The 57,671-nt window shown below is 71.7% G+C and carries 45 protein-coding genes, 2 tRNA genes and 2 pseudogenes (1 of these 49 running past the window's edge); 19 read left to right on the top strand and 30 right to left on the bottom strand.

All coding sequences use genetic code 11. The features are described 5' to 3' along the window. A protein-coding gene (locus tag C1I99_RS03450) for a cation-translocating P-type ATPase (protein ID WP_111132693.1) crosses the window boundary here: on the top strand, nucleotides 1–3,225 show its 3' portion. The gene continues 1,269 nt to the left of window position 1, outside the view; only the last 3,225 of its 4,494 coding nucleotides appear in the window; the start codon falls outside the window, past its left edge; the stop codon is at nucleotides 3,223–3,225. Nucleotides 3,226–3,662: 437 nt separating this feature from the next. On the opposite strand, the gene C1I99_RS03440 is transcribed toward C1I99_RS03450, so the two are convergent. The 5 genes from C1I99_RS03440 to C1I99_RS03420 form a co-directional block, all read right to left on the bottom strand. Further along, nucleotides 3,663–4,643 (bottom strand): L-threonylcarbamoyladenylate synthase, encoded by a 981-nt coding sequence (locus tag C1I99_RS03440; protein ID WP_111132692.1) that lies wholly within the window; start codon nucleotides 4,641–4,643, stop codon nucleotides 3,663–3,665. A gap of 234 nt (nucleotides 4,644–4,877) precedes the next feature. Beyond that, entirely contained in the window at nucleotides 4,878–5,207 is a 330-nt protein-coding gene (locus tag C1I99_RS03435) for a hypothetical protein (RefSeq protein WP_111132691.1), read from the bottom strand. Between the two features lie 171 nt (nucleotides 5,208–5,378). Then, the gene (locus C1I99_RS03430; protein ID WP_233512296.1) at nucleotides 5,379–6,530 is read right to left on the bottom strand and encodes a serine hydrolase domain-containing protein; all 1,152 of its coding nucleotides are present in this window, start codon (nucleotides 6,528–6,530) and stop codon (nucleotides 5,379–5,381) included. A gap of 220 nt (nucleotides 6,531–6,750) precedes the next feature. Continuing rightward, entirely contained in the window at nucleotides 6,751–7,341 is a 591-nt protein-coding gene (locus C1I99_RS34930; RefSeq protein ID WP_369122435.1) for a MerR family DNA-binding protein, read from the bottom strand. Nucleotides 7,342–7,439: 98 nt separating this feature from the next. After that, nucleotides 7,440–7,976: a VOC family protein gene (locus C1I99_RS03420; RefSeq protein ID WP_111132695.1), complete on the bottom strand. Its 537-nt coding sequence runs from the start codon at nucleotides 7,974–7,976 to the stop codon at nucleotides 7,440–7,442. Between the two features lie 135 nt (nucleotides 7,977–8,111). Between C1I99_RS03420 and C1I99_RS33110 the strand changes: the two genes are divergently transcribed. Continuing rightward, complete coding sequence (locus C1I99_RS33110; RefSeq protein ID WP_199561917.1) at nucleotides 8,112–8,339, top strand: hypothetical protein; 228 nt, start codon at nucleotides 8,112–8,114, stop codon at nucleotides 8,337–8,339. A gap of 17 nt (nucleotides 8,340–8,356) precedes the next feature. Here C1I99_RS33110 and C1I99_RS03410 read toward each other — a convergent pair. The 6 genes from C1I99_RS03410 to gyrB form a co-directional block, all read right to left on the bottom strand. Beyond that, nucleotides 8,357–8,429: transfer RNA gene (locus C1I99_RS03410), tRNA-Ala, on the bottom strand. A 40-nt stretch (nucleotides 8,430–8,469) separates the two neighbouring features. Further along, the gene (locus C1I99_RS33670) at nucleotides 8,470–8,598 is read right to left on the bottom strand and encodes a DLW-39 family protein (RefSeq protein WP_233512294.1); all 129 of its coding nucleotides are present in this window, start codon (nucleotides 8,596–8,598) and stop codon (nucleotides 8,470–8,472) included. Between the two features lie 41 nt (nucleotides 8,599–8,639). Beyond that, a tRNA-Ile gene (locus C1I99_RS03405) sits at nucleotides 8,640–8,713 on the bottom strand. A 175-nt stretch (nucleotides 8,714–8,888) separates the two neighbouring features. Beyond that, nucleotides 8,889–9,806 (bottom strand): DUF3566 domain-containing protein, encoded by a 918-nt coding sequence (locus C1I99_RS03400; RefSeq protein ID WP_111132689.1) that lies wholly within the window; start codon nucleotides 9,804–9,806, stop codon nucleotides 8,889–8,891. Between the two features lie 4 nt (nucleotides 9,807–9,810). Further along, nucleotides 9,811–12,330 (bottom strand): DNA gyrase subunit A, encoded by a 2,520-nt coding sequence (gene gyrA / locus C1I99_RS03395; RefSeq protein WP_111132688.1) that lies wholly within the window; start codon nucleotides 12,328–12,330, stop codon nucleotides 9,811–9,813. A 130-nt stretch (nucleotides 12,331–12,460) separates the two neighbouring features. Then, a complete protein-coding gene (gyrB, locus tag C1I99_RS03390; RefSeq protein WP_111132687.1) occupies nucleotides 12,461–14,407 on the bottom strand; it encodes a DNA topoisomerase (ATP-hydrolyzing) subunit B in 1,947 nt (648 codons plus the stop codon). Between the two features lie 518 nt (nucleotides 14,408–14,925). Between gyrB and C1I99_RS03385 the strand changes: the two genes are divergently transcribed. Next, nucleotides 14,926–15,480: a hypothetical protein gene (locus tag C1I99_RS03385; RefSeq protein ID WP_111132686.1), complete on the top strand. Its 555-nt coding sequence runs from the start codon at nucleotides 14,926–14,928 to the stop codon at nucleotides 15,478–15,480. 63 nt (nucleotides 15,481–15,543) lie between these two features. Here C1I99_RS03385 and C1I99_RS03380 read toward each other — a convergent pair whose 3' ends face one another. The 5 genes from C1I99_RS03380 to dnaA form a co-directional block, all read right to left on the bottom strand. Continuing rightward, nucleotides 15,544–16,071, bottom strand: a complete 528-nt coding sequence (locus C1I99_RS03380) for a DciA family protein (RefSeq protein WP_233512293.1) — start codon at nucleotides 16,069–16,071, stop codon at nucleotides 15,544–15,546. A gap of 169 nt (nucleotides 16,072–16,240) precedes the next feature. Then, nucleotides 16,241–17,374, bottom strand: coding sequence for a DNA replication/repair protein RecF (recF, locus tag C1I99_RS03375; protein ID WP_111132685.1), 1,134 nt, complete (start codon nucleotides 17,372–17,374; stop codon nucleotides 16,241–16,243). A 15-nt stretch (nucleotides 17,375–17,389) separates the two neighbouring features. After that, nucleotides 17,390–18,262: a phosphogluconate dehydrogenase (NAD(+)-dependent, decarboxylating) gene (gene gnd, locus C1I99_RS03370; RefSeq protein ID WP_111132684.1), complete on the bottom strand. Its 873-nt coding sequence runs from the start codon at nucleotides 18,260–18,262 to the stop codon at nucleotides 17,390–17,392. Between the two features lie 41 nt (nucleotides 18,263–18,303). After that, the gene (gene dnaN, locus C1I99_RS03365) at nucleotides 18,304–19,437 is read right to left on the bottom strand and encodes a DNA polymerase III subunit beta (protein WP_111132683.1); all 1,134 of its coding nucleotides are present in this window, start codon (nucleotides 19,435–19,437) and stop codon (nucleotides 18,304–18,306) included. An 865-nt stretch (nucleotides 19,438–20,302) separates the two neighbouring features. Next, complete coding sequence (dnaA, locus tag C1I99_RS03360) at nucleotides 20,303–22,162, bottom strand: chromosomal replication initiator protein DnaA (RefSeq protein WP_111132682.1); 1,860 nt, start codon at nucleotides 22,160–22,162, stop codon at nucleotides 20,303–20,305. A 673-nt stretch (nucleotides 22,163–22,835) separates the two neighbouring features. Here dnaA and rpmH point away from each other — a divergent pair. The 9 genes and pseudogenes from rpmH to C1I99_RS03310 form a co-directional block, all read left to right on the top strand. After that, complete coding sequence (rpmH, locus tag C1I99_RS03355; protein ID WP_067300964.1) at nucleotides 22,836–22,973, top strand: 50S ribosomal protein L34; 138 nt, start codon at nucleotides 22,836–22,838, stop codon at nucleotides 22,971–22,973. 36 nt (nucleotides 22,974–23,009) lie between these two features. Continuing rightward, nucleotides 23,010–23,426: a ribonuclease P protein component gene (gene rnpA, locus C1I99_RS03350; protein WP_111132681.1), complete on the top strand. Its 417-nt coding sequence runs from the start codon at nucleotides 23,010–23,012 to the stop codon at nucleotides 23,424–23,426. Between the two features lie 44 nt (nucleotides 23,427–23,470). Then, nucleotides 23,471–23,710: a membrane protein insertion efficiency factor YidD gene (gene yidD / locus C1I99_RS03345; protein ID WP_233512301.1), complete on the top strand. Its 240-nt coding sequence runs from the start codon at nucleotides 23,471–23,473 to the stop codon at nucleotides 23,708–23,710. A 3-nt stretch (nucleotides 23,711–23,713) separates the two neighbouring features. After that, on the top strand, nucleotides 23,714–24,697 hold the full coding sequence (gene yidC / locus C1I99_RS03340; RefSeq protein WP_111132679.1) for a membrane protein insertase YidC: 984 nt from the start codon (nucleotides 23,714–23,716) through the stop codon (nucleotides 24,695–24,697). Between the two features lie 212 nt (nucleotides 24,698–24,909). Further along, complete coding sequence (locus C1I99_RS03330; protein ID WP_111132678.1) at nucleotides 24,910–25,506, top strand: Jag family protein; 597 nt, start codon at nucleotides 24,910–24,912, stop codon at nucleotides 25,504–25,506. Nucleotides 25,507–25,642: 136 nt separating this feature from the next. Then, entirely contained in the window at nucleotides 25,643–26,356 is a 714-nt protein-coding gene (rsmG, locus tag C1I99_RS03325; RefSeq protein ID WP_233512300.1) for a 16S rRNA (guanine(527)-N(7))-methyltransferase RsmG, read from the top strand. A 470-nt stretch (nucleotides 26,357–26,826) separates the two neighbouring features. Next, the gene (locus C1I99_RS34720; RefSeq protein WP_438941379.1) at nucleotides 26,827–28,014 is read left to right on the top strand and encodes a ParA family protein; all 1,188 of its coding nucleotides are present in this window, start codon (nucleotides 26,827–26,829) and stop codon (nucleotides 28,012–28,014) included. Nucleotides 28,015–28,041: 27 nt separating this feature from the next. After that, the gene (locus tag C1I99_RS03315) at nucleotides 28,042–29,046 is read left to right on the top strand and encodes a ParB/RepB/Spo0J family partition protein (RefSeq protein ID WP_111132675.1); all 1,005 of its coding nucleotides are present in this window, start codon (nucleotides 28,042–28,044) and stop codon (nucleotides 29,044–29,046) included. Nucleotides 29,047–30,605: 1,559 nt separating this feature from the next. Then, nucleotides 30,606–31,218, top strand: a pseudogene (locus tag C1I99_RS03310) (hypothetical protein); the annotation flags it as partial. A 429-nt stretch (nucleotides 31,219–31,647) separates the two neighbouring features. On the opposite strand, the gene C1I99_RS03305 reads toward C1I99_RS03310, so the two are convergent. Together C1I99_RS03305 and C1I99_RS03300 are read right to left on the bottom strand one after the other, a co-directional pair. Further along, the gene (locus tag C1I99_RS03305; protein WP_111132674.1) at nucleotides 31,648–32,646 is read right to left on the bottom strand and encodes a D-alanine--D-alanine ligase family protein; all 999 of its coding nucleotides are present in this window, start codon (nucleotides 32,644–32,646) and stop codon (nucleotides 31,648–31,650) included. A gap of 7 nt (nucleotides 32,647–32,653) precedes the next feature. Continuing rightward, a complete protein-coding gene (locus tag C1I99_RS03300) occupies nucleotides 32,654–33,967 on the bottom strand; it encodes an aminotransferase-like domain-containing protein (protein WP_111132673.1) in 1,314 nt (437 codons plus the stop codon). Between the two features lie 289 nt (nucleotides 33,968–34,256). On the opposite strand from C1I99_RS03300, the gene C1I99_RS03295 reads away from it, so the two are divergent. Next, nucleotides 34,257–34,922 carry a GNAT family N-acetyltransferase gene (locus tag C1I99_RS03295; RefSeq protein WP_111132672.1) on the top strand — a complete coding sequence of 222 codons (666 nt, stop codon included), beginning with the start codon at nucleotides 34,257–34,259 and terminating at the stop codon, nucleotides 34,920–34,922. A gap of 97 nt (nucleotides 34,923–35,019) precedes the next feature. Here the strand turns inward: C1I99_RS03295 and C1I99_RS03290 are convergent, their stop codons facing one another. The 7 genes from C1I99_RS03290 to murJ all read right to left on the bottom strand — a co-directional run bounded on the left by C1I99_RS03290 (nucleotide 35,020) and on the right by murJ (nucleotide 43,500). Further along, nucleotides 35,020–36,183: an N-acetylmuramoyl-L-alanine amidase gene (locus tag C1I99_RS03290; protein WP_111132671.1), complete on the bottom strand. Its 1,164-nt coding sequence runs from the start codon at nucleotides 36,181–36,183 to the stop codon at nucleotides 35,020–35,022. A 151-nt stretch (nucleotides 36,184–36,334) separates the two neighbouring features. Continuing rightward, complete coding sequence (gene trxA / locus C1I99_RS03285; RefSeq protein ID WP_088996685.1) at nucleotides 36,335–36,658, bottom strand: thioredoxin; 324 nt, start codon at nucleotides 36,656–36,658, stop codon at nucleotides 36,335–36,337. A gap of 34 nt (nucleotides 36,659–36,692) precedes the next feature. Continuing rightward, nucleotides 36,693–37,646, bottom strand: coding sequence for a thioredoxin-disulfide reductase (gene trxB / locus C1I99_RS03280; protein WP_111132670.1), 954 nt, complete (start codon nucleotides 37,644–37,646; stop codon nucleotides 36,693–36,695). Between the two features lie 182 nt (nucleotides 37,647–37,828). Beyond that, nucleotides 37,829–38,869, bottom strand: a complete 1,041-nt coding sequence (locus C1I99_RS03275; protein ID WP_111132669.1) for an RsmA family anti-sigma factor — start codon at nucleotides 38,867–38,869, stop codon at nucleotides 37,829–37,831. Further along, nucleotides 38,866–39,648, bottom strand: coding sequence for an RNA polymerase sigma factor SigM (gene sigM, locus C1I99_RS03270; RefSeq protein ID WP_111132668.1), 783 nt, complete (start codon nucleotides 39,646–39,648; stop codon nucleotides 38,866–38,868). The genes C1I99_RS03275 and sigM overlap by 4 nt, the downstream gene beginning before the upstream one ends. 43 nt (nucleotides 39,649–39,691) lie before the next feature. Next, the gene (locus tag C1I99_RS03265) at nucleotides 39,692–41,296 is read right to left on the bottom strand and encodes a protein kinase family protein (RefSeq protein ID WP_111132667.1); all 1,605 of its coding nucleotides are present in this window, start codon (nucleotides 41,294–41,296) and stop codon (nucleotides 39,692–39,694) included. 449 nt (nucleotides 41,297–41,745) lie between these two features. Continuing rightward, complete coding sequence (murJ, locus tag C1I99_RS03260) at nucleotides 41,746–43,500, bottom strand: murein biosynthesis integral membrane protein MurJ (protein WP_111132666.1); 1,755 nt, start codon at nucleotides 43,498–43,500, stop codon at nucleotides 41,746–41,748. Between the two features lie 130 nt (nucleotides 43,501–43,630). Here murJ and C1I99_RS03255 point away from each other — a divergent pair, with 130 nt between their 5' ends. Then, nucleotides 43,631–45,091, top strand: coding sequence for a CCA tRNA nucleotidyltransferase (locus C1I99_RS03255; protein WP_111132665.1), 1,461 nt, complete (start codon nucleotides 43,631–43,633; stop codon nucleotides 45,089–45,091). A gap of 115 nt (nucleotides 45,092–45,206) precedes the next feature. Here C1I99_RS03255 and C1I99_RS03250 read toward each other — a convergent pair whose 3' ends face one another. Then, nucleotides 45,207–46,715, bottom strand: coding sequence for a flotillin family protein (locus C1I99_RS03250; RefSeq protein ID WP_111132664.1), 1,509 nt, complete (start codon nucleotides 46,713–46,715; stop codon nucleotides 45,207–45,209). A gap of 29 nt (nucleotides 46,716–46,744) precedes the next feature. Then, nucleotides 46,745–47,285 (bottom strand): annotated as a pseudogene (locus C1I99_RS03245) (NfeD C-terminal domain-containing protein). Nucleotides 47,286–47,406: 121 nt separating this feature from the next. Between C1I99_RS03245 and C1I99_RS03240 the strand changes: the two are divergent. Next, on the top strand, nucleotides 47,407–47,814 hold the full coding sequence (locus C1I99_RS03240) for a hypothetical protein (RefSeq protein ID WP_111132663.1): 408 nt from the start codon (nucleotides 47,407–47,409) through the stop codon (nucleotides 47,812–47,814). Nucleotides 47,815–47,890: 76 nt separating this feature from the next. Continuing rightward, a complete protein-coding gene (locus tag C1I99_RS03235) occupies nucleotides 47,891–48,379 on the top strand; it encodes a methylated-DNA--[protein]-cysteine S-methyltransferase (RefSeq protein ID WP_111132662.1) in 489 nt (162 codons plus the stop codon). A gap of 116 nt (nucleotides 48,380–48,495) precedes the next feature. On the opposite strand, the gene C1I99_RS03230 is transcribed toward C1I99_RS03235, so the two are convergent. Together C1I99_RS03230 and C1I99_RS03225 are read right to left on the bottom strand one after the other, a co-directional pair. Beyond that, nucleotides 48,496–49,575: an inositol-3-phosphate synthase gene (locus C1I99_RS03230; RefSeq protein WP_111132661.1), complete on the bottom strand. Its 1,080-nt coding sequence runs from the start codon at nucleotides 49,573–49,575 to the stop codon at nucleotides 48,496–48,498. A gap of 23 nt (nucleotides 49,576–49,598) precedes the next feature. Then, nucleotides 49,599–50,237 (bottom strand): PadR family transcriptional regulator, encoded by a 639-nt coding sequence (locus C1I99_RS03225; RefSeq protein ID WP_111132660.1) that lies wholly within the window; start codon nucleotides 50,235–50,237, stop codon nucleotides 49,599–49,601. A gap of 174 nt (nucleotides 50,238–50,411) precedes the next feature. Between C1I99_RS03225 and C1I99_RS03220 the strand changes: the two genes are divergently transcribed. The 3 genes from C1I99_RS03220 to C1I99_RS03210 all read left to right on the top strand — a co-directional run bounded on the left by C1I99_RS03220 (nucleotide 50,412) and on the right by C1I99_RS03210 (nucleotide 55,503). Beyond that, complete coding sequence (locus C1I99_RS03220) at nucleotides 50,412–50,867, top strand: DUF5318 domain-containing protein (RefSeq protein WP_111132659.1); 456 nt, start codon at nucleotides 50,412–50,414, stop codon at nucleotides 50,865–50,867. 197 nt (nucleotides 50,868–51,064) lie between these two features. Continuing rightward, nucleotides 51,065–53,887 carry a transglycosylase domain-containing protein gene (locus C1I99_RS03215; protein ID WP_111132658.1) on the top strand — a complete coding sequence of 941 codons (2,823 nt, stop codon included), beginning with the start codon at nucleotides 51,065–51,067 and terminating at the stop codon, nucleotides 53,885–53,887. 113 nt (nucleotides 53,888–54,000) lie between these two features. Further along, nucleotides 54,001–55,503 carry a glycosyltransferase family 87 protein gene (locus tag C1I99_RS03210; protein WP_111132657.1) on the top strand — a complete coding sequence of 501 codons (1,503 nt, stop codon included), beginning with the start codon at nucleotides 54,001–54,003 and terminating at the stop codon, nucleotides 55,501–55,503. A 46-nt stretch (nucleotides 55,504–55,549) separates the two neighbouring features. On the opposite strand, the gene C1I99_RS03205 is transcribed toward C1I99_RS03210, so the two are convergent. After that, on the bottom strand, nucleotides 55,550–57,640 hold the full coding sequence (locus tag C1I99_RS03205) for a putative glycosyltransferase family protein (RefSeq protein WP_233512298.1): 2,091 nt from the start codon (nucleotides 57,638–57,640) through the stop codon (nucleotides 55,550–55,552). Nucleotides 57,641–57,671 lie beyond the last annotated feature (31 nt).

Here is a 57,671-nt window from a genome sequence, read left to right as displayed (position 1 = left end):
GGCGGGACCCTGCTCGGGCTGGTCGAGGGCGGCCGGCTCGCCGCGGTGCTGCGGGTCGACCCGGAGCCGGCGCCCGGGGTCGACACGCTGCCGGCCGCCGCCCGCCAGGCCGGCCTGCGGCTGGTCGTGGCCGGTGACGACGACCGGCGGTACGGCTTCGCCGACGCCCTGCTGCCGGGCGGCGACCGGCTGGCCGAGTCGGTGCGCACACTGCAACGCGACGGTGCGGTGGTGATGCTCGTCTCGGGCGACCGGGCGGCGCTCGGCGTCGCGGACTGCGGCCTGGGGATCTCCGCCCCCGAGGACCTCCCGCCATGGGGCGCGCACCTGCTGGTCGGCACCGACCTGCGGGTCGTGGCGTTCCTGATCGAGGCCACCGGGGTGGCCCGCCGGATGACCAGGCGGAACATCGGTGTCTCCCTCGCCGGCACCGGGCTCGGCGCGCTCGGCGCGCTCACCGCCGACCCCGTCCAGCTGCCGGGACGGTCCCTCGCCGCGGTGAACGGCGCCGCCGCGTTGGCCTTCGCGCACGGCGTATGGCAGGCCCACCGGCTGCCCGGCCGCACCGAGTCACCCGCTCCGGCGATCACCGCGTGGCACCTGATGCCGGCGCAGACCGTCCTCGACCAGCTCGGTACCGGCCCGGAGGGGCTCGCCTCGAACGAGGCGCAGCGGCGCCGCAGCGGCGGGCCACGCGATGCCCCCGAGCCCACCGGGCTGCTCCGCACCTTCGTCGACGAGCTGGCCAACCCGCTCACCCCCGTTCTCGCCGCCGGTGCGGTGCTCTCCGCGACCTTCGGCTCGCTGGTCGACGCGGCCCTGGTCGGCGGGGTGGTCGGCGGGTCCGCGCTGATCGGCGCGGTGCACCAGCGCAACACCGAGCGGTCCCTGGCCGAGCTGCTGTCCCGCTCGGCGGTGACCGCCCGGGCCCGCCGGGACGGCGCGGAGCGGGTGCTCGCCGCCGAGGACCTGGTGCCCGGTGACGTGGTCGTGCTGGAGTCGGGGGACGCGGTACCGGCCGACTGCCGGGTGCTGGAGTCGGTGGGGCTGGAGGCCGACGAGTCCTCGCTGACCGGGGAGTCGCTGCCGGTGGGCAAGACCGACCAGCCGGTGGTGGCCGCCGCCGTCGCCGACCGCCGGTCGATGCTCTACGAGGGCACCACGATCGCCGCCGGGCACGGTGTCGCGGTGGTGGTGGCCACCGGCGCCGACACCGAGGCCGGGCGCAGTCTCGCCCTGGCCCGGCAGGCGCCACCGGCCAGCGGGGTGGAGGCCCGGCTGGGCCGGCTGACCCGGTCGGCGGTCCCGCTGGCCGCCGGCTCGGCCGTGGCGGTGGCCGGGGCCGGGCTGCTGCGCGGCGTACCGCTGGCGGAGACCGCCGCGACCGCCGCCAACCTGGCCGTCGCGTCCGTGCCGGAGGGGCTGCCGTTCCTGGTCAGCGCCGCGCAGCTGGCGGCCGCCCGGCGGCTGGCCGAACACGGCGCCCTGGTCCGCAACCCGCGCACCATCGAGGCGCTGGGTCGGGTGGACGTGCTCTGCTTCGACAAGACCGGCACCCTCACCGAAGGGAAGCTGCTGCTCGCCGGGGTCGGCGACGGCAGCCGGTACGCGCCGGCCGACCGGCTCGATGAGGAGCTCCGGTCGACCCTCGCGGCGGCGCTGCGGGCCACGCCCCCGGCGGCGGACCCGGACGATCTCGGCCTGCAGACCGACCGGGCGGTGTGGCGGGGCGCCACGTCGGCCGGTGTGGTGGAGCAGACCGCCGCCCCCGGCTGGCGCGGGGTGGGCGAGCTGCCCTTCGAGCCGTCCCGGGGCTACCACGCCACCGTCGGCGAGAGCGGCGACGGGCTGCTGCTCAGCGTGAAGGGCGCCCCGGAGCGGGTGCTGCCCCGGTGCACCGGCCGGCGTACCCGGGGCCGGGAGGAGCCGCTGGACGACGCCGGCCGCGACGAACTGCACCGGCTGCTGGCCGATCGGGCCGGTGCGGGGCACCGCATCCTCGCCGTCGCCGAGTGCCGGGTGACCGACCCGGAGGTGACCGACGAAGACGTCCGCGACCTGGTGTTCGTCGGCTTCCTGGCGCTCGCCGACGGGGTGCGCGACAGTGCCGCGCCCGCGGTGCGCCGGATCCGCCAGGCCGGCGTGCACACCATCATGATCACCGGTGACCATCCGGCGACCGCCGAGGCGATCGCGGCCACCATCAGCGAACACGACGACCAGCGGGTGGTCACCGCCACCGAACTCGACCAGCTCGACGACGAGGCGCTCGCCGCGCGGCTGGCCGCCACCGACGTGGTCGCCAGGTGCACCCCGGCGCACAAGGTCCGGATCATCCAGGCCCTGCAGAAGTTCGGACGTACGGTCGCGATGACCGGTGACGGTGCCAACGACGCGCCCGCGATCCGGCTGGCCGACGTGGGCATCGCGCTCGGCCAGCGCGGCACGCCGGCGGCCCGGGCGGCGGCCGACCTGGTGGTCACCGACGACCGGCTGGAGACGATCATCGCCACCCTGGTCGAGGGACGCGCGATGTGGTCCTCGGTACGCCACGCGCTGAGCATCCTGGTCGGCGGCAATCTCGGCGAGATCGCGTTCAGCGTGTTGACCGCCGCCAGCACCGGCCGTTCCGCGCTCACCGGGCGGCAGCTGCTCCTGGTCAACCTGCTCACCGACCTGGCCCCCGCGTTGGCGATCGCGGTCCGCCCGCCCGACGCGGACCACGTCGACGGCCTGCTGCGGGAGGGCCCGGACACCTCGCTCGGTGCGACGATGACCCGGGAGATCGGGCTGCGCGCCGCCGCCACCACGCTCGGCGCCACCGCCGGCTGGACGCTCGCGCGGTACACCGGCCGGCGCCGGCGGGCCGGGACGGTGGCGTTGGTCTCCCTGGTCGGCACGCAGTTGGGGCAGACGGTGCTCGCTGGCGGCACCAGCCCGACCGTGCTCGCCTCCGCCGCCGCGTCCGTGGGGGTGCTGGTGGCCGTGGTGCAGACACCGGGGGTCAGCCAATTCTTCGGCTGCACCCCGCTCGGCCCGGTGGGCTGGGCCATCGCCACCGGCTCCGCGCTGGGCGCCACCTTCGCCAACGGCGCGGTCAGCCGGTTGGTGGAAGGGCTGCCGTCGACCTCGGCCTGGCAGGGCTCGCCCGCGCCGGGCGACGGCGGTGAGCCGGCGACGGCCGACACGCCCGCCGACGACGATTCCGCGCCGGACCGACCCTGAGGAATCGGGCCGCGCTCCCCGCCTCGGCCCGGACGGCAACGCGCCGCCCCGTTGCGGGTACGGCCGCCGGCACATCTGCCGCCGGTCCGGCGGCGGCTCCCGCCCCCACCCGCCCTGGCACGTTGCCGGGCGGACGCTGTCGAGCTGCCCGCACAGACGGGGCAGGCCGGCGGTCCCGGCATCGAACACGGTCGCGGTCAGCGATTGGTCTCATGGGTGGGGCAGCTCGACAGCCTGTGCACGGCGCTGGCCCCCTCGTCGACCAGGGTCCGGACCCGGGCTCTTCCGGCCCGCACGGATCCTGGTCACGGCTACGCACCGGTCCGAGCATTGCTGGCTCATGGTCCGCAGGATCTCGGCCGCGTCGTCGTCCGCGCCGATCGTCACCGCCTCGCCCTGGGCCAGCTCACCAGCGGTGACGCTGCTCGGGTCGGGCCCTATCCGGCCGGATGCCAGGTCGCCGCGGCGCGCCGCAACCGGTCGTTGACCGCCCGGCCGACGCCGATGTCCGGCACCGGCTCGACGAGGATCTCCTCGACCCCGGTGGCGTCCAGCCGGTGCAGCGCGTCGAACAGCCGCGCCGCGGCCTCGGTCAGGTCGCCGGCGGCGGAGAGCACCTCGACGGCGACGTACCCGGCCGCGGGCCGGTCCCGGAAGGCCAGGAAACCGCGCCGGACCCCGTCCGCCGGCGGCGGCTCCGCACCCGAAACCACCCGCAGCGGGGTACGCGGGGCGTAGTGCGCCGCCAGCGTGCCGGGCGCGACCGGCTGCCCCGAACTGCCCGGCCGTACCGTCACCGGGCCGGCGACCTCCTCCAGCGCCTCAACCGGCAGCGCGCCGAGCCGCAGCACCACCGGCCGGCCACCCCGGGCGTCCACGATGGTCGACTCGATCCCGCAGCGGGTCGGCCCGCCGTCCAGCACCACGTCCACCGCCGCGCCGAGGCCCCGCACCACGTGCTCGGCGCGGGTCGGGCTGAGCTGGCCGAACCGGTTGGCGCTCGGCGCCGCCACCGGCACCCCCGCCGCCGCGATCAACTCCCGGGCGTGGTCGTTGTCCGGCACCCGGACCGCCATGGTCTCCAGCCCGGAGGTGACGATCGGCGGAATCGCCGCCGGCCGGTCCACGATCAACGTCAGCGGGCCGGGCCAGAACCGGGCGGCCAGCGCCACCACCGCCGGTGGCACCGACCCGACCAGCTTTTCCAGGTCCGCCGCGTCGGCAAGGTGGGTGATCAGCGGGTCGAAGCTGGGCCGCTCCTTCGCCGCGAAGATCCGGGCCGCCGCCCTCGCGTCCAGGGCGTTGGCGCCCAGCCCGTAGACGGTCTCGGTGGGAAAGGCCACCAACCCGCCGGTACGCAGCACGGACGCGGCTTCGGCGAGGCCACTGTCGGCCGGGAGTACGCGCGGGTTGCTCACGCCCCGACGCTAACCTGCCGGACCCGCCGGCTTCCGTCCGGTCTCCGTGCTCCCGCCGCTCGCCCCGTAGTTCCTATTAGTCGGCTGGGCAGGCCGCTGAATGAGTCCCTCGGCTTCAGCCTGTCGGCCAACGGCGGTCATGGTCGCTAACCTGGACGGCTTGTCGGTTGATGTCGCCCTTTCCCGCCGTTCGTCGGCCGGCTTGGCTGTATGGATGGCTGTACGGCGGTGCGTCTAGATCGCGTTGTCGTCTTGCCACGTCACCCCCGGCCACCTATCCAGGGTGGCGAGGAAGTGGGTCACGATCGGCACGACGTGGCGGACCTCGACGGTGTCACGGTCGGCGTACTGATCCACCTGGCCGTTGGCCAACGCATACTCTCCGGACCGTTCCGGCGACGCGTCCGGGTCGATGGTGTGGAAACCGGCGTCGCCGGACTCCGCCAGCCGCAGCACCATCGCACGGTTACCACCGATGACGATGCTGAGAATGGGGCCCTGTTGGTGCTCAAGCCAGATCTCGCCATGGCTCGCGGAGATCGCCCTCCGGACCGCGGACAGCATCTGCTCATCTACTGGGCCCTTTAGGGTGGTCCGGCCCGCGTGCAACACCCACACACCCACTCCCTCTGACCCGGCACACGCTAGAAAAGACATTGGTGTCAGGCTTCCTCCGGGGCGGCCGCACCGTCAGCTTGAAAGAGCGTGCTCAACCGGCGATCTCCGGCCCCGCGGTCAGTCGTCGATCGCCTGGTAGACAGCGGTCCAGAAGTCCTGCCACATCGGCAGCCTCTGGTCGCCCGCGTGCGCCCGCTGCATGATCAAGATCGTCGTCATGTCCTCGGCGGGATCGTTGTACCAGGCGGTGCCGTAGAAGCCGGGCCACCCGTAGCTCCCGACCGATGGGCCGAGGTGCGTGCGGCGGGTGCGGACCGACATCCCGAAACCCCAGCCCATGGTGTCGAAGTACCCCGGCCAGAACCCGGAGACCGCCTTCTGCGCCGGGGTCAGGTGGTCGCTAGTCATCAGGGTCACCGACGGCCGCGAGAGCACCCGCTCGCCGCGGTGGGTGCCGCCCGTGAGCAGAGCCGAGGCGAAGGCAAGGTAGTCGTCGGCGGTCGAGACGAGCCCGCCGCCACCTGATTCGAACGCCGGCGGCCGACTCCACCGCCCGTCGGGGGTGTCTTCGACGACCGGCTCACCGGTGGCGGCATTGTCGCGCTCGTACGCCGTCGCCAACCGGCCGATGCTCTCGCCGCCCACGCTGAAGGCGGCGTCCTTCATCCCGAGCGGATCGCAGATCCGCTTGCGCAACGCATCCCCGAAAGACATGCCGGTGGCCCGGGCGATGAGCATGCCCGTCACGTCGGCGGCGGTGTCGTACATCCAGCGCTCACCTGGCTGGTGGACGAGCGGAAGCATGCCGAGCCGGCGGATCCACTCGTCCGGCGGAGGTTTGCCGAGTGCGTTCAGTGCGTCGGCGATCGGGACCGTTCCCGGCTCGGCAGGGACCATGCCGGTGCCGAGGGTGTAGGTCAGCAGATCCCGCAGCGTTATCGGGCGTTTCGCCGCAGCGGTGTCGTCCAGTGGCCCGTGGGGATCGGCGAGCACGGTCATGTCCGCCAGCTCCGGGAGGAGGTCGTCGACCGGGTCATCGAGGCGAAGGGTGCAGTCCTCGACGAGCGTCATCGCACACGCGGCGACGATCGGCTTCGTCATCGAGCCCATGCGACAGATCGTGTCGCCCGCCATCGGTGTCCCCGACCCTACGCCCTCGAACGCGAGATTGCCCGTTGCTTCGATGTGCACCTCGCCGTGGCGGGCGAGGACGGCCACCACACCCGGGACGAAGCCGGAGTCGACGTGCCGCTCGAGCAGCTCTCGCACCCGAGCCAAACGCCTCGACGAGAAGCCACCAGTTGGCACCTGCCTCCTCCTCATCTCGTCGGTTCGCAAGCTACACGTTGCGCGACGACCGCACGTTCGCGAGGACGTTAGCAAGAGACCCCGTCCGAGCAATACCGGTCATCGGCATGTGAGTGTGCCGCCACGGCCGCTCCGGTGTCACCGACTGTAACCAGGATGACGGAGCAATTAAGGCCGGCTGTCATGCATGTGCTGGGACGGATTTATCATGCATGTGGTGGGACAAGACAGGTCGGGCAGCAGCCCGGTCACTGCTCGGCAGTGACTTGCCGCCGACGATGCCAACACCAACCAGAACTGCCACTACCGACGACGCGGCTACCCTTGCCGGCGCAAATCCGGGTAACGGCGGTCTGGCATGATCACGACGTGCCGGACCCGGAGCCCACCGACGGCAAGCCGACGGTGCGCAGCGTTCGGCGTACTGCTGCCATTGCGTCGTGTCTCCGTAGCGCTGACGGGCTTGGGCGGGCCAGTCCGGGTTCCACTGGGGGCCGAAGATCGCGGCCTGCTGCTCGACGGTCAGCAGCAGGCCGCGCTCGTGGGCGGCGATCATCCGATCCAGGTCAGCGCTGAGCTGCTGGAGGTGGTCGATCCGTCGGGCAACCTGGGTGCGCTGCGCGCGCAATGCGCCAGGCACGTCTGCGGTCGAGTCGTCCAAGATGGCCCGAATCCTGTCCAGGCAGAGGCCGATCTCCCGGTAGGCGGCGATGCGGTGTAGGCGTTCCAGATCGCCAGCAGTGTAGAGCCGGTATCCGGCAGTCGTGCGCAGCGACGGTCGCGCCAGACCGATGTCATCCCAGTGGTGCAGCGCGCGGACCCAGACGCGTCGAGACCTGACCGACGGTCAGGCCATCGGCGTCAGTGGCATCAGGCATGCTCCTCATTGTCGCCGCGACCGACGCCCGGTGGGGTGATCCCGATGGCTTGAAGGTTCCGCGCCTCCTGACTGGCCGGATCAAAGGGCTTCGCCGCAGTGAAAACGATCCGTGCGTTCTCGGGGGTGATCACCTCCACATCGCGGGTATTCCAGGGAGTATCCCGTGGGCCATCGACCGATTTCGGGCTCAACGCACGACAGGCCTCGACAAGGGAATCGATCTGGCTAAGCACGCACGCGAAACTGAAGCTCATCGCTGGTGTCTGCGCCGAAACGCTCGCCGCCGAGACGAGGAGTACGTCCTGGAACGCCCACCGGCGCAGATGCACAAGCCTGCCGGGGATGCTGAACAGCTCGAAGAACCCGAGCCCACGAATCCAGAAGTCCGTCGACGCCGCCAAATCGCTCGTGGGGATCGTCACGAACGCGGGCATTCCATAGATGCCCCGGAACGGCTCCGGCGCAACCGCATCCGGGCCGGGAGCGGGCACGGGACTCATCTCAAAAGCGTTGTAGTAGTCACTCATGTACCCCACCCTCCGGCCTCACTCAACGTGAGGGTCAAGCCGGGTTCGTGAATCCGGTCCTTTCGCTGCGATGCGACCAACGTCGTGACCGGGTAACCCTGCGGGTGTCTGCCGTTCTCCGCCGTCGCCCGCGCCGTGATCGCCATCGCCCGCGACGACGACGCCCGAGACGGGTCGTGCGTGATGAGCCAGGCAAAGAACAACCTTGGCCGGCTCGACCTGCCCTCGCGCTACACGCACACGCCGGCCGACTTTCACCGGCTCATCCAAGGCACTTTCGCGCCCGCTGCTGACGATTCGCTGACGAAGGACGACAACCATCGATCGAAGGAGCCGAGAGCGGACGGGGAAGATGCCCCGTGAACTGCACGAGAGCTGAGTGGAGCCCAGGGGACTCGAACCCCTAACCCCTGCCTTGCAAAGGCAGTGCTCTGCCAGTTGAGCTAGGGCCCCGGGACGGACAACCGCCGCCGGTGCTGTCAGGCGGGAGCGGTCAGCGCAGGTCGGGCGCGGTGGTCGCCTCGTGCCACAGGGCGCGCTCGTCGTTGGAAGCCTTGACCCTCTTAACCACCAGGGCGGCCACGCCAACGACGCCGGCCAGGATGAGCAGCTTCTTGAACATGGGGCCTACCCCTCGCGCTCGACTATCGTCGGACGGTGCGGTGGGGCTAGCTGGAATCGAACCAGCGACCTCAGAGTTATCAGCTCTGCGCTCTAACCGACTGAGCTATAGCCCCGCATTGCGACGAGCAAGGTTAACCCATCCGCCGACCAGGCCCCAAATCGGGGTCGGCACCGAGGTCGGGCACCTGCCGCGCCCCTGAACCTACCCGAGCGTCGCGCGGCCCGCCCAGCGACTTTCGCGCGCGTCGCCGGGGCACCCGCCGTGGGCGCCCCGGCGACCGGGATGGTTCAGTCGCGCTCGGCGAGGGTCAGCTCGATGCCGCCGACCAGGTCCGCGCAGACGTTGTAGACGAACGCGCCCAGCGTGGCGAGCGCCGTGAACAGGACGACGTTGACCAGACCGATCAGCGCCGAGCTGAGGATCACGCCCTTGGCGGTGATCTGGAAGCCGCTGGCGTTCTGGCCGCCGCCCGCACTGACCAGGTCGGTCAGGCTGTCGTTGACGCTGGCGAACACACCCATCGCGTCGAGGGCCAGGTAGAGCACCGACGTGGCGACCACCACGACGATGAAGAGCACCACCGACACGGCGAAGGCGAACTTCATCACCGACCAGGGGTCGATCCGCCTGAGGTTCAGCCGGGCCCGGCGAGGCCCGCGCGAGGCGGCCGAGCTGACCGACGTACGCGCGGCGCGTACCGCCTCACCCACCCGCGCGGCCCCGACGGCGGCCGCGCCGCTGATCCCCGGCGGCAGACCGCCACCGTTGGGGCGACCGCTGCCGGCCGGACGGGCACCGTCCGCCTGGGGCTTCGCGGTGCCGGTGACCCGGGGCTGGGTGCCGGTGGCCCCGGTCGCCCGCGGCTGGGTGCCGGTGCTGCCCGCGGATGACGCCTGACCTGGCCGGGCGCTGATCGGCTGGGTGGTGGACGGCCCCGCCGTCGACGTGGCGGTGCCACCGGCGCTCGGCGCGTTGGTCCCCGCCTGCTCGGTCATGCCCGCCGGGTCCGAATTCTCGGCGGGCTTGTCCGGCGGTGGCGTCATCCCGGGAGCCCGGGTGAATTTCGGGGCAGGCGCGTCGGCGGGGACGGTCGCCCGGCCCACGGCCGCGCGGCCGGTCGCTGGTGTGCCGCCTTTCGCGGCCTCCTCGTCGACCGGGTTGGCCGAGGTCCCCGTGTTCCCCGACTTCGCCTGTGTCTCCGTCATTCAACTAGTCCTGTTCGTCAGGCTCGTCGGCATTGCGAGCAATCGCCACGATAGTCACGCCGTCCGGGAGGTCCATCAGCTTGACCCCCATTGTGTTCCGATCACGCGTACGGCGTACAGGCTTCACCGGAGTCCGGATGACACCACCGTTGCTGGTGATGGCGAACAGCTCGTCGTCCGGGTCGATCACCACCGCGCCGACCAGACCACCACGGCGCTCTGTGATCTTCGCGGTCAGCACACCTTTACCTCCCCGGCCCTGCACCGGGTATTCCTCGATCGGGGTACGTTTCGCGTATCCCCCGTTCGTGGCCACCAGGACGTCCAGGCCTTCCCGGACCACCTCCATGGCCAGCAGCTCGTCGTCCTCGCTGAACCGCATGCCGATCACGCCCGAGGTGGCCCGGCCCATCGGGCGCAGCGCCTCGTCGGTGGCGTTGAACCGGATCGCCTGCGCCTTCTTGGAGACCAGCAGCAGGTCGTCCTCCCCCGCCACCAGCGCAGCACCGACCAGCTCGTCCTCATCGCGCAGGTTGATCGCGATGATTCCGCCGGAACGGTTGGAGTCGAACTCCTCAAGCCGCGTCTTCTTCACCAGGCCGTTCTTCGTGGCCAGTACCAGGTAGGGGGCCACCTGGTAGTTCGGAATCTCGATGATCTGCGCGATCTGCTCGTCCGCTTGGAAGGCGAGCAGGTTGGCCACGTGCTGGCCCTTGGCCACCCTACTGGCTTCCGGGAGCTCGTATGCCTTGGCCCGGTAGACCCGGCCCTTATTGGTGAAGAACAGGATCCAGTCGTGCGTCGAGCAGACGAAGAAGTGGCTGACGATGTCGTCCTGCCGCAGCGTGGCGCCGCTGACGCCCTTGCCGCCCCGCCGCTGCGACCGGTAGAGGTCGACCTTGGTCCGCTTGGCGTACCCGGTGCGGGTGATGGTGACCACCACGTCCTCGCGGGCGATCAGGTCCTCCATCGAGACCTCGCCGTCGAACGGCACGATCTTTGTCCGCCGTTCGTCACCCCACTTCGCGATGATCTCGCCGAGTTCCTCGGAGACGATCTTCCGCTGCCGCTCCGGCTTGGCGAGGATGTCCTTGAGGTCGGCGATCTCGATTTCCAGCTTGGCCAGGTCGTCGAGGATCCGCTGCCGCTCCAGGGCGGCGAGCCGGCGCAGCTGCATGTCCAGGATCGCGGTGGCCTGGATCTCGTCGATCTCCAGCAGCCGGATCAGGCCCTGCCGGGCGTCCTCGACCGTGGGCGAGCGCCGGATCAGGGCGATCACCTCGTCGAGCGCGTCGAGCGCCTTGGCCAGACCGCGCAGGATGTGCGCCCGCTCCTCGGCCTTGCGCAGCCGGAACGCGGTCCGCCGCCGGATGACCTCGATCTGGTGCTCGACGTAGTAGCGGATGAACTGGGCCAGGTTGAGCGTGCGCGGCACCCCGTCGACCAGCGCCAGCATGTTGGCGCCGAAGGTCTCCTGGAGCTGGGTGTGCTTGTAGAGGTTGTTCAGCACCACCTTGGCGACCGCGTCGCGCTTGAGCACCAGCACCAGCCGCATCCCGGTACGCCCGGAGGACTCGTCGCGGATGTCGGCGATGCCGGCGAGCTTGCCCTCCTTGATCAGCTCGGCGATCCGCTCGGCGAGGTTGTCCGGGTTGACCTGGTACGGCAGCTCGCTGACCACCAGCGCGGGCCGGCCGCGCTTGTCCTCCTCGACCTCCACCACGGCGCGCATCCGGATCGAACCCCGCCCGGTGCGGTACGCGTCCTGGATGCCGGCCATGCCCACGATCAGGCCGTGGGTCGGGAAGTCCGGCCCCTTGACGATCTCCAGCAGGGCCTCGAGGGTGGTGGCCTCGTCGACCTCCGGGTGCTCCAGGCACCACTGCACCGCCGCGCCGATCTCCCGCAGGTTGTGCGGCGGGATCTTGGTCGCCATGCCGACGGCGATGCCCTCGGAACCGTTGATCAGCAGGTTCGGGATCCGGGACGGCAGGATGGTGGGCTCCTTGGCCCGGCCGTCGTAGTTGTCCTGCATATCGACGGTGTCCTCGTCGATATCCCGCATCATCTCCATCGCCAGCGGGTCGAGCTTGCACTCGGTGTACCGCATGGCCGCCGCCGGATCATTACCCGGCGAGCCGAAGTTGCCGTTGCCGTCGACCAGCGGGTACCGCAGCGACCAGGGCTGCGCCATCCGGACCAGCGCGTCGTAGATGGGCGAGTCGCCGTGAGGGTGGAACTGACCCATCACGTCGCCGACGACCCGGGAGCACTTCACGTAGCCGCGGTCCGGCCGGTAGCCGGAGTCGAACATCGCGTAGAGGATCTTGCGGTGGACCGGCTTGAGCCCGTCCCGGACGTCCGGCAGAGCCCGCCCGACGATGACGCTCATCGCGTAGTCGAGGTAGGAGCGCTGCATCTCCACCTCGAGCCCGACCGGTTCGATGCGGTCGCGTGCGGCGACGGCGCCGGCGGTCTCGGGGACCTCGGGCTCGTTCGGTGTGGACTCGGGGGTATCGGTCACTGTTAACCCTTATCAGACTCAGAGTCGTTTTCGTGCTGTGGATAACGGCTGTGGAAATCGGCCATGCTGTGGATAACTCTGTGGATCGACGGGCCGACCGGTGGATGCCCGGGCCGCCCGTCGAACTCCGTCAGATGTCCAGGAACCGGACGTCCTTGGCGTTGCGCTGGATGAACGAGCGGCGCGCCTCGACGTCCTCACCCATCAGCACGCTGAACAACTCGTCGGCGGTGGCCGCGTCGTCGAGCGTGACCTGACGCAGCGTACGCGTCGCCGGGTTCATCGTGGTCTCCCACAGCTCGGGGTAGTTCATCTCGCCGAGCCCCTTAAACCGCTGGATGTCGTCCGGCCTGGCGTTCGGCTTCTTCTGCTGGCGCAGCGCGATCAGGCCGTCCCGCTCCCGGTCCGAGTACGCGTACTGCGCGTCGTCGCCCTTCTTGTTCCACTTGATCTTGTAGAGCGGCGGGGCGGCCAGGTAGACGTGCCCCAGCTCGACCAGCGGCCGCATGAAGCGGAACAGCAGGGTCAGCAGCAACGTCTGGATGTGCTGGCCGTCGACGTCGGCGTCGGCCATCAGCACGATCTTGTGATAGCGCAGCTTCTCGATGTCGAAGTCGTCGTGGATGCCGGTGCCCAGCGCGGTGATCAGCGCCTGGACCTCGTTGTTCTTCAGCACCCGGTCGATCCGGGCCTTCTCCACGTTGAGGATCTTGCCGCGGATCGGCAGGATCGCCTGGGTCCGGGGGTCGCGCCCCTGCTTGGCCGAGCCGCCGGCCGAGTCACCCTCGACGATGAAGACCTCCGACTCACGCGGGTCGGTGGACTGGCAGTCGGCCAGCTTGCCCGGCATCGAGCCGGACTCCAGCAGCGACTTGCGCCGGGCCAGCTTGCGGGCCTGCTGCGCGGCGATCCGGGCCCGCGCCGCCTGGGACGCCTTCTGGATGATGATCTTCGCCTCGGCCGGGTTGCGCTCGAACCAGTCGACCAGCCACTCGTTGCACACCCGCTGCACGAAGCTCTTCACCGGGGTGTTGCCGAGCTTGGTCTTCGTCTGCCCCTCGAACTGGGGGTTGGCCAGCTTCACCGAGATGATCGCGGCCAGCCCTTCGCGGATGTCCTCGCCAGAGAGCTTCTCGTCGCCCTTGAGCAGCTTCTTGTCCGCGCCGTAGCGGTTGACCACGCTGGTCAGCGCGGCGCGGAAGCCCTCCTCGTGGGTGCCGCCCTCGTGGGTGTTGATCGTGTTGGCGAAGGTGTAGACGGACTCGCCGTACGATTCGTTCCACTGCATGGCGATCTCGACCGACATGCCCTCTTCCTCGGCGCCGAACTCGACCACCGTCTTGTGGATCGGGTTCTTCGAGGCGTTCAGGTGCCGGACGAAGTCGGCGATACCGCCCTTGTAGAGGAAGGTGACCTCGCGCGGCTTGCCCTCCTCGCCCTCCGGCACCCGCTCGTCGAGCAGGTGGATGGTGAGGCCGCGGTTGAGGAAGGCCATCTCCTGCAGCCGCCGGTAGATGGTCTGGAAGTCAAAGTCGACCGTCTCGAAGACGTTCGGGTCCGGCCAGAAGGAGACCGCCGAGCCGGTACGGTTGGTCGGCTCGCCCTTCTCCAGCGGGCTCGGCTTGGAGTTGGCGTACTGCTGCCGCCACACGAAGCTGTCCTTGTGGATCTCCACAGCCATCTTCGTGGAGAGCGCGTTCACCACCGAGACGCCGACACCGTGCAGACCGCCGGAGACGGCGTACGCCTTGCCGTCGAACTTGCCGCCCGCGTGCAGCACGGTCAACGCGACCTCGACACCCGGCTTCTTCAGCTTCGGGTGCAGGTCGACCGGGAAGCCGCGGCCGTTGTCGGTGACCCGGACGCCACCGTCGGCCAGCAGCACCACGTCGATGGTGTCGCAGTACCCGGCCAGCGCCTCGTCGACCGCGTTGTCGACGACCTCCCACACGAGGTGGTGCAGACCGCGCTCCCCGGTCGACCCGATGTACATACCGGGGCGCTTGCGGACCGCCTCCAACCCCTCGAGGACGGTGATCGACTCGGCGCCGTACTCCTGCTTGTCCTGCGCTGCCACCCTCGGCCACTTTCTCGCGCCGTCCACGCCGGGCGGCGCGTCGGGCACGGGTTCGGCGGACAGCGCGCGACGTCGACGCGCGGACCGGTACCGGGGACAATTCCGGGGTACGAGTCGAACGCGCCGGTCGCCGCGGTTTGCCCGCGGATCGCGATCGGCTCGACCCGACGTGGACAATGATCGCGGGCCCGCACCGGGCCCGTGTCTCGTCGCTCCGCACCGGGTCTTCGTCTCGGGGTCAATCTTACTGCGCGCTAGCGACAGAACCACCACTCGGCACCCCCGCGAGGCGGCTGAGACCTCCGTAGCGGGCCGATCCGCGCCGTCCGCGACTCCCCCTACACGCGAGGGGCACTCCGGGGGCGCGACCGGCCGACGGCCGGCACCGGGTGGGCAGCGCCGGAGCCGGACACGCCGTACGCTCACGGGCGCCGCCGGCGTCAGCCTTGATCTTTGCCGGCTGGAACCGGACGATCGACCCGATCGAACGGACACGCGCGCTTGAGAGGTGACGACAGATGGGGCTGGACAACGTCGCGGTGCACTGGCCGCGGACCGGCCGCTTCTACGACCCGGTCGCACCGGCCGAGTTCGTCGACTTCGGCGAGATCGTCGACATGCCGCGCATCTCCGCGCCGACCGCAGCGCTCGCCGAGCTGATCGCCAAGACCGGCACCGTCCGGGCGACCGCGTACACCGAGCTGGTGGACCTGCTGCTCGGCCTGGAAGGTGTGCTCTACGCCACAGACGCGGCCGCCGAGGACGAGGATCCGGTGATCGACCCCGACGGCTGCGGCTGGATCGCCGGCGGCATCGAGCGGTTCGTGGCCGGTCACCGCGAGCACGGCGAGGCGGTGACCTTCGAGTCGGTGAGCGAGGTGTTGCGGTCGCTGCTCGCCGACGGCCGCCTGGCCGAGCAGCAGCTGCGCTGGCTGGACGGCCGGTTGAACGCGCTGCGCGACGAGAGCGGCGCCCCGCCGCAGTGGAGCTTCACCTGTGCCGAACTCAGCGTGCTGGCCGCCTTCTACCGCCGCTGCGCCGACCGGGGCTTCGCCGTCTACGCCGACGCCTGACCGCTCTCCGGCCTCATCGCGGCCGGGCCCGGCCTTGTCGCGGAGGGCCCGGCCGGGGAGCGGTCAGCCGTAGGTGTCCCGCGGTCCCCGGCCACGGACTCGCCGGGGGCCCTTGGACCAGGACGGCGCCGCCGGGCCGTGGATGTGCAGCTTGCGCACCACGTTGTGGCCGACCTCGCGGGCGATCTGCCGCAACAGCGAGCCGGCGAGCAGCCGCAGCTGGGTGGCCCAGGCGGTCGAGCGGGCCTCGACGGTCAGCTCGCCGTCTTCCAGCTTGACCGGGCGGCTGTGCTGGGCCACCTCCGGCCCGACCACCCGCTCCCAGGCGCCGAAGACCGTTGCCTCGGCGGCCGGCTGCTGCCAGCCGCGCGCCTTCACCAGCCGGTCGAGCACCGCGCCGAGCGGCTGCGGGTCACGCGGGTCCGGCCCCGGACCGGAGTAGCCGCGCAGCCGCCGTTCGCCTCCCCCGGCTCCGCCGCCGGCGGAGCCGCCCCGTCGGGTCCGGGCTGCCGCCTGCCGCCGGGCCATGGCCGCGTCCAGCACCGCGCGCGCCAGCTCCGGCCCGGAGACCCCGTCGGCCGCCCCGGCCACGGGATCCGCGCCGGCCCCGGGCGAGGGATCCGCGCGGCTTGCGGGGTCCGGGGCGGCCCGACCGCCCGCCCCGGTTCCGGCGGCGGCGGTACGCGCACCACGCCCCCTGGTCGAGGCGGCGCGACCCGGCCGCCCGGTCGGGTCACCAGCTCCGGTGCCGCGCTCCGGTTCATCCGACACGGCGCACCGTCCCCCCACCCACCTCGTACCGGGCGCCGCGCAGGGCGGCCGGCACGTCGTCGTCCACCGCGCAGGTGACCAGGAGCTGGGCGGCCCCGCCGACCAGCTCCGCCAGTCGCTCCCGCCGCCCGGCGTCCAGCTCGGCGAAGACGTCGTCGAGCACCAGCACCGGCTCGATCCCGTCGGCGCGCAGCAGGTCGTAGCCGGCCAGCCGCAGCGCCAGGGCGTACGACCAGGACTCGCCGTGGCTGGCGTACCCCTTGGCGGGCAGCGGGCCGAGGGTCAGGGTGAGGTCGTCGCGGTGCGGGCCGACCAGGGTGGTGCCCCGCTCGATCTCCGCCGACCGGGACCCGGTGAGGGCGGCGGCCAGGGCCTCGGCCAGCGCCGCCCGGTCGGTGGTCGGCTCGGGCAGCTCCACCGACGGCCGGTACGCTATCCCGGCCGCGCCGTGCCCGGCTGCCACCGCGTCGTACGCCTTGGTCACGTGCGGGGCGAGCGCGGCGACCAGCTCCAGCCGGCCGGCGAGCAGCTCGGCGCCCTGCCGGGCGAGGTGGGTGTCCCAGACCGCGAGAGTCGACAGGTCCCCGCCCCGGGAGCCACCGGTCTTACGAGCCAGGTAGGCGGTGCGCAGCAGGGCGTTGCGCTGCTTGACCACCCGCTCGTAGTCGGCGCGCACCCCGGCGTACCGGGGTTGGCGGCTGACCAGCAGGTCGTCGAGGTAGCGGCGGCGCTCGGCCGGGTCGCCCCGGACGAGTTCCAGGTCCTCCGGGGCGAAGAGCACCAGCCGCAGCGCGCCGAGCACGTCCCGGGCCCGGCGGGCCGGCGAGCGGCCGAGCCGGGCCCGGTTGGCCTTGCCGGGCACGATCTCCAGTTCGACCAGGAGTTCCCGGCCCTCGTGCGCCACCGCGCAGCGGACCACGGCCGAGCTGGCGCCCATCCGGACCAGCGGGGCGTCCGTGGCGACCCGGTGCGAGTCCAGGGTCGCCACGTAGCCGAGCGCCTCAACCAGGTTGGTCTTGCCGACGCCGTTCGGGCCGACCAGCACGTTCGCCCCCGGTTCGAGGTCCACGCCGACCCGCTCGTACGAACGGAAGTCGACCAGTTCGAGCCGACGGACGTACACAGGCTGCGGCGGCGGTCAGCGCTTGCGGACGGCGTGCCCGCCGAACTGCTGGCGCAGCGCGGCGACGGCCTTCATGGCGGGCGAGTCGTCCTGCCGGGAGGCGAACCGGGCGAACAGCGAGGCGGCGATGACGTTCAGCGGCACGGCCAGCCGAACCGCCTCGTCCACCGTCCACCGGCCCTCACCGGTGTCCTCGGTGTAACCGCTCAGCTCGGCCAGCTCCGGGTCCTCCTCGAGGGCCAGGTCGAGCAGGTCGAGCAGCCAGGAGCGGACGACGGTGCCCTCGCGCCAGGACTTGAACACGCCCGGCACGTTGGTGACCAGCTCGGACTTCGCCAGCAGCTCGTAGCCCTCGGCGTAGGCGTGCATCAGGCCGTACTCGATGCCGTTGTGCACCATCTTGGCGTAGTGCCCGGCGCCGACCGGCCCGGCGTGCACGAAACCGAACTCGCCTGGCGGCTTCAGCGACTCGAAGATCGGCATGAGCCGGTCCACGTGTTCCCGGGCGCCACCCACCATGAGCGCGTAGCCGTTCTGCCGGCCCCAGACGCCACCGGAGACGCCGACGTCGAGGTAGCCGATGCCGCGCTCGTTCAGCCGCTCGGCCCGGGGCGCGTCGTCGCTGAACCGGGAGTTGCCGCCGTCGATGATGATGTCGCCGGCACCGAGCACGCCGGCGAGTTCGTCGATGGTCGCGTCGGTCACGCCGGCCGGGACCATCACCCAGACCGCCCGGGGCGACTCCAGCTTCTCCGCCAGCTCCGCCAGGCTCGCGACATCGCTCAGCTGCGCGTTGTGGTCGAAACCGACCACCTCATGCCCGGCGGCGCGCAACCGCTCGCGCATGTTGCCGCCCATCCGGCCGAGCCCTACCAGGCCGAGCTGCATCTTGTTCCTACCTCCGTGCGTGCGGGTCTTCTCGGGTGCGATCAGCGGGAAACGCGGATCGGCATGATCAGGTACCGGTACCCGGGGATGACCTCGCCATCCTCACCGGCGGGCGAAATCACCGCCGGTTTGAAGGCGTCGACGAACGAGAGCACGGCGAACTGGGCCCCCAGGTTGGCGAGGCCGTCGATCAGGTACTGGGGGTTGAAGCCGATGGTGAGCGGGTCGCCGGTGAAGGTCGCCTCCATCGCCTCGCTGGCCCGCGCCTCCTCGGTGCCGCCGGCCTCGACCACCAGCCCGTCGCCGCTGAAGCTGAGCAGCACCGGGGTGGTGCGCTCGGCGACCAGGGCGACCCGCTTGACCACCTCGATCAGGGCGCTGACCGGCACCCGGGCCTCGGCGTTGTGGGAGGTCGGGAAGAGCGAGCGCACCGGCGGGTAGTTGGCGCCGTCGAGCAGCCGGCTGGTGGTCCGCCGGGTGCCACCGGCGAAGCCGATCATGCCCTCGCCGGCGGCACCCTGGGAGAGCGCCATGGTGACCTGCCCGCCGAGCGGGCCGAGCGCCTTGGCGGTGTCGTGCAGCGTGCGGGCCGGCACCAGGGCGTTGAGGCTGACGTCGGGGTCGTCCGGGTGCCACTCCATCTCGCGCAGGGCCAGCCGGTAACGGTCGGTGGCGAGCATGGCGATGCTGCTGCCGTTGAGTTCGATCCGGACGCCGGTCATCATCGGCAGCGTCTCGTCGCGGCCGGCGGCCACGGCGACCTGGCCGACGGCGGCGGCGAACGCGGCCGCGTCGAGGGTGCCGGCGCTCTCCGGCATCTCCGGCAGGGTCGGGTAGTCCTCCACCGGCATGGTGGGCAGCGTGAACCGGGCGCTGCCGCAGACGAGTTCGAGGTGCGCGCCGACCGCGGCGATGTCGACCGGCTTGGCGGGCAGCGCCTTGGTGATCTCGGCCAGCAGCCGGCCGGAGACCAGGGCGGCCCCGTCGGCGTCCCCCTGCACCTCGACGGTGACCTGGCTGGAAACCTCGTAGTCGAACCCGGAGACCTGGAGGTTGCCGTCCGTGACGCGGAGCATCACGCCGGCCAGCACCGGTACGGACGGCCGGTTGGGCAGGCTCTTCGCGGTCCAGGCCACGGCCTCGGCGAGCGCGTCTCGCTCCACTCGGAACTTCATCAATGCCTCCGCGTCGACGTCAGCGACAACTCTCTCATGCCGACCGCTGCCTACCGACCCGCCTGACCGTGCGGGTACCCATCGCACCTTAGGGCGCGAGGGCATCGGCTGTGCGCCCGACCCCGTGGACTCCCGATGCCGATGGCCGCCGACGGCGGCCCGCGGCCCGATCCACAGGAAGTCCAACGGTGATGATTGGTTTTTGTTGTTTTAGAAGAGATAACTCATCGTCTTCATCGCACCTGTGCAAACTGTGGAGAACCGGCGTCGGTGCAGGTCAGACAGGTTATCCACCGGTGGCTTCGCTGTGGAGAACCGGGGGTACAACCGGTGTTCCGATCCACAGGCGGTCGCCGCTGCCGGGTTGTCCACCGTTGTCCACCGGTTGTCCACCGGTAATCCACCGACTTTCTCCCCAGCGCTGTGGATCGTCCGCGACGCCTCGATCGGCGTCATCCCCAGAACCTTCAACAGCCCACCCACAGGTCGACCGTTGGCGGTGGACAAACTCGTGGTCGTCCCCAGGCGTCCACAGCGTCGTCCCCAGGGTTTCTCCACAGCCTGTGGGTAACCGGGCCCGGACGGAGCGTGGTTGTCCACCGTCGGTGGACAACGAGCTGTGGACAACGATCGGACGTGTGGACGGTCACGGGCTTGATGCTGTGGTCTACACCATGTCGAGGGTCAAGTAGATGTCCGGCTGCGGACAGCAGAAGCGCCGGGCCGAGGGGCGGCCGGGCGCGTGCCGACCAGCAACCCGGCGTGACGTGGCGGTGGAACCAGCCGGCCGTGGATGTGGCCGGGAAAACTCCGGTCAACGTGCCCGGGTGCCCGCCGTCGGCAACACGGGGATGGCGTACGCCGCTCAGGTGTTCTGCTTGATCCGGTTGGTCAGCTCGGCGATCTGGTTGTACAGCGACCGGCGCTCGGCCATCTGCTGGCGGATCTTGCGGTCGGCGTGCATCACCGTGGTGTGGTCCCGCCCGCCGAACGCCTGCCCGATCCTGGGCAGTGACAGGTCGGTCAGCTCGCGGCACAGGTACATGGCGACCTGGCGGGCGTTGACCAGCACCCGGGACCGGGAGTGCCCGCGCAGGTCCTCCAGGCTCACCCCGAAGTAGTCGGCGGTGGAGACCATGATCTGGTCGGCGGTGATCTCCGGTCCGGCGCCGTCCGGGATGAAGTCCCGCAGCACCTCCTCCGCCAGGGACAGCTCGACGGTGGAGCGGGTCAGGCTGGCGAACGCGGTCACCCGGATCAGCGCGCCCTCCAGCTCCCGGATCGAGTTCGACACCCGGGAGGCGATGAACTCCAGCACGTCCGGCGGGGCGAAGAGACGCTCCTGCGCGGCCTTCTTCTGCAGGATCGCGATCCGGGTCTCCAGGTCCGGCGGCTGGATGTCGGCGAGCAGGCCCCACTCGAACCGGGTCCGCAGCCGGTCCTCCAGCGTCGCCAGCTGCTTCGGCGAGCGGTCGGAGGTGATCACGATCTGCTTGTTCGCGTTGTGCAGGGTGTTGAAGGTGTGGAAGAACTCCTCCTGGGTGCGCTCGCGGTTCTCCAGGAACTGGATGTCGTCGATCAGCAGGATGTCGACGTCGCGGTAGCGCCGCTGGAACGCGCTGGTCTTGTCGTCCCGGAGCGAGTTGATGAAGTCGTTGGTGAACTCCTCGGTCGAGACGTACCGCACCGAGCGGGCGTTTCCCAGCGTCGTGGCGTAGTGCCCGATCGCGTGCAGCAGGTGGGTCTTACCCAGCCCGGAACTGCCGTAGATGAACAGCGGGTTGTACGCCTTCGCCGGCGACTCGGCCACCGCCACGCTCGCCGCGTGGGCAAACCGGTTCGATGAGCCGATGACGAACGTCTCGAACATGTACTTCGGGTTGAGCCGGTTGCCGCCGCCCTCCGGGCTGCCGGGCAGCCGCCGGTCGTCCCGGCCGCCCGGCCGGTGCTCCGCGCCACTCCGACCGGGGCCGCTGTCCGTGCCGCCGTCCCGGGGCAGTGCCCGGATCAGGTGCTGGTCCCGCGGGGAGGCACCGTCCTCCCGGTAGCGGGGCTCGAACCCGCGGGCGTCGGCGGTCGGCGGGTCGAGGCGGGGGGCCCGCCCGTCGAAGCCGCCCCGGTCGGCGGGCCCTGGCCCCGCCCGGTCGGGCCGTGGCGGTTCCGCGAAGGCGGTACTGAACAGGGCCTCCTGACCGTCGGGGCCGATCGGACCGGGCCGGTGGCCGTCCGCGGCCGGCGGATCGATCCGCCGTTCCGGATGGGCCTGCTCGGGTATGAGCGGAGGCTGCCGCCCCGCGTCGGCCGCGACGTCGTCCCGGTGGCCGGCGGCACCGTCGAACGGCCCGGGCCCGGCACCGAACTCCGTGGGCCCGTCTTCGAACTCGGTCGGTCGGCCGCCGTGCTCCGCCGGCCCCGGCTCCGGGGCGCTGCGGTAGACGGTGCCCGCCGAGCGGCCGGAACCGCCCTCGGAGACCCGGACGGTGACCGCGACCTGGATCGGCCGGCCCAGCCGGCGGGTGAGGGCCTCGGTGATCGCCGGGCGCAGCCGCGACTCGATCACGTCCCGGGTGAAGGCATCCGGGACGGAGAGCAGCACGGTGTCCTCGACGATGGCACGCAGCCGGGTCAGCCGCAGGTACGCCCGCTGCTGCGCGGAGATGATCTCGTCGGCGAGCTCGTCCGTCGTCGCCGCCCACACCGCGGCAAGGTCGGTCGTACCGGCCACCGTCGTGCCACCCCCTCGCCTCTGCTCCCGGACGCCGCCGTCCTCCCCAGTCGGCCGTCCCGGGCCCGCCGCGTTCGAGCGGGTGGAACTCACCCACCCGGACGGCCGACCGGTCCTCGTCCACAAGTTATCCACAGCCTGTGTACGTACCGATTGTGGCCGCCCGTCGGAAGCGGGTCGGACCTGCCCCCAGCCCACGGGCGCTGAAGCGGGTTCACCGTGCCGAACGATTCACTACCGTGTCCGGTCTTGCCCCGCCAGCGACGACCGGACTTCGACGCTGACCGCAATCGGGCACGGTAACAGCGTTGTCCACGCGCCATCAACCGCCGGGGCGTGGCGCCCCTTGTCGGTATCAGCGAAAACCGCCGCATCGGTCGGTCACGCGGTGCGGACATGCCCCGGGCCGTGCCGCCCCGCCTGGTCCGCGCCCCCGCCGTCCGCCCTGGTAGAGGTGTTTGACGCTCGTTGCCCCCCTGCGTAGGCTGGAGCGGCTGCTCTCTCGCCCTCTGCTAGGGTGATGGGTGCTTGCTGTCCGCGGTCGCTTCCCCGCATCGCCGAGGTCCCGCATCGCCGGGCAGCACCGATCGGAGGCCACCGGCGCGGTGGCCTGGACCACCACACGACCCCGGCGGTCCCGTCGCCCGGGGCGTACGACAACGGAGAGCCTGACGTGAGCAAGCGCACCTATCAGCCGAACAACCGCCGGCGCGCGAAGACCCACGGCTTCCGGCTGCGCATGCGCACCCGTGCCGGCCGTGCCATCCTCTCGACCCGTCGCGCCAAGGGCCGCACCCGCCTGTCGGCCTGAGGCCGACCGGGTCCGGTCCGGGGGACGTGGGCAGTCGTGCTGGCGGCCGCACAGCGACTGCGGCGCAGCACCGACTTCGCCGCAGCGGTCCGCGGCGGCCGGCGAGCCGGCCGCGGTGCCGTCGTCGTCCACCTGAGCCCGCCAGCGCCCCTCGAAGCAACCGCAGCAACCTCGCCGGAGCCGGCGCGGAGCACGGGTGCGGAGCAGACCTCCGCGCCGACCCGCGCCGGCTTCGTCGTGTCCAAGGCCGTCGGGCCGGCAGTGGTCCGCAACCGGGTCCGCCGGCGGCTGCGGCACCTGGTCCGCGAGCGGCTGACCGGGCTGCCGGCCGGAAGCACGCTTGTGGTCCGGGCCCTGCCGGCGGCGGCCGACGCGTCGTACTCCCGGCTCGGCGCCGACCTGGACGCGGCGATCGCGGCCGCCCGCGCGCCCAGAGGGCGGCGGTCCCGGTGAGCGCAGGTCCGGCCGTGCCACGGCCCGCGTCGACCGGTGCCCGGGTGCTGACCGCGCCCATCATCGCGTACCGTCGGTGGATAAGTCCGGCTCTGCCGGCCCGCTGTCGGTTCTATCCGTCGTGCAGCGCGTACGCCCTGGAGGCGGTGGCGCGGCACGGTGCGTTCCGGGGAGCCGGCCTGGCGGTCCGGCGGTTGTTGCGCTGCCACCCCTTTCACCCAGGTGGACATGACCCGGTGCCGGAGCCGGGCGGTCGCCGCCGTGCCGATGTGACTGGAGCCTGAGAATTGAGTCTCGACTGGATCTACTACGCGATTTCGTGGATCCTGCTGGCCTGGCATGGGGCCTGGGACGCCATCGGGGTTCCGGTCGGCGCGGTGCTCGGCACCAACTGGGCCTGGATCCTCGCCATCGTCTTCCTGGTGGTCACCGTCCGGGTGATCCTGTTCCCGGTCTTCGTCAAGCAGATCAAGTCGCAGCGGGCGATGCAGGCGCTCCAGCCCCAGGTCAAGGCGCTGCAGGAGAAGCACAAGGGTGACCGGGAGACGCTCCAGAAGGAGATGATGGAGCTCTACCGGAAGGAAAAGGCCAACCCGCTGATGGGCTGCCTTCCGATGTTTCTCCAGATTCCGGTCTTCCTCGGCCTCTTCCACGTGCTGCGCCGGCTCGACCCGGCGAATCAGGGCAAGACCCTCTACGGCTGGACGGTGACCCAGTTCGAGAGCGCCGCGGCGGCGAAGATCTTTACCGCGCCGATCGCCGGCAAGTTCGGCTCGACCGCCGACGAGTTGGCCCGCCTCAACGCCAACGGCACCACGGTCAAGGTCATCGCCGGCATCCTGGTGCTGGTGATGATGGGCACCACCTACCTCACCAGCCGCCAGATGATCCTGAAGACCGGTTGGGCGGAGGACCCGCAGCAGCGGATGATCCAGAAGCTGATGCTCTACGGCATCCCGCTCTCACTGCTGGTCTCCGGCGCGATCTTCCCGATCGGCGTGATCATCTACTGGGTCACCAACAACCTCTTCACCCTCGGCCAGCAGCAGTGGGTGCTCCGCAAGTTCCCGCCGCCGCAGACCGCCAACAGCAAGCCGGGCACTTCGACCCGCAGCGCGGTGCAGCCGGCGAAGATCGGTGGACTGCTCGGCCGGGGCAAGCCGGCCGCCCAGGCGCCGGCCAAGCCCGCCGCGCCGAAGGTCGCCGGCCCGAAGCCGGGCGCGAAGCCGGTCAACCCGAAGAAGGGCCGCCCCGCCAAGCGGCAGGGCTGACCCCCTCCGGGCCGCCATCCGGGACACCGGCGGCGGCCCGTTCCGCACCGTGCAGCCGCCGTGTGCCGGCGCCGGAGCGGAATCGCCGCGCACCGCGTGGCGACGGGCGAAACTGCCCGTACAGACGTGCCCGTGGGCACCGGCGACCTCCCGTCGGCCCCGGGAAACCAGCGGACCCGACGGTCCGGCCGAGCGAGTACGGAGATGAGACCGTGACCGACACCAGCATCCCCCACGCCGACCAGTCCCTGGACGAGGAGGGGACCGAGCCGATCGCGGCGAGCGGCGAGACCGGGGCCGAGGAGGCCGACGCCGAGGCGGGCGTCAAGGAGAAGAAGGCCGTCGCCGAGACCGACCTGTTCCAGCAGAGCGAGATCGCGGCGGACTACGTCGAGGGACTGCTCGACATCCTCGACTACGACGGGGACATCGACGAGCTGGTCTCCGGCGGCCGTCCCGTCGTCGAGGTGGTCGGCGCCCGGCTGCAGAATCTGGTCGGCCAGCGCGGTGCCACCCTGGAGGCGCTCCAGGAGCTGGCTCGGCTCGCCGTCTTCCGGCAGACCGGCTCGCCCAGCCGGCTGCTGCTCGACGTCGGTGGCTACCGGGCGAACCGCCGCAAGGAGCTCGCCGCCGTGGCGAAGAACGCCGTCGAAAAGGTCAAGGAGTACGGCGAGCCGGTCCGCCTGGAGCCGATGTCCGCGTTCGAGCGCAAGTGCGTGCACGACGTGGTCAACGCGATGAGCGGCGTGGAGAGCGAGTCGGAAGGCGTCGAGCCGAACCGGCGCATCGTCGTCCGGCCGGCGGACTGACCGGGTGGCGCACGACGACAACACCACGGCGGGTGCCGTGTCCGGCCCGGGTGGCACGCCGCCCGGGCCGTCGGCTGTCCGCCCCGGCGCACCGTCACCGACCGCCGAGGAGCGTACGCCCGAGCCGGCCGACGCCGTGCTGCCGCCGGAACTGGCCGGCGCGGCCCGGATCCTCTTCGGCGACCGGCTCGACCTGGCCGCCGCGTACGCCGAGTTGCTTGCCACCGACGGTGTGGTGCGCGGGCTGATCGGCCCACGGGAGGCGCCCCGGATCTGGGACCGGCACCTGTTGAACTGCGCCGCGGTGGCGGAGCGCGTCCCGGAGGGCGCGACAGTGCTCGACGTCGGCTCCGGGGCCGGACTGCCCGGGCTGGTGCTGGCGATCGCGCGGCCGGATCTGACCGTGACGCTGATCGAGCCGCTCGCCCGGCGAACCTCCTTCCTCATCGAGGCCGTGCAGCAGTTGGGCCTGACGAGGACCGTGCGGGTGTTCCGGGGCCGGGCGGAGGAAGCGGCGACCGGCGCGGCAGGGACGGCCCCGCTGCGCGGCGACGTCGTTACCGCCCGGGCGGTGGCCCCGCTGGACCGGCTCTCGGTCTGGTGCCTGCCGCTGGCCGTGCCGGGCGGGCGGCTTATCGCACTCAAGGGCGCGTCCGCAGCCGAGGAGGTCGCCGAGCACGCCGCGACGGTGGCGCGGCTGGGTGGCAGTGAGCCGGCGGTGCATCGCTGCGGCGTGGGAGTGGTCGACCCGCCGGCGACCGTGGTCGAGATCGTGCGGGAGCGGGTGGTCGGGCCGATGCGGCCGGCGTCGGCCAGGAAGTCCCGCGGCGGCCGGAACCGGCGTCGCTGATCGTCGCTGCCCCGGGGTTGCCGGTCGCCGGCAGGTGCAGTCGCAGGTCGATGGGCTCATCCCGGGTCGTCCGGCCCGGCGCGCCGGCGTCCGGGCCGGCGGTTCGTCGTTGAACCGGTACGGGTGGGATGGAAGGGGATGAGAACCCGACGTGGACCGGCTGCGCCCGTGAGCCGTAGGCTGGCCGCGCGTCGATAGTGTGGAGCGGGCGGCAGCGGAGGTTCACCGGTCCCGACCGCTCCCGCCGGTCCGTACGCTCGGGGTGCGGGTGTACGTGCGGCCGGTTGACGGGATGCGGACCGACCATCCGAAGCGGGCAGGGATGACAGGTGCATGACGACGGCAGGTACGACGACCCAAGCGTGACCGGATCGGCGGGCGGTCCTGTTCCACGTGAAACCACCTACCACGGTTGGTCGCCCGACGGGGCGTCCCGAGGTGTCTCGACCTGGTCGCCGGACCGCGATCCCGTGGTCCACCGCGACCCGCCGGCGTCGGGCACGGCGCGGTCCGTCTCGGGATCGCCGGAGCTGCCGGCGGCGCGGACGGCGTCCGACGGACCGGGCGATGCCTCGCCCGGTGGCCAGGTGATCCCGATCCGGCGCAACGCGGCGCCGGCCGCCCGGTTCGAGCCCGCGGTACCGCACCAGCCGGCCCCCGAGGCGGTGCCGGACGTGAGCCCTGCTCCCGTTCCCGACACGCCAGCGACCCAGGCCGCCACCTACGGGCTCACCGCAACCGAGGCCCCGTACGTTTCACGTGAAACCCCGACGCGCGAAGAGGATGACCCACCATTGGCTATGGAGGCGATGCGTGCCGTGCAGATCCTGAATCCGAGCGGTGAGGTGACGATGCCTCGCCCGGACCGGACGCGGATCATGTGCGTCGCGAACCAGAAGGGTGGCGTGGGGAAGACCACGACCACGGTGAACCTGGCAGTGGCGCTCGCCCTGCACGGCAACCGGGTCCTGGTGGTCGACCTCGACCCGCAGGGCAACGCCTCCACCGGGCTGAACGTCCCGCACCATACCGGGGTGCCGGACGTCTACGACTGCCTGATCAACAGTGTGCCGCTGGAGGAGGTGGCCCAAACGGTTGAGGGCATCCCCAACCTCTGGTGCGTGCCGGCCACCATCGACCTGGCCGGCGCGGAGATCGAGCTGGTGTCGGTGGTCGCCCGCGAGTCCCGGCTGGACCGCGCCATCACCGCCTACCCGGGCCACTTCGACTACGTCTTCATCGACTGCCCGCCGTCGCTCGGCCTGCTCACGGTCAACGCCCTCGTGGCCGCGCAGGAGGTGCTCATCCCGATCCAGTGCGAGTACTACGCACTGGAGGGGCTGAACCAGCTGATCAACAACATCAACCTGGTCCGGCAGCACCTCAATCCGCGGCTCGAGGTCTCCACGATCCTGCTCACCATGTACGACCGGCGTACCCGGCTGGCCGACGCGGTCGAGCAGGACGTCCGGAACCACTTCGGCGACAAGGTGCTTCAGGCGGTTATCCCGCGCAACGTCCGGGTCTCCGAGGCGCCGAGCTACGGCCAGTCGGTGATGACCTACGATCCCGGTTCGCGGGGGGCCACGAGCTACTTCGAGGCTGCCCAGGAGATTGCCGAGCGTGGCGTCAAGGAGCCGGTGAGCCGGAATGCGTAGTGCGGACGAGTCGCTGGGAGGCGTGGCATGAAGAACCGTCCTCGGGGCGGTCTGGGTCGAGGCCTGGGGGCCCTCATCCCGACCGGGCCGGCGCCCGGCGCCGCCTCCGATACGGTGGAGCCGACCACCACCACCGGCGGGCCGCCTGTGCCGGCGTCGTCGGTGGTCGAGCCGGCGGCGGTGGCGTACTCCGAGCCCGCGCTCAGCCCGGTGCCCGGCGCCCGGTTCGCCGAGATCCCGGTCGACGCGATCGTGCCGAACCCCAAGCAGCCCCGGCAGGTCTTCGACGAGGAGGCCCTGGAGGAGCTGAAGACCTCCATCCAGGAGGTCGGCTTCCTTCAGCCGATCGTCGTTCGGCAGCTCGATGACGAGAAGTTCGAACTGGTCATGGGTGAGCGGCGCTGGCGCGCCGCGCAGGCGGTCGGGCGGGAGAACATCCCGGCGATCGTCCGGGACACCCGCGACGACGCCATGCTCCGCGACGCGCTGCTGGAGAACATCCACCGGGCGAACCTGAACCCGCTGGAGGAGGCCGCCGCGTACCAGCAGCTGCTGGACGAGTTCGGCGCCACCCACGAGGAGCTGGCCCGCCGGATCGGCCGTAGCCGGCCGCAGATCTCCAACACCATCCGGCTGCTCAACCTTCCGGCCCAGGTGCAGCGGCGGGTCGCCGCCGGCGTCCTCTCCGCCGGGCACGCCCGGGCGCTGCTGAGCCTCGACGACCAGGAGTCGCAGGAGCAGCTCGCGCTCCGGATCGTCGCCGAAGGGCTCTCGGTCCGGGCGACCGAGGAGATCGTCGCGCTGGCACTCAACGACGGCCCGAGCAAAAAGGAGACGGCCAAGCGCCGGTCGAAGCCGCACGCACCCGCGCTGACCGACCTGGCCGACCGGCTCTCCGACCGGTTCGACACCCGGGTGAAGGTGGACATCGGCCGGAGCAAGGGCAAAATCACCATCGAGTTCGCGACGGTCGACGACCTGGAGCGGATCGTCGGCATCATCGGGGTGGGGCCGGAGGAGCCCGAAGCCTGACCGGCACACAGCGGCCGCGTGCTCCCATCGGGGGCACGCGGCCGGTGCATGTCCAGGCCCCTCCGCTCCTGCCGACCGGTCACCACGACTCGCGCCCCCGGCCACCCACCCTCCGCCGTGCGGATCGCGGCCCCGCCGGGCCGGTCCCCGACGCCGCCGGGCACGCCTCGGAACCGTCCTGCCGTCCACGACCGCACCGAACCCTGGCCGCCCGTCGGCGTGCCGGGCCGTCTCGGCGGTGTCCGGTCGTATCGGAGGTCTTCGGTCGTCTCGGCGTTAGTGGCCATCCTCCGGGTCCGTGGCCGCCCGTCGGCCCGCCTGGTCGTCCTCAGGTTGTCTGGCCGCCCGTCGGCCCGCCTGGTCGTTCCGGTTCGACCGGTCGTCTCTCGGGGGGACCCGATCGTGGTTTCGCCGGCTCCCTCCTGATCAGGGCCCCTCCAATCGTGGATCGAGTAGTACGGCCGGCCACGGGGGGCGGCGATCGATGCCACCCTGGCCGAGCCGCCGGAGGGTTCGGCAGGGTGGTGGGCCCGCTGGCGGCGGCAGGTGGAGGTCGCTGCTGCTGGTCGTTTCACGTGAAACCGTGGCGCCTGCTCGGCACTGACACGGCGACGGTCTCGGTCACCGGTGTTGGATGACCACGGTATGACAGCCTGTCTGGTGATCGAGCGAACCAGCCGATCCCTGCCCGCCGGCCCAGCCGATCCCTGCCCGCCGGCCCCCTGCGAGGTCGACCCGGCAGCTAAAGCGCACGCGCGTCCCTCGCCGAGGGTTCCGGCGACGCCTGACTGGCAGTCGCCCCGTACCGCGAGGGGTGCCTCCATCTCGCTGCATGCTGGCGCGCATACCCTCCCGTCGCGTGCCCGCTGCCTCTCATCACCCGGCGGCCACCGGCGACCCGTCGAGCTACTGGGCATTTCGTGTTTCACGTGAAACGACAGCCTCGGCAGGTCGTCCCGGGCGTGGGCCCGGGACGCCGGGCGAGCGGCAGCAGCTCGCCCCGTCCCGGCCCCGCCTCCAAGTTCACCCGACACCCGGCAGCCTCCGCGTGGGGACACCCCGACATCCGGCAGCCGCAGTCGATCAACCGTAGGGGCACTCTGGCACTTCGCGACCCAGTCGATCAACCATGGCGACAGCACGACATCGTGCAACCCGGGTCGATCAACCGGCCAGGTGCCACGCCCCGGCTGGCCGCGCGTGGGGGGCACCGGTTCGCCGGTGACGGGCCGGCCCGGTCGACACAGACTCTGCGGCACGGGCGCCCCAGGCCGAGCGCAGACCCGACGACGTACCCCTGAGCCGCCGCTCGGTCGGCCCTCGTGAAGCCCGGCGAGTTATCCACACCGGTTTTCCACAGGCACCCCTCGTTTCACGTGAAACGCCGCTCGAAAGCGGGCGCTGACCTGTGGATGACGCCGAGTGGTCAGGTTCTCGGCTGCCTGTGGATATCGGCGTACGACGGCCCCGGATCGGCCGTTCGGTGGCAGCTGGAAGGTCGGTGACGACCGATGGATCGGGGAGGGACAGCGGTGCTGGAACCGGTTAGGGTCAGCGTCGTGCACGACACCCCTCCCTCAGTCCCGGACTTCACCCAGTGGCCGTCCTTCCCCTTCGAGGGCGATTTCCGCGTCAAGCAACTCGATGATCCGGTCCCGGTCGAACCGCCCCGCAAGGGCGAGGGGCACCGGGAATGCACTGCCTGCAACGCCCCCGACGACGCCTACATCTGGGTGGGCGAGCGTTGGCGGGTACGCGCCATGGATCGTCCCACCGGGCTACCGATGGTGCTGATCCTCGAATCCCGCTCCCATCTCGACCTCGGCGACCTGCCCAACCTGCTCGCCGCCGAGCTGGGCGTCATGACGGTACGACTCGAACGGGCCATCCGTTCCCTCGACGGGGTCGCTCGGGTGCACGTCAACCGCTGGGGCGACGGGTCGGCGCACCTGCACATGTGGTTCCTCGCCCGTCCCTACGGCCGGCTCCAGCTGCGCGGGACCTTCCTCTCGCTGTGGGACTCCATCCTGCCGCCCATCTCCGAGGCGCAGTGGCGGGAGAACCTCGCCATGGTCGCCGCCTGGCTGGCAGAGTTTGGTGGGCGCCCGCTGGCCGAGCCGCCGCGGATCCAGTGGCAGGCGCCGTCCAGCCTCACCGCGCCGTCCACCACGGAAAAGGAAGCGCCGGACGACCCGGTGTCGGTGATCGAGTCCGCCGAGGAGGTCCCGATACCGCCGGCCGGAGAGGATCCCGAGGTCGGAACCGCCACAGAACGCGAGCAGGCCGGCGAGTAGCACCCGCGATCGCTCGGGGTGCTGATTGCTACCTCGATGCTGGGGCAGCGCCGCCGTGGGTGGCCGTCCGACCGCTGGACGGCGCTCCACGGCGGCGCGACGGCGCTCCACGGCGGGCTGGGACCGCGCCCGGAGCGGCGACCGTGCGGACGGGGCAGCGGGAGGGTGTGCGCATGGATCACCCCACAGCGAGCCTGCCGCAGAAAGCGGGCGCAGAAAGCGGGCGCAGAAAGCGGGGAGCGGGCGGGGACGCGGCGGGCGTCCGGAGAGCGGACGGCAGGAGACGGCGGTCAGCGGACCGAGTGGGTCAGCGGGCGCGGGTCGCCGCGCGGGTCACCAGAGAGCCGATCATCCGGCCGAAGTCCAGCCCGGCGGCCTGGACCGCGAGCGGCAGGAGTGAGGTCTCGGTCATCCCCGGGGACACGTTGACCTCCAGCACGTGCGGCTGACCCGCCGGGTCGACGATCAGATCCACCCGGCTCAGATCACGCAGACCGAGCGCGGTGTGGGCGGCCAGGGCGACGTCGGCGACCGCGGCGGCCGCCTCCGGTTCCAGCCGGGCCGGGGCGTGCCAGGTGGTCCGGCCGGCGGTGTAGCGGGCGGCGTAGTCGTACACCCCGTTGCGCGGCACGATCTCCACGGCCGGCAGCGCGCGCGGCCCGTCGCCGAGGTCGACCACGGAGACGGCCACGTCCATGCCCGGCACGTACCGCTCGACCAGCGCCGTCGAGTCGTACGCGAAGCATCCCACCATCGCGGCCGGGAGCGACGTGGCGTCCCGGACCACGGCGGCGCCCAGCCCGGAACCGCCCTGGGCGGGCTTCACCATGAGCGGGAGGTCCAGCCGGTCCACGATCCGGTCCAGTACCGCCACTGCGCCCAGCTCGGAGAAACGGTCGTGCGGCAGGGCAACCCAGTCCGGGGTGGGGATGCCCGCCTCGCGCAGCACCGCCTTGGCCGAGGGCTTGTCCCAAGCGAGCCGGGACGCGCGGGCGTCGCAACCGACGTACGGGATGCCGCAGAGGTCGAGCACCCCGCGCAGCGAGCCGTCCTCGCCGGTGGCGCCGTGCAGGGCGATCACCACCGCGTCCGGCGGATCGGCGGCCAGCGCCGGCAGCAGCGCGACGTCGGCGTCCCGCAGGTCGGCGTCGACCCCGACCGCGCGGAGCGCGTCGAGCACCCGGCGGCCGGACCGCAGCGAGACGTCGCGTTCGTAGGAGAGCCCGCCGGCGAGCACCAGTACCCGAAGGTCGGCGGAGACGGCGGGGTCGGTCATGACAGAACGGTCGGCAGCGGTGGTACCCATGCCGGAATCATGCCAAGTCGGGTCCCGGCGCGTCCGAGCCGGCCTGCCCACGCCGCAGCCCCGGGCGCCCCACCGCGCCGAACACCTTCCGCATGGCGATGTCCTGCTCCATCACGCCGGCCAGCCGGCGGACGCCCTCGCGGATCCGCTCCGGCGGCGGGAAGGAGAAGTTGAGCCGCATGTGACCGGTGCCGGTGCCGTCCGCGTAGAAGCCGGTGCCCGGCACGTAGGCGACCCGGGCGGCGATGGCCCGCGGCATCATCGCCTTCGAGTCGAGCCCGTCGGGCAGGGTCGCCCAGACGAAGAGGCCACCGGCCGGGGTTGTCCAGGTGGTGCCGGCGGGCATCAGGTCCTCAAGGGCGGTGAGCATCGCGTCCCGCCGCTCCCGGTAGACCTCCCGGTAGACCTTGAGCTGCTCCTGCCAGGGCATGGTGCCCAGGTATGTGGAGACGGCGGCCTGCGCGTAGCCGCTGGGGCAGAGGATCTGGGCCTCGCTGGCGATCACCAGCTTGTCGCGGACCGCGTGTGGCGCGAGGATCCAGCCCACCCGCAACCCGGGCGCGAAGGTCTTGGAGAAGGTGCTGAGGTAGAAGACGCCGTCCCGCCGCCGGGCGCGCAGCGGCGCCGGCGCGTCGCCCTCGAACCCCAGTTGGCCGTACGGATCGTCCTCGACCACGAGCAGCCCGGCTCGTTCGCAGATGTCGAGCACCCGTTCGCGCCGCTCCTCGGTCAGCGTCACGCCCGTCGGGTTCTGGTAGGTCGGGATGGTGTAGAGGAACTTCACCCGACTGCCGGCCCGCGCCTGTTCGGCGAGGGCGGTCTCCAGCGCCTCGGGGATCAGCCCGTCGGCGTCCATCGGCACGTGCACGACTCGGGCCTGGGCGGCCTGGAACACCCCGAGTGCGCCGACGTACGTCGGGCCCTCGGCGAGCACCACGTCACCCGGGTCGAGGAAGAGCCGCGCCACCAGGTCCAACGCCTGCTGCCCGCCGACGGTGACCACCACGTCCTCCGGGGAGGCGCCGCAGGCCGCGTCGATGCCGGAGAGCGCCATCACCTCGCAGATCCGCTCGCGCAGTTCCGGGGTGCCCTGACCGATGCCGTACTGCAACGTGGTGGCGCCGTGGTCCGTGCCGAGCCGGCCGAGCATCTCGCCGACCGCGTCCAGCGGCAGCGCGGCGATGTAGGGGGCGCCACCGGCGAGCGAGACCACCTCCGGCCGGCTGGCCACCGCGAAGAGCGCCCGGATCTCCGAGGCGGTCATGCCCCGCACCCGCCGGGCGTACCGGTCGGTGTAGTCGTCGAGCGTCGTGCCGGTCATGACATCACCTCGATGGCTGGTCGGGTGGCTCCCGTCCCGGGCGTACCCGGGACCACGGCGACCATGGCGACTCGGGACGCCGGGTGTCGATCGTAGTCGCCCTCGGCCAGGTACGTCGCGGCGGCGTGACCGGCGTCCACATCCCGGACCTCGCCAACCGGGAGGTGGTCGTTCGCGCGTCCTCTCCCGCGGCGACGGTCGGCGGCGTACGATCGCTCGTCGGGGGCAGGAAAGCGGCGGTGTCGTTCCGTGCCGGTCTCACCTCCGAGCCTAATGTGGGGATGCGCCAATGTCGCGACGTCTGGTCAGCCTGACCCTCGACACCCTGGAGGACGTGCCCCGTCCGTGCCGGCAGTGCGTCTACTGGGAGCTTGATCCGGTTTCCGCCGACCGCGCCTGTGCGGCCGGTGATCCGGGCCTGGAGAAGGAGGCCTGGGTCTCGCAGACGCTGCTGGAGTGGGGGTCCTGCGGCAAGCTGGTCTACGTCGACGGAATGCCGGCCGGCTTCGTCATGTACGCCCCGCCGGCCTACGTGCCCCGCTCGATGGCCTTCCCCACCTCTCCGGTCTCCGCCGACGCGGCGCTGTTGATGACGGCCAACGTGGTGCCCGCCTTCGCCGGCGGCGGCCTGGGCCGGATGCTGGTGCAGGGTGTGGCCCGCGACCTCACCAAGCGCGGCATCAAGGCGATCGAGGCGTTCGGCGACGCGAAGTTCGGTGACGGGGTCGACCCGCCCGGTGGCTGCGTCGCTCCCGCCGACTTCTTCCTCTCGGTGGGCTTCAAGACGGTCCGCCCGCACCCGCGCTTCCCCCGCCTGCGGCTGGAGCTGCGCACCGCGCTGAGCTGGAAGTCCGACGTCGAGTACGCGCTGGAGAAGCTGCTCGGCTCGATGAGCCCGGAGACCCTGCTCCGGCCGGTTCGCCCGGCCCCCGCCACCCGATCCACCGCCGGCTGACCGCACACCCTGGGCCGCTCAGCGCCCGGGCAGGGCGGCAGCGGGGCGCTGGGCGGGCTCGCGGAGCAGGGCCGCGGCGACGAGCGCCTGGGAACGCTCAGTCGACCACCGTGCCGGCGGCGACCACCGCCCGCAGCTCGCTGACGTCGATCGAGCCGGTGGGGACGTCCCGCTCGATGGGGAAGTACATCCGCTGCACCGCCGCCACGATCGCTTCGGCGACCCGGTCCCGGAACCGGGGGTCGATCAGCCGGCGCAGGTCCGCGGGCGAGGTGAGGTAGCCGACCTCGACCCGTACCGCGGGCATCCGGGTCAACCGGAGCAGGTCCCACGCCTTCGCGTGCGTCCGGCAGTCCCGCAGCCCCGTCCGGGCGACGATTTCCCGCTGCACGAGGCCGGCCAGCCGCTCCCCGGTCGCCGAGGTGACACCGTTGTCGGTGCCGTAGTGGTACGTGGCCACCCCCTCCGCGTCCGGGTTGGCGTGCCCGTCGATGTGCAGCGAGATGAAGACGTCGGCCCCGAGCGAGTTGGCCAGCTGGGCCCGGTCGACGTCCGGCAGGCACTCCCGGAGGGCCGGTCCCCGGGTGAGCTGTACCCGGACGCCGGACGCGGCGAGCCGCCCCTCCAGCCGGCTGGCCAGGTCGTGGACGAGATCCGCCTCGGTCCACCGCAGCGGCCCGTCCGGCACGACCACGCCCGGGTCGGTGCCGCCGTGGCCCGGGTCGATCACCACCGTCCGGCCGACCAGGGTCGGGCCGGACTGCCGGATCGCGTCCGACTCGCGCAGCCACTGCGGCCGCCCCCCGACCACTTTGCGGCCGAGCCGGCGCAGCGCGTTCATCGTGTGCGGCCCGCACGTGCCGTCGGGTGTGAGGCCGACCTCCCGCTGGAACTGGGCCACCGCGCGGGCGGTCCGTATCCCGTAGATCGCGTCCGCCCGGCCGACGTCGTACCCCATCTCCAGCAGGCGTTCCTGCAGTGTCCGGACGTCCTCGCCGGTGAGCGGTTCGGGTACCGCGTGGTAGAGGGTGCGGGCGCCCAGCCGCCAGCGGGCTGCGTCCAGGGCCCGCCAGGTCTCCGCCCCCACCCGGCCGTCCACGCTCAGCCCTCGGGACTGCTGGAAGGCGCGGACCGCCCGTTCGGTGTGCGCGTCGAACTCGTCGACGTCCGGCGCCATCGGTGACAGCAGGTCGAGGCCGGCCAGCACCATACGGATCTCCGTCACCGCGGGTCCACGGTCACCGGGTCGGATCGGACGCACGCACGACCCCCTCTGCACGGACGCTGGCTGGCCGGGCGGCCCCGGGGTTGAGGTTATGCGCTCGCACGGCCGCAGGTGCGGTGGGCCGGGAAAATGACGTCGACCCCGCACCCGGGCTCCGGGTACGGGGTCGACGTCGGATAGAAGCAGGTCAGAGCGCCGACTCGATGAGCTTGACCAGTTCGCCCTTCGGCTTGGCGCCGGCGATCGACTGCACCGGCTCGCCGTTCTTGAACACGGTGAGGGTCGGCACCGACATGACCCGGTAGGTCCGGGCGGTCTCCGGGTTCTCGTCGATGTTGAGCTTGACGATGGTGACCTGGTCACCCATTTCGCCGGCGATCTCCTCCAGCAGCGGCGAGACCTTGCGGCACGGCCCGCACCACTCGGCCCAGAAGTCCACCAGCACCGGCTTGTCGGACTTCAGCACGTCGGCGGCGAAGCTCGCGTCGGTGACCGACTTGGTTGCTCCCACTATGACCCTCCTCCGGGGGATGTGTACCTGTTGTTCAGCCGTGCAGGGTGGCGATGAAACGTTCGGCGTCCAGCGCCGAGGCGCAGCCCGTACCGGCGGCGGTGATCGCCTGCCGGTAGGTGTGGTCGACCAGGTCACCGGCGGCGAAGACACCGGGCACACTGGTCCGGGTGCTGGGCTGCTGGACCTTGACGTACCCCTCGACGTCGAGTTCCACCTGCCCGCGGAAGAGCTCACTGCGCGGGTCGTGGCCGATCGCTACGAACACGCCGGTTACGTCGAGCACCTTGGCCTCGCCGGTGTGCACGTTGCGGATCCGTACGCCGGAAACCTTGCCGTCGTGGCCCAGGATCTCCTCGACCACCGTGTTCCACTCCACCTTGATCTTGTCGTTGCTCAGCGCCCGCTGAGCCATGATCTTGCTGGCTCGGAACGAGTCCCGGCGGTGGATGATGGTCACCGAGTCGGCGAACCGGGTCAGGAAGCTGGCCTCCTCCATCGCCGAGTCACCACCACCGACGACCACGATGTGCTGGTTGCGGAAGAAGAAGCCGTCACACGTCGCGCAGGACGACACGCCGTGGCCGAGGTACTCCTGCTCACCCGGCACGCCCAGCGGGCGCCAGGCGGAGCCGGTGGCGAGGATGACGGCCCGGGCCCGGTACGCGGTCTCACCCACCCAGACGGTGCTGGCGGCGCCGGAGCCGACGTCGCCGGTGTCCACCAGCTCGACCCGGGTGACGTCGTCGGTCAGGAACTCGGCGCCGAACCGCTCGGCCTGCTTGCGCATGTTGTCCATCAGCTCGGGCCCGAGGATGCCGTCCGCGAACCCGGGGAAGTTCTCCACCTCGGTCGTCGTCATCAGCGCGCCGCCGGACTGCACGCCCTCGATGATGAGCGGCTTGAGGTTGGCGCGCGCGGCATAGACCGCCGCCGTGTAACCGGCCGGCCCGGAGCCAATGATGATCAGGTTGCGGACCTCGTCCACTGCCGTCTCCCGATTGTGTGTGTTCGCCACCGGCGCGCACCGATGCCGATCCGATGCCGACCCCGTCGCAGAGGTGGCCGGCAGCTGACATGCAGAACGTCATCGTACGAACCGGGGATTCCCGAGCCGGTCATCCGGTGGGTCACGTCACGTAGACGGTCAAACGCCCGGTGGCCGTGGTTTCACCCTACCCGGGTGCGGTAGCGGGTGTCCGAGCCGGACCCGGGGACGCCACACTCCGGCCCGCTCACCCAGGCCCAGCTGGCGCCGGCGGCGTCGGTGAAGCGGACGACGAGCGCCGGCTGGCCCTGGAACCGGGCGTAGTCGATCATGTCGACCACGAGCGGAGCGTCGCCGTGTTCGGCGCCGATCTCGGCGAGGCAGGCGTTGAGCGCGGCGGGGTTGCCGAGCCGGTCGAGACCGCCCGGGCCGGGCATCCGCCCGCCCTCCGCCTGGACGCCGGGATCCGCCTGTGGGGAGCCGCTGGAGAACTGCTGTGCCCGCACCGTCGGTGCCGGGCTGCTGAGCGTCTCCGGCGTGTAGTCCGCGCCGCTGTGCAGCAGTGGCCCGGCGGTCCGGAACGGGATGGCGGCCGCCGGACCGGCGGCCTCGGGACCGGACACCGCGCTGTCCGCGGTGCCGCGCACCTGCTGGTCGCCGATCAGCTGGCTGACCCCGAGACCGACGGCCGCGACCGACACGGCGGCGAGGGCGACCGGACCCGCCAGCCGCGTCCAGCGACGCCGCCGCCGGCCGGGCCCGGTGGTTCCGCCCGGGTCTGTCCTGGATACGCCGGCGGGCCGGCGGCCCGAACCGCTGGTGGGTTGGGCGGGCACGCCGAGCGGACTGCCCGGTGCCGTCGCCCCCGGGTCGGCACTGTCGTGCGTGTTGGCGGCCTGAACGGTGTCCGTCCGAGTGGCGTCCGTCTGGGCGGCGTCCGCGTGAGTGGCGTCCGCGTGAGTGGCGTCCGCGTGAGTGGCGAGGACGGCGGTGATCCGGTCGATCACCTCGGCCGGCATCTCGGGCGCCGGGGTGCCCCAGCCGGCCAGGTCGGCCCGGACCCCGGCGACGGCCGGAGCCAGCAGCGTGTAGGCCTCGGCCCAGGCCGGGTCCGTGTCGACCAGGCGGGCGACCTCAGTCTCCTGCGGGGTACCGGCGAGCGCCCCGCCGAGGTAGTCGGCGAGCAGGTCGTCGTCGACCTCCCTGAACCCCCCGGTCGTCACGCGTCCTCCTGGTTGGCATCCCGCCGGGATCGTCCCGACCCCGATCCGACGCCCTCCGGGCGCCGTGGGTTCCCCGGGGTGACAGCCGGCACGTTCCCGCCCGACTGGACCACGTCGCCCGGTGGCTGCTGCGCCGGTGCGGACCGCGGGCGCAGGTGCCCGAGGAGCGTCGCCAGCCGGGCCCGGCCCCGGGCGCAGCGGCTCTTGACGGTCCCCTCGGCCACGTCCAGGATCCGGGCCGCCTCGGCGACCGGGTAGCCCTGCACGTCGACCAGGATCAGCGCGGCGCGCTGCTCGACCGGCAGCGCCGCGAGGGCTTGCCGGACCACCAGTGCGGTGTCGTGATCCTGCGCCGGGGCGGCCGGTTCGACGCCTCCGGTGGCCGACCCCGTGTCGTCGCGCACCCCGTCGGGCAGCGGCACGGTGGGGTGCGCCTGGCGGCGACGGATCCGGTCCAGGCAGGCGTTCACCACGATCCGGTGCAGCCAGGTGGTGACCGCCGAGTCGCCGCGGAAGCGGCCGGCCGCCCGGTGGGCGGAGAGCAACGCGTCCTGGAGGGCGTCGGCGGCCTCCTCGCGGTCGCCGAGCGTCCGCAGGGCCACCGCCCAGAGCCGGTCCCGGTGCCGGTGGAAGAGCTCGGTGAAGGCGTCCCGGTCACCCGCGACGTGGGCGTGCAGCAGGTCGAGGTCGGTCATCGCGGCCGGTGGCGGCGGCGACGCGACCGGTGGGCCGCCCGTCTCGCCCACCGGCCCGTGGCTCCGCTCGCCGTGACCGTCCATCACCACGTCCGGCGGAGGCGGTGCCCGGGGTGCGGCGGCCGGCTCACGACCCCTGAACCTTGATCTCCTGCACGCCGAGCTTGTAGCCGCCATCGCTGCTGGGCAGCTGGGTGATCCAGAAGAGCAGGTAGCGGTACTTCCGATCGGCGTTGAAGCCGTCGAAGGTCATGGTCGTGCCGTCGTGCTCCTCGAACGCCCGGCCAACCGGCGTCTTCCGGTAGTCCGCGACGAGCTGGCTGTCCCCGGCGGCCGACGAAGGGTGCTCAGCGATACCGGCGAAGAGCTGGGCGGAAGCGCCCTGGGCGGAGAGGAGAACCTGTACCGACTTCACGGTGTGCTCGCCGCCGAGGTCGATCCAGACTCCCATGCCCTCCTTGAGGTTGCCGAAGTTGGGGGACCGCCGGTAGGTCTGCGTCTCCCAACCCTCGTCCTCGTTGCCGTCGAACACCTTGTCGGCGTTCTTGACCTCGGTCCGGTCGCCCTCCGGGTCGATGATCTGGGCCCTGCTGATCTTGATCGGGCCCACGGTGGCGGCGGCCTGCGTGGCGTCGCCGCCGTGGGCGTTCGAACTGGGAGCGGCGACCGGGTTGGTCTGCGGGCCCTCGTCGTCACCGCCCAGCGCGCTGATCCCGATCAGCAGGCCGACCAGGGCGACCGCCAGCAGTCCGGCGATGCCGATGGCGACCTTGCGACCGCCGGCGGCGGCCAGCGGGGACGGCTCGTCGTCGGTGTCGGCGGTGAAGCGCAGCGGGCCGCTGCTGTCCAGGTACTGCTCGTCGGCCGGCACGTCCAGCCGGGCCAGCTCCGCGGCGAGCACGTCCGACGTGGGCGGCGCGATCTCGATGTCGAGCAGGTCCATGGTGAGGTCGTCGAGGTACGCCGGCACGCCGGCCCGGACCTGCCGGGGAGCGGCGATGGCCCCGCCCGCGTCGCGGACCGCGTCGGGGATGGCGGCCCGGCCGTGGCCGGCGGTGGCGCCGCGCAGCGGCACCTCGGTGTGCGGCCAGTGCCCGGTCAGCGCGAAGTAGAGGATCCCGCCGACCGCCCGGATGTCGCTCTCCTGGCTGTCCGCGCCGTCGGTACGCGCGTCGGCCAGCACCACCCGGCCGTCATCGCTGATCATGACGGTGCCGGGGTGGACGTTGCCGTGCACCATGTCGGTGGCGTGCACTGCGGCGAGGGCGCTGGCTACGGCGTTGCCGATCGAGGTGGCCCGGGCGGGGTCGAGCGAGCCCTCGGCGACCAGTTCGCGCAGGGACCGCCCGTCGACCCACTCGCGGACCACATACGCCCGATCGGCCTCGTCGATCGCGTCGTAGACCCCGACCAGGTTGGGGTGGATGACCCGGCTGGCCGCGACTGCGGCCTGGAGCATCTCGGTGGCGGAGTCGCCACCCGGGTAGCGCAGCACGACCGCGACGGGACGGCGCAGCACCACGTCGACCCCGCGCCAGACCAGTCGGCCCGCGCTGTCGTTGTTGATGTGCTCGACCAGCTCGTACCGCTCGGCGAGGATCTCACCGGCCGTGGGAGCACCGAAGGTCATGACCGGCGGAGCGCTCTCGTCCGCCTCCTGACCCTCGCCGACCTGGGTCACCCGTCCTCCCTCGGTGATCGTGTCGATCGATGGACCCGCGCTGCTGGGCATGTGGCTTCCCGCTCTGCATTCCAAGGAACCGGCCGGTCGTGTCGACGCGGGGCGCCGACGCCGGACGTACCCGTCGACAGCGACCTTACCCGGGTTGGCCGTCTCCCCGACATGTCATCTTCGCGCCGTACCCGGCAGGTGGTGCCGGCTGTCGATGTACTCGTCCGGTTACGCCCGATGTCAGCCACGATGCTGGCACATGTACTAGCCAATCTAAGGGTTGACCGCAAGGGGTCGTCGGAGGGGCCGGGCCGGTGTTCGCGCCGGCGGCGCCGACGCTGCCGGGGTTCCCGCCGAAGGGCTCGCCATGCTCAGCCGTACGGCCGGTTATCCACAGGATGATCCGGTGGCTGAGCGGTGAATCGCGGAGTTATCCACAGCCGCATCCCCAGCCTGGTGATCCTCGTTCACTCAGCGTGCAGACCGTCCGCGGGTCGCCGACGGCACGGTCAGCGGCCGAGCCGTCGGCGGACCATGCCGACCACCTCGGTGATCTCCCCGATCCGCAGCACGGTGGCCAGCCCGAGGTAGGTCCCGAGGATCACCCCGCCGCCGATCACCAACTGGACGACGGCGGCCCCCCGGCTCGGCGTGTCGCCGCCGGGCAGCAGCGCGACCACCAGCAGTCCGGCGAGGGCGGCGCCGAGCGCGGCCACCGCGACCCGGCCGAGGGTCCGCATGATCGTGCCCAGCCCGATCCGGCCGATCCGGGGCCGGAGCAGCCAGGCGGAGGCGACCGCGGCGGCCAGGTACGACACGCCGTTGCCGATCATCATTCCGGCCGCCGCGAAGCTCGGCAAGAAGGCGGCGAAGAGCACGATCTGCACGCCGATGCGAAGCGCCACCACCGGGATGTTGATCAGCGCCGGGGTGCGGGTGTCCGGCAGCGCGTAGAAGGCGAAGGTGAAGAGCTGGCTGACCGCGAAGGGCACCAGGGCGAGCGCGGCGACCAGCAGCACCAGCGAGGTGGCGGCTGCGTTCTCGTCGTTGAACGCGCCGTAGCGGAACAGCACCACGGCGAGCGGGCCGGCCAGCACGGCGTAGCAGACCGCGATCGGGGCGAGCACCGCCGACACGGTCCGGGTGCCCCGGGACAGGTCGGCGGCGAGGTCGGCGTACCGGCCGTCGGCGGCGGCCGCGCTCATCCGGGGCATCAGCGCGGTGATGATCGAAACGGCGATGATGCCGTGCGCCATCATCAACAGCAGGAAGACGTTGTTGTAGATCAGCGGGCCGGCCGCGTTGTTCCGACCGGCCCGGTTGAGCAGGTTGAACAGGACGATCAGGCCGATCTGGCTGACCGCGACGTAGCAGAACATCCAGGCGCCGAGCCGGCCCAGCTCGCGCAGGCCGAGCGACCGGAAGTCGAACCGCAGCTTCCACCGGTAGCCGACCTTGCGCAGGGCCGGCAGCAGGCCGGCGGCCTGGATCGCCACGCCGAGCAGGGTGCCGCCGCCGATCAGGAGGATCCGTCCGGTGGTCATCTCCTCCGGCCGGATGATCTCCGCGCCGAAGATCGCGATGTAGAGCCCGGCGGTCGCGATCACCACGACGTTGTTCAGGATCGGCGCCCACATCGGGGCGGCGAAGTGCCCCCGGGTGTTGAGCACCGCGCTGATCAACGCGCTGAGGCCGGTGAAGAAGATCATCGGCAGCATCAGGTACGACAGCCTGGTGACCAGTTCCCGGTAGCTGCCGTCGGACTCGTCGCTGGCGTACAGCCAGGTCAGCCCGGAGGCTGAGAGAACCGCGAGCAGCGCGGCCGCGGCCAGGGTGAGCACCGCGAGGGTGAGCAGCCGCTGGGCGTACGCCTGGCCGCCGTCGGCGTCGGCCTTGCGCCGGCGCACCAGCACCGGGATCAGCACGCTGGTCAGGATGCCGCCGAGCAGGAACTCGTAGACCATCCCGGGCAGGATCTGCGCGGTGGTGTACGCGTCGCCGACCAGCGCGCCGCCGAGCGCGGCGGTGAGCACCAGCGTCCGCAGGAACCCCGTACCCCGGCTGACCAGGCTGCCGATCGCCATCACCGCGCTGTTTGCCGCGGCGCTGCCCTCGCCCACCTGCTCCGGCGGCGGCGCGACCGACTCCATCGCCGGCTGGTTGAGCGGCTCGGCGGAGATGAAGGTGGCGCCGTCCGACGACCGGTCGCCGCCGGGCGGGCCGCCCTGCGCGGCGTTCGCGCTGCGGTAGAGGCCGCCGCCCATCTTCTCGCCTCCATGGGGTACGTCGGAGCCGGGATCCCGGCCCCGCACGAGGAAGACCTTAGTCAACCGTCACCCGTTACCCGCGCCCGGCGGACTGGATGCGGGCCCGGCCCGATAGGCTGGCGATCCCATGTCCGAAGCCTCCGCTCCCCACGCCGCCGATCGCCGCGACCTCACCGCCGCGCAGCGCAACGCCGTCGCCGAACTGCTCCGGGTCTCCCCGGTGGCCGACGAGCTCGGTCGCCGGTTCGCGCGGGCCGGTCACGAGCTGCACCTGGTGGGTGGTTCGGTCCGGGACGCCCTGCTCGGCCGGCTCGGCGAGGATCTCGACTTCTGCACCGACGCGCACCCGGACCAGACGCTGCGCATCGTCCGCGGCTGGGCCGAGTCGATCTGGGAGACCGGTCGGGAGTTCGGCACCATCGGGGTTCAGCGTGACGGTCTGCGCCTGGAGGTCACCACCTTCCGGGCAGAGGTGTACGACCAGATCAGCCGGAACCCGGTGGTGCGGTACGGCACCAGCCTCACCGAGGACCTGAAACGGCGGGACTTCACCATCAACGCGATGGCGGTGAGCCTGCCCGAGCACCGGTTCACCGACCCGCACGGCGGGTTGGACGACCTCGCGGCGAAGATCATCCGTACCCCCGCCCCGCCCCACGAGTCGTTCCGCGACGACCCGCTGCGGATGCTGCGCGCCGCCCGGTTCGCCGCGCAGCTGCGCTTCGCGGTGCACGCGGACGCGCACACGGCGATGACCCGGATGGCCGCCGACCTGGACCGGATCACCGCCGAGCGGATCCGCGACGAGTTCACCAAGCTGCTCTGCGGCGCCGACCCGGTGACCGGGCTCCGGCTGCTGGTGGACACCGGGCTGGCCGAGCGCTTTCTACCGGAGCTGACCGGGCTCAAGCTGGAGATCGACGAGCACGCCCAGCACAAGGACGTCTACGAGCACACCCTCACCGTGGTCAGCAACGCGCTCCGCTTCGAGGAGGACGGCTGCGACTTCGTCCTCCGGATGGCCGCCCTGATGCACGACATCGGCAAGCCGGCGACCAAGGCGGTCGGCCCGGACGGCCGGGTCAGCTTCCACCACCACGAGGTGGTGGGCGCGCGATTGACCAAGGCCCGGATGAAGGCGCTGCGCTACCCGAAGGAGGTGACCGCCAAGGTCACCGCGTTGGTCGCGCTGCACCTGCGGTTCTACGGCTACGGCCGGGGCGAGTGGACCGACTCCGCGGTACGCCGCTACGTGGCCGACGCCGGTGACCTGCTGCCCCGGCTGCACAAGCTCACCCGCTCGGACTGCACCACCCGCAACCGGCGCAAGGCGGCCCAGCTCGCGGCCGACTACGACGCGCTGGAGGAGCGGATCGCCCGGATCGCCGCCGAGGAGGACCTGGCCCGGGTCCGGCCCGACCTGGACGGCAACGCCATCATGGAGCTGCTCGGCGTACCGCCGGGGCCGGTGGTCGGGCGGGCCTGGAAGCACCTCAAGGAGTTGCGCCTGGAGCGCGGCCCGCTGGACCGCGACGAGGCCGAGGCCGAGCTGCTGCGCTGGGCGCGCGAGCAGGGCGTCGTCGAGTAGCCCGGCGCCCCGCCGCGCGGGGCAGAGCCGGCGGCCCGGCCCCAATTCGGCAACCGGAGGTCCAGCGCGACCGCCGGGCACCGCCCCCGTGCGGGGAGCGGCACCCGGTCGCCGGTCAGCGTGCCTCGACCGCGTCCGGCACCTGCGGCCTGCCGTTCGCCGCCGAGCCGGCGCCGAGCCGGGCGAGCAGGCCGGCCAGGTCGATCCCGGTCAGGTCGCTGCCGAGCTGGAGCCCCTGGGCCACGTTGCCGGCCACCGACTTCGTCAGCGACGACGCGCCGTCGGTGGAGATCACCGTCATCTTGTCGATCGCGCCGATCGGGGCGCTGGCCGCCTCGACCACCTGCGGCAGCACCTTGACCAGCAGGTCCAGCACGGCCGCCTCGCCGTACGCGGCGAACGCCTCGGCCTTGCGGGCCATCGCCTCCGCCTCGGCCTGCCCCCGGGCCAGGATGGCCGCGGCCTCGGCCTGACCCTCCCGCTCGACCGCCTCGGCGATCGCGCTGCGGCGGCGCTGCTCGGCCTCACCCTCCTTGGCACCCTCGATCGCGTTCGCCTCGGCCAGCGCGGCCCGGCGGGCCCGCTCCCCCTCACCGGTGAGCCGGGCCTGCTCGGCGGCGGCCTGGGCGGCGGCGATGACGGCCTGCCGCTGGGCGTCGGCGCTGAGCACCGCCGCGTTACGGGCGGCCTCGGCCTCCTGCTCCACCTTGTAGCGGGCCGCGTCGGCCGGCTTGCGTACCTCGGTGTCGAGCTGGCGCTGCTTGAGCTCCGCGTTGCGCTCGGCCACCTTCTGCTGCTCGGAGAGGATCGCCTGGTCCCGCTCGGCCTGGGCGAGCGGCCCGGCCGCGGCCGACTTCGCCTTCGCCGCGTCGATCTCCGCCTGGATCGCGGCCTGCTTGAGCGACAGGTTGCGGTTGGCCTCGGCGATCGCCTCCTCGGCGAGCAGCCGTTCCTGCTCGGCCTGCTGCCGGGCCCGCGCCTCGGCGATCGCCGCGTCCTTGAGCACCCGGGCCGCCTCCGGCCGGCCGAGGTCCTGCAGGTAGCTGCCCTCGGCCAGGATGTCCTGGAGCTGGAAGGTGTCCAGCACCAGGCCCTGGTTGGTCATCGAGTGCTCGGCCTCCTCAGCCACCGCACTGGCGAACGCGGCCCGGTCGCGGATCACCTCCTCGACGGTGAGCCGGCCGACGATCGAGCGCAGCGCGCCCGCGAGCACCTCCCGGGTGAAGTCCTCGATCTCGTCCTGCTGGTGCAGGAAGCGCTGGGCGGCGGCGCGGATCGCGTCCTCGGTGCCGCCGACCTTGACGATCGCGACGCCGTGCAGCTCGGTGCGGATGCCCTGCTTGCTCACCGCGCCCTTGATGCCGACGTCGATCCGCCGGCTGGACAGGTCGAGCGACTGGAGCTTCTGCACCACCGGCAGGACGAAGACCGAGGCGCCGAGCACCACCTTCTGGCCGGACATGTCGGTGGACCGCCCGCCGTCGGCGGTCTGGGTGGTCCGGCCCTTGCGGCCGGTCACGATGAACGCCTCGTTCGGCCCGGCGACCTTGATCCGGGAGAGCACGAAGAACACGAGGACGAGGACGAGGAGAGCCGCGCCACCGATGGCGATGACAAGGGGCATGTGGGATCCGTCTCTGCGCGAAAGGGGGTTCAGTAGGTTTCGACGTGGACGCTGGTTTCGCTGAGCGCCTCGACCACGAAGATCTGGGCACCCACCGGGATGGGGTGGTCGGCGCGGGCGTTGAGCTTCACCGGCGCGCCGGCGACGCGTACCCGGACCTCGCCGTAGCCGCCGGCCGGCACCGGGCTGACCACCAGGCCGAGCGCGCCGACCAGGTCGTGGCGGGTGGGGGTGGGGGTCGGTGCGCATGTCGCGGGCCGCCCGGCTGAGCCGGGCCGCGACCCACGCGGTGGGCACCGCCGCGACGACCCCGCCGGCCACGGCGGCGGCGATCATGCCGGACGTACGACCACCGAGCAGCTCGTTGACGATCGCGGCGCCGAAGCCGAACGCCCCGGTGAACCCGGCGATCGCCTCGATCCGGACCGGCCCGTCCACGTCCGGGTGACCGAAGTGGAGGACTTCGGTGCCGAGCAGGGCGAGCGCCAGCACCGCGACGCCCGCTCCGCCGATGATGAGGAAGATCAGTGTCCCCGTGGCCACGTCCGGCACGGTATCGATGCCCCGCAACCGGAGGCCGGTGCGACGGGCTCACGCCGCCCGGCGGTTTCCGGGGCGCCGGCGAATCTAGCTATTGACAAGATTCTCGATCGGAGCCAATCTTGACATCGACTAGACGGAGGTGTGGCCCATGTCCTCGGCAACCCTGACCACCGCCGGAATCCTGCTGATCACGGTGGTCACGATCGCGTACGGCGGGCTGACCCTGCTCACGCATCTCGCCCGGCGCAAGGCCGGCTACCTCGACAACCCGGTGCGCCGCGGTCTCTGGACCGCCGGGCACGCCCACGCCGGGGTACTGGTCATCCTCGCGCTGGTCCTGCTGCCCTACATCGACCAGGCTGAAACCTCGGACGGCATCCGCGCGCTGATCCGCACGCTGCTGGTCGCCGCGCCGATCCTGATGCCGCTCGGCTTCTTCCTCTCGGTGGCCCGCCCGCAGGACACCCGGCCCAACATGCTGATCTGGCTCACCGTCGCCGGTGGGGTCAGCCTGAGCGCCGGCACCCTGCTGCTCGGCTTCCTCCTGCTGCTCTGAGAGCCGGCCGGGTCGGCGGCGCCGCCGGGACGTACCGGCCGGCCAGGATGTCGCACCGGGCGGTGAGAATGGGCGGATGCGCTGGACCGTGCTCGACTCGCCGATCGGCGAGTTCTCCGTGGCCACCGACGACGGCGGCGTGTGCGGGGCCCACTTCGGCCGGGTCGAGGGGGCGGTCACAGCGCCGGCGGACGAGCTGTCCCGGCGTGTGGTCGCCGAGCTGCGGGCGTACTTCGCCGGGGAGCTGACCGAGTTCGCCGTGCCGGTGTCGGTGCGGCGCGGCTCCGACTTCGAGCGGGCGGTCTGGCGGGAGATGACCCTCATCCCGTACGCGGGGATGCTGACCTACGGCGAGGTGGCCCGGCAGCTCGGCGATCCGGGTGCGGCCCGGGCGGTCGGGGTGGCCTGCAACCGCAACCCGGTCCCGGTCATCGTGCCGTGTCACCGGATCGTCGGTGCCGGCAGCAAGCTGATCGGCTTCGGCGGCGGCCTGGACCGCAAGCGGTTCCTGCTCGAACTGGAGGCCCGGGTCGACTTCGAGCGGTCGCTGCTCGGGCTGGGCTAAAGCCGGGGGCGGGACGGGCCGTCGTGCCGCCGGTCCGCGTACCCCAGGTCTCGCCGCCACACCGCGAGGGCCGGGTCCGCACGGACCCGGCCCTCGCGGTGCTGCTGGTCAGCGCGTCAGCGCTCGACCTCACCGGCGATGAACGCCTCGACGGCGGCGTGCGCCTCGTGATCGGCGTACTGCACTGGCGGGGACTTCATGAAGTACGACGAGGCCGACAGGATCGGGCCACCGATCTTCCGGTCCAGCGCGATCTTCGCGGCCCGGACGGCGTCGATGATGACGCCGGCCGAGTTCGGCGAGTCCCACACCTCGAGCTTGAGCTCGGCGTTGAGCGGGGCGTCACCGAAGGAGCGACCCTCCAGACGGATGTACGCCCACTTGCGGTCGTCCAGCCACGGCACGTGGTCCGACGGGCCGATGTGCACGTCGCTCTTGGTCATCTCGTGCGGGATCTGGGAGGTCACCGACTGGGTCTTCGAGATCTTCTTCGAGACCAGGCGGTTGCGCTCCAGCATGTTCATGAAGTCCATGTTGCCGCCGAAGTTGAGCTGGTACGTGCGCAGCAGCTCGACCCCGCGGTCCTCGAAGAGCTTCGCCAGCGCGCGGTGCACGATGGTGGCCCCGACCTGGCTCTTGATGTCGTCACCGACGATCGGCAGGCCCGCGTCGGTGAACTTCTGCGCCCACTCGGGGTCGGAGGCGATGAAGACCGGCAGGGCGTTCACGAACGCGCAGCCAGCGTCGATCGCGGCCTGCGCGTAGAACTTGTCGGCCTGCTCGGAGCCCACCGGCAGGTACGAGACGACCACGTCAACCTGCGCGTCGCGCAGCGCCTTGGCCACGTCGACCGGCTCGACGTCCGACTCCTCGATGATCTCCCGGTAGTACTGGCCGAGACCGTCGAAGGTCGGGCCGCGCTGCACGGTGACACCGGTCGGCGGTACGTCGCAGAGCTTGATGGTGTTGTTCTCGCTGGCGACGATCGCCTCGGCGAGGTCCATGCCCACCTTCTTGGCGTCCACGTCGAACGCCGCGACGAACTGCACGTCGGAGACGTGGTAGTCGCCGAAGGTGACGTGCATGAGACCCGGGACCCGGTCGTTCGGGTCGGCGTTCCGGTAGTACTCGACGCCCTGCACGAGGGACGAGGCGCAGTTACCCACACCGACGATGGCGACGCGGACGGAGCCCATAGCGTCTGCCTCCTTCTTCTTCATCACGGCCGCTCTTTCCTGGACTCTCCAGGTGGAGGCGGGCTGGTCTCTTCTCGTCGGCCGCCGGCCGTCCCGCGCTGCGGGACCGTCGGGGCACGGCCGGAGCGCTCGTTGGCGATGAGCTCCTCCAGCCAGCGGACCTCGCGCTCACAGGCCTCCAGCCCGTGGCGCTGCAGTTCCAGGGTGTACGCGTCGAGGCGCTCAGCCGCCCGGGCGAGCACGTCGCGTAGCCCTTCGCGGCGCTCCTCGATCTTGCGTCGGCGACCCTCCAGGATGCGCAGTCGGGTCGCCTGGTCGGTCCGGGCGAAGAACGCGAAGTGCACTCCGAAGCCCGTGTCGTCGTACGTCTCGGGCCCGGCCTGTGCGATCAGTTGAGCGAAGCGTTCCTTGCCCTCCGCGGTTATCTTGTAGACCACCCGACCTCGTCGGCTGGTCAGCGCGGGAACCTCCTCGGCGGTGGCGGGTGTCTCGGCGGCCTCGGTGATCCATCCCGCCGCCTGCAACCGGCGCAGGGTCGGGTAGAGCGAGCCGTAACTGATCGCCGCCCGGATCGCGCCGAGCTTGGCGGTCAGCTCCTTGCGCAGCTCGTAGCCGTGCATCGGAGCCTCCTGCAGCAGGCCGAGGATGGCGAGTTCGAGCACTGGCCACCCTTCCTTTACCCTGTGCGCGGAGTGCTAACCGCCGCGATGTATCGGACCGATACATCGCACGCTAGCGGATCACCGTGGCCAGGGCAAACCCCCAATTCGAGGTTCTGTCGTCACGGATTGTCACCGCGGTCGCCCCGTCGGACGAGACCGCGTACCCTTCTCCGCATGCGTACGCAGCGCCAGGTCGTCGACTACTCGCTCCAGAAGCGAGCGGTGCTGCGTGAACTCCTCGCCGGCCGGGTCGGCACGTACGACGTCTGCGACGCGTCGCCGTACCTGAAGAACGCTGCTCGCTTCCACGGCGAGCCGACGGACCAGCGGTGCCCGATCTGCCGGAGCGAGAACCTGACCCACGTCCACTACATTTACGGGGACGAACTCAAGCAGTCCGCCGGTCAGGCCCGCACGCTGGCGGAGTTGCCCGTGCTCGCGATGACGCTGCGTGAGTTCCAGGTCTTCGTGGTGGAGGTGTGCCTCGGTTGTGACTGGAACCATCTCGTCGAGCAGTACCTGCTCGGCCGGGACGGGTTGGCCGCGGGCACGGAGAGCGGGCCGGAACAGGGCGCGGTCGCCTCGGCCGCCGGTCCGGCCCATCGACGGAGGCGAGAGGCACAACAGTGATCTTCGCTCGATCGGCCGGGCCCGGCCGCCACGTGCGCGCCCGGGCTGACCGACGACTCGTTGGTCTGATTGGCCCGATTGATTCGCAACTGACACCGGTGATCCGGCACGGGCGTGCCGCGGTGGCGGGTGTCTCAACTCACGGCAACCGGGTGGCGGCGCAGCCGCGCCCCACCGCGACCGGCAGGGTGTGAGGAATGAACTCGTACGGCGATCCCAGTTCCCCCCGTGGCCGGGCCCAGATCCCGGGCCACCACGGCGACTCCGGCGGTGACCCGCGCGGGGGCGGCTGGTCAGCTGCACAGGACGGTACGGCACCGGGCCGCGCCTCGGTCACACCCCGGGCCGCCGGCGGGCGGGCCTCGGTCGGCGGGTCGGCATCCGTACCCCCGCGCGGTGGCGCCAACTCCGGTTCGGCCTCGGTGGGCTCCGCCTCGGTCGGCCGCCCCGGCCGCGCCTCGGTCCCGGTCTCCCCGGCGCCGGGCGCGGCGTCCGGTCGGGCGGGTGCCGGCCGGGCCTCGGTCCCGGTCTCCCCGGCGCCCGGCGGGCCGGCCGGCCGGGCCGCGGTCGGCGCCGCGTCGGCTGGCAGGGCGAGCGTCGGGTCGGCCGCCGTCGGCGGCGTCGCCGGCCGGGCCTCGGCCCGGGCGAGCGTCTCCCCGGTCTCCGGCGGCCCGGGCGGGCCCGGCGGGCCGACGGGTCCCGGTCGCGGTCGGCGGGGCGCGGGTGACCCCGGCGCCTCCACGCGGGCGCGGAAGCGTAGACGGATGAACATCCTGATCGCCGGCTTCGCGGTGTTCATCATGCTCGCCGGCATCGGCGTGGTCGGCTTCACCTACTACTCGACCAACGTGGTGCTGCCGGAGGATACGGCGCCGCCGCAGGCCACCACCCTCTACGCGTTCGACAACAAGACGATCATCGCGAAGGTGGGTGAGCAGAACCGCACCCTGGTCACCATCGACCAGATCCCGCAGCACGTGCGCGACGCGGTCGCCGCCGCCGAGGACCGGAACTTCTACAAGCACTCCGGTGTGGACTACAAGGGCATCGCCCGGGCCGCCTGGAACAACCTCAGCGGTGGTGACAAGCAGGGCGCCTCGACGATCACCCAGCAGTACGCCCGCAACGCCTACGACAACCTGAAGGACGACACGTACGCCCGGAAGGTCAAGGAGGCGATCCTCGCCTCCAAGCTCAACGACAAGTACACCAAAGAGCAGATCATGCAGTACTACCTGAACGTGATCTACTTTGGTCGCGGGGCGTACGGCATCGAGGCGGCGGCGCAGACCTATTTCGGCAAGCCGGCGAAGAACCTGACCGTCGCCGAGGGGGCGGTGCTCGCCGCGCTGATCAAGCAGCCGGTGCCGAGCGCAACCCACAAGGGGTACGACCCGGCGGTCAACCCGACGTACGCGAAGCAGCGCTGGGACTACGTGATCAACGGGATGGTCGCCGAGGGCTGGCTGGACGCCCCCAACCGTCCGCAGCGGCCGACCGAGTACCCGAAGAACATCAAGAGCACCAAGAACGGTGGCGTGGGTGTCGACTTCGGGGTGAACACGCCGTACGGCAACGTGATCAACTACGTCAAGGCGGAGATGCGGGACCAGGGGCTCTGCGTCGACAACGAGGCCGACGTCACGGTGAACAAGCTGCTCTGCTCGCAGGCGCTGATGGAGGGTGGCTACCGGATCCGCACCACCATCGATACCAAGATCCAGAAGGCGGCCGTCGACACGGCGCAGCGCAAGACGAAGGGGTCCGAGCTGGCCAGGCAGCCGCCGAACCTGATGGCCGCCGTGGTGTCGATCGACCCGAGGAACGGACGGGTCCTCGCCTACTACGGCGGTGACAACGGCACCGGCACCGACTACGCCGGCAAGAACACCGACTCCAACGGGAACATCACGGGCGGCCACTCGCCGGGCTCGAGCTTCAAGATCTACACCTTGGCGGCGGCGCTCAAGGAGGGCAAAGCCCTGGAGTCGCGGTGGAAGGGCCGGGCGTTCACCCCGGAGGGCACCAAGTTCAAGGTCAGCAACGCCGGCGTCGACAACCCGTCCTGCGGCGACTCCTGCACCCTGACGGTCTCCACGTTGAAGTCGCTGAACGTGCCGTTCTACCACGTCACGCAGGAGATCGGCCCGGACAAGGTCGTCGACATGGCGGCGAAGGCCGGCATCACCACCATGTGGCGGACGGACACCAACCCGCCCAAGCCGTACGACCTGACCAAGACCGACCCGAAGAAGATCGCGCCGAGTCCGTTCTTCCACGTGGTCGGCTACGGCCAGTACCCGGTCACCGTGCTCGACCACGCCAACGGTGTGGCCACCTTCGCCAACCAGGGTGTCTACAACAGGGCCCACTTCCTCTACTCCGTGGAGAAGCAGGACGAGGTCACCGGCAAGTGGAAGAAGATCGGCGGCGAGAAGCTCAAGCCGGAGCGCCGCATCGACAAGGACGTCGTGGCCGACGTGACCTCGGTGCTGGAGCGGTACCCGGCCCAGGTCAACCACCGCCTCGAGGACGGCCGGAAGGCGGCCTCCAAGACGGGTACCTGGGAGCAGAAGCCCGACAGCCCGGAGAACGGTGACGCCTGGATGATCGGCTACACCCCGCAGCTCGCCACCGCCGTCTGGGTGGGCAACCTGAAGGATCGCAAGCCGCTCAAGCTGAAGGACGGCCGACGGGTCAGCGGCGGTAACCTCCCGGGCGACATCTGGGAGCGGTTCATGGAGCAGGCGCTGAAGGGCAAGGAGAAGCTAGACTTCCCACCCGCCGCGAACATTGGCGATCCCAACACCGGCAACGGCGAGGCTCCGCCCCCGCCTCCGACGCCGACCCAGCCGAACTGCGATCCGCTCGGCCTGTTCTGCGACAACAACGGGAACGGCAACGGCAACGGCAACGGCAACAACCAGGGCCCGACCGGGCCGACCGACCCACGGCCGGGTGGGGACGGCGGTGGGGGTCTGCTCCCGTCGGTCAGCCCCCGTACGGCAGAGGACGACTGAGTTCAGGTGGTGCCCACGGCGGCCGGACACTGTCCGGCCGCCGTCGGCGTTCCGCGGGCCGCTCGGCGCGCAGTCCTCGTGGGCGGAGCCGATGTAGGGCAGGATGCCTCTCCATGAGCACCCAGTCGACGCCAGGTATCGACGACGGCACCGCCACCGACCACCCCTCCCGCTCGGACGGGTTCGTGCGTGGGATGTCCGGCCTCATCGGCGGGCCGCTCGGTGACCACGCGGTGGCGCTGGACCGGCCCGCCGGGCGGGAGCGGCGGTTCTGGACGGCCACCCGGATCGTCCTCGCCCTGGTCTGCCTGACGCTCGCGCTGCACTGGGTGCAGAAGTCGCCCTGCCAGGACGGCGCCTGGCAGAACAACGTGCAGTACACCCGGTTCTGCTACACCGATGTGCTGGCGCTGTACTACGCCGAGCGGCTCAACGAGGGCGCCGTCCCCTACCGGGACCACCCGGTCGAGTACCCGGTGCTGACCGGATACTTCATGGGCGCCCTGGGCCTGCCGGTGCACGCGCTGGGCGACGGCAACCCGGACCTCAACCAGGGAATGTGGTTCTACAACCTGAACGCCCTGGTGCTCGGCGCGCTGGCGGTCGCCACCGTGGCGGTGATCCTCGCCCTGCGCCGTCGACGACCCTGGGACGCCGCGCTGTTCGCGCTCGCCCCCGCGCTGCTGCTCACCGCCACCGTCAACTGGGATCTGCTCGCCATCGGACTGGCCGCGTTCGGCCTGCTCGCCTGGGCCCGGAGCCGCCCCGCCCTGGCCGGCGTCCTGCTCGGGCTCGCCGGGGCGGCGAAGATGTGGCCGCTGTTCCTCCTCGGCCCCATCCTGGTGCTGGCGCTGCGCGCCGGACGGCTCCGGGCCGCCCTCACCGCCCTCGGCACGGCCCTGGTGTCCCTGGTCGTGGTGAACCTGCCCGCCGCCGTGCCGTACCGGGAGAACTGGGACCGGTTCTTCGAGCTGAACACCACCCGGGCGATCGACTGGGGCACCCTCTGGTACATCGGGCGCTACCTGGACGGGAAGGCCGGGGGCGCCGACCCCGCCGACCTCGGGCCATTCGAGTGGCTCAACGCCAACATCCCCGCGCTGAACGCCCTGTCGTACGCCCTGTTCGGGGTGGCCTGTCTCGGGGTGGCCGTGCTGGCCCTGCTGGCGCCGCGCCGGCCCCGGCTTGCCCAACTCGCGTTCCTGGTGGTCGCCGCGTTCCTGATCTTCAGCAAGGTCTGGTCGCAACAGTTCGTGCTCTGGCTGCTGCCGTTGGTCGTGCTGGCCCGGCCCAAGTGGGGCGCGTTCCTGGCCTGGCAGCTGGCCGAGGTCTGCTACTTCGCCGCCTTCTACGGCGAGCTGCTCGGCGCGTCGACCAGCCGGCCCGTCTTCCCGGAGGGCGTCTTCGTGCTGGCCGCCACGCTGCGCCTGACCACCGTCGTGGTGCTCTGCGTGCTGGTCGTCCGGGAGATCCTGCGCCCGGAGGAGGACGCGGTGCGGGCCACGTACGCCGACGACCCGGACGGCGGGGTCCTGGACGGCGCGTCGGATGCGCCCTGGTTCGACCGGTGGCGACGACGACCGGCCGAGCGCACGCCCGACCCGGCCATCGCCTAGACCGCACGTCCGAGACGGCCCCCGCAAGCCCCACCGCCATGCCGGCTCAAAGCCGGTAGACCACCACGTCGCCGATCTCCTCCCGGGTGATGCCGAGCCCGTCCACCGGCACGTCGATGGTGATCTCCCACGGGGTGCCGGCGACCTGGTCGCGCATCAGCAGCACGTTGCGGACCCCGAGGGTGCGTAGGTAGTCCACGCTGGTCTGGTCGGGGAAGGAGATCGACACCCGCCGTACGTCGTCGAGCTGGCGTGGGGTGAAGCCGCTGCCCCCGTTGACCACGTCCTGGAAATGCGTGGTCGACCAGAGCATCACCGGCTGGTCGAGGTTCTGGCTGCTCGGCAGCACCAGCATCGGCCCGTCCACCGTCCGCATCGCGGCGGGCTGGAGCGGCACCACCGGGTGCGGCGTGGTGTTCAGCCCTTCGACGATGACCAGCAGCAGCGGCAGCAGGGTGGCCGCCCGCAGCCACGGGCTCGGCCAGGAGGGGATCCGCTCGGCGGAGATCTCGCGTACCCGGGCGGCGAAGGCGCTGACCGCGCCGGCTGCGAGCAGCCCGAGCAGCAGCGTCGTCCAGAGCATCAACCGGCCCGGGGTGCGCAGGCCGTTCCACCCGGGCAGATGCTCGAAGAGCGGCACGTAGGTGAAGGTGCCGTCGAAGAAGCGGGTGCCCATGGCCAGCACCATCGTCACCACCACCCCGGCGAGCAGCAGCAGCCGGTGGCGCACCTTCCAGACGGAGAAGAACAGCCCGCCGGCGGCGAGCGCGTACAGCACGAAGCCGGGTAGCAGGGTCATCTCCGGGTGCCACGGCAGCACCGCGCGCGCCCCCTCGTGCAGGCCACCCCAGATCCACGACTCGGCGGGCGCGGTGAGGAAGCCGCTCGCCGGGGGCGAGAAGATGGCGATGTCGCCGATGGACCGCTCCGCCTGGGGGTGCAGCTCCGCCACCTTGAAGTACGGGATGGCCAGCAGCAGCCCGACCCCGGCGAAGAGCGCCCCGCCGACCAGGTCCGCCACGAGCAGCCGGCTCCCGAACGGGCGTTTCACCGGCCGCACCACCCAGCGTCGCAGGAACCAGGTGACGGCCGCGACCACCACCGTCCCACCGATGACGTACGCGAACGGCAGCCCGATGCCGAAGCCGAGGCTGAGCTGCCAAGCCGCGACCAGCCAGCCGGTGTAGACCCAGCCGTCGTGGCGGCGCTCGGGGCGGTAGCCGTGGCGCAGCGACCAACCGTGTCCGCGGGCCAGCATGGCCAGCGCCAACGGGATGCCGCCGTTGGAGACCACGTGCAGGTGCCCGGCCTGGGCCAGCAGCCAGGGGGCGTACGCGTAGCTCACCCCGGCCACCGCGGCCCCGGTCCGGCCCGCGCCCAGCTGACGGGCCAGCGCGTACGCCCCGAGCGTGGCGAGCGCGTGCGCCAGCACGAACATGATGTTGTAGCGCAGCACGGCGGCCTCGGGCCCGGTGCCGATCATGCCGGCCGGGGCGTACCCGAGGAGGGTGTCGGAGAAGGCGAAGCTCCAGCTCTCGGGAAAGAAGGCGTTGGAGTGCCACAGCTGCGCCGGGTTGGTCAGCAGGATGTGCCCCGACCAGGCCATCTGCCAGGCTTGCAGGCTCGGGTCCCAGTAGTCCTGCGGCAGCGTGTGCCGCGGGTAGCGCAGCGTTGGCCAGGTCAGCAGCACGGCCAGCGCCAGCGCACCGAGGGTCGCCAGCGTCCACTCGTGGATCAGCACGCGGCCGACCGCCCGGGCGAACCGCCGAGGCCGGGTCGGCACCGGCTCGGGGGCGGGCGCGAACGCGGCCCACCGGTCCGGCCGGCCCTCCTCCGTCCCGGCGTCGTCCTTGTCGGCGGTGCCCTTCTCGCCGCCCCCGGTGCCGGTGTCGCCCTTGGTGGTGTCGCCCGTGGCGGTCTGGCCCTCGGTGATGCCGCCCTTGGCGGCCCTGTCCGGTCGGGTCTCGTCCTTGCCGGCCTTGTCCGGACGGGCTTTGTCCTTGCCTGCCTTGTCCTGGCTGGCCTTGCCTGCCTCGTCCTGGCTGGCCTTGTCCTTGCCCGCCTTCTCCGTGCCACGGTCGCGGGGCTTCCCGCTACGTGTGGCCTCGGAATCGGCCCGGGTGGCGTCGCCGGCCACGGCCGGTGCGGGGTCGGCGGAGGCCGCGGGG

The organism is Micromonospora deserti (genome assembly GCF_003236335.1).
Classification (GTDB): domain Bacteria; phylum Actinomycetota; class Actinomycetes; order Mycobacteriales; family Micromonosporaceae; genus Micromonospora; species Micromonospora deserti.
Note: the sequence above shows the minus strand (reverse complement) of the source record. Positions and strands in the feature narration are given on the sequence as shown.

Excerpts from the sequence above, each read along its gene's own strand:
- C1I99_RS03435 (WP_111132691.1), bottom strand. The coding sequence starts at position 5,207 with ATGCTGTCCGCGGTCCGGAGGGCGATCTCCGCGAGCCATGGCGAGATC.
- C1I99_RS03420 (WP_111132695.1), bottom strand. The coding sequence starts at position 7,976 with ATGAGTGACTACTACAACGCTTTTGAGATGAGTCCCGTGCCCGCTCCC.
- C1I99_RS33670 (WP_233512294.1), bottom strand. The coding sequence starts at position 8,598 with ATGTTCAAGAAGCTGCTCATCCTGGCCGGCGTCGTTGGCGTGGCCGCC.
- C1I99_RS03400 (WP_111132689.1), bottom strand. The coding sequence starts at position 9,806 with ATGACGGAGACACAGGCGAAGTCGGGGAACACGGGGACCTCGGCCAAC.
- C1I99_RS03385 (WP_111132686.1), top strand. The coding sequence starts at position 14,926 with ATGGGGCTGGACAACGTCGCGGTGCACTGGCCGCGGACCGGCCGCTTC.
- gnd (WP_111132684.1), bottom strand. The coding sequence starts at position 18,262 with ATGCAGCTCGGCCTGGTAGGGCTCGGCCGGATGGGCGGCAACATGCGC.
- dnaN (WP_111132683.1), bottom strand. The coding sequence starts at position 19,437 with ATGAAGTTCCGAGTGGAGCGAGACGCGCTCGCCGAGGCCGTGGCCTGG.
- C1I99_RS03315 (WP_111132675.1), top strand. The coding sequence starts at position 28,042 with ATGAAGAACCGTCCTCGGGGCGGTCTGGGTCGAGGCCTGGGGGCCCTC.
- C1I99_RS03305 (WP_111132674.1), bottom strand. The coding sequence starts at position 32,646 with ATGGGTACCACCGCTGCCGACCGTTCTGTCATGACCGACCCCGCCGTC.
- C1I99_RS03300 (WP_111132673.1), bottom strand. The coding sequence starts at position 33,967 with ATGACCGGCACGACGCTCGACGACTACACCGACCGGTACGCCCGGCGG.
- C1I99_RS03295 (WP_111132672.1), top strand. The coding sequence starts at position 34,257 with ATGTCGCGACGTCTGGTCAGCCTGACCCTCGACACCCTGGAGGACGTG.
- sigM (WP_111132668.1), bottom strand. The coding sequence starts at position 39,648 with ATGGACGGTCACGGCGAGCGGAGCCACGGGCCGGTGGGCGAGACGGGC.
- C1I99_RS03265 (WP_111132667.1), bottom strand. The coding sequence starts at position 41,296 with ATGCCCAGCAGCGCGGGTCCATCGATCGACACGATCACCGAGGGAGGA.
- murJ (WP_111132666.1), bottom strand. The coding sequence starts at position 43,500 with ATGGGCGGCGGCCTCTACCGCAGCGCGAACGCCGCGCAGGGCGGCCCG.
- C1I99_RS03255 (WP_111132665.1), top strand. The coding sequence starts at position 43,631 with ATGTCCGAAGCCTCCGCTCCCCACGCCGCCGATCGCCGCGACCTCACC.
- C1I99_RS03250 (WP_111132664.1), bottom strand. The coding sequence starts at position 46,715 with ATGCCCCTTGTCATCGCCATCGGTGGCGCGGCTCTCCTCGTCCTCGTC.
- C1I99_RS03240 (WP_111132663.1), top strand. The coding sequence starts at position 47,407 with ATGTCCTCGGCAACCCTGACCACCGCCGGAATCCTGCTGATCACGGTG.
- C1I99_RS03235 (WP_111132662.1), top strand. The coding sequence starts at position 47,891 with ATGCGCTGGACCGTGCTCGACTCGCCGATCGGCGAGTTCTCCGTGGCC.
- C1I99_RS03230 (WP_111132661.1), bottom strand. The coding sequence starts at position 49,575 with ATGGGCTCCGTCCGCGTCGCCATCGTCGGTGTGGGTAACTGCGCCTCG.
- C1I99_RS03220 (WP_111132659.1), top strand. The coding sequence starts at position 50,412 with ATGCGTACGCAGCGCCAGGTCGTCGACTACTCGCTCCAGAAGCGAGCG.
- C1I99_RS03215 (WP_111132658.1), top strand. The coding sequence starts at position 51,065 with ATGAACTCGTACGGCGATCCCAGTTCCCCCCGTGGCCGGGCCCAGATC.
- C1I99_RS03210 (WP_111132657.1), top strand. The coding sequence starts at position 54,001 with ATGAGCACCCAGTCGACGCCAGGTATCGACGACGGCACCGCCACCGAC.